The sequence below is a fragment of the Azospirillum sp. RU38E genome (assembly GCF_900188385.1).
Lineage (GTDB): Bacteria > Pseudomonadota > Alphaproteobacteria > Azospirillales > Azospirillaceae > Niveispirillum.
The window spans coordinates 112,723-160,955 of sequence record NZ_FZOI01000014.1 but is presented as its reverse complement, the minus strand read 5'-3'; the positions used below and the strand labels follow the sequence as shown (position 1 = coordinate 160,955).

At 63.9% G+C, this 48,233-nt stretch carries 45 protein-coding genes and 1 pseudogene (1 of these 46 running past the window's edge); 24 read left to right on the top strand and 22 right to left on the bottom strand.

What is annotated here, in order from left to right:
- The 3 genes and pseudogenes from CHB97_RS26140 to CHB97_RS19745 all read left to right on the top strand — a co-directional run.
- Positions 1-78, top strand: a pseudogene (locus CHB97_RS26140) (IS5/IS1182 family transposase); the annotation flags it as partial.
- Between the two features lie 109 nt (positions 79-187).
- The gene (locus tag CHB97_RS19750) at positions 188-517 is read left to right on the top strand and encodes a hypothetical protein (protein ID WP_089289722.1); all 330 of its coding nucleotides are present in this window, start codon (positions 188-190) and stop codon (positions 515-517) included.
- A complete protein-coding gene (locus tag CHB97_RS19745) occupies positions 504-1,148 on the top strand; it encodes a hypothetical protein (RefSeq protein WP_089289721.1) in 645 nt (214 codons plus the stop codon). Before CHB97_RS19750 ends, CHB97_RS19745 begins: the two co-directional genes overlap by 14 nt.
- Positions 1,149-1,365: 217 nt before the next feature.
- On the opposite strand, the gene CHB97_RS19740 is transcribed toward CHB97_RS19745, so the two are convergent.
- A complete protein-coding gene (locus CHB97_RS19740; protein ID WP_089289735.1) occupies positions 1,366-1,644 on the bottom strand; it encodes a DUF1778 domain-containing protein in 279 nt (92 codons plus the stop codon).
- Positions 1,645-1,722: 78 nt separating this feature from the next.
- Here CHB97_RS19740 and CHB97_RS19735 point away from each other — a divergent pair, with 78 nt between their 5' ends.
- The 9 genes from CHB97_RS19735 (at position 1,723) to CHB97_RS19695 (ending at position 11,104) form a co-directional block, all read left to right on the top strand.
- Entirely contained in the window at positions 1,723-4,395 is a 2,673-nt protein-coding gene (locus CHB97_RS19735; protein ID WP_089289720.1) for a phage tail tape measure C-terminal domain-containing protein, read from the top strand.
- Positions 4,392-4,988, top strand: a complete 597-nt coding sequence (locus tag CHB97_RS19730) for a hypothetical protein (RefSeq protein WP_089289719.1) — start codon at positions 4,392-4,394, stop codon at positions 4,986-4,988. The genes CHB97_RS19735 and CHB97_RS19730 overlap by 4 nt, the downstream gene beginning before the upstream one ends.
- Positions 4,985-5,668 (top strand): hypothetical protein, encoded by a 684-nt coding sequence (locus tag CHB97_RS19725; protein ID WP_089289718.1) that lies wholly within the window; start codon positions 4,985-4,987, stop codon positions 5,666-5,668. The genes CHB97_RS19730 and CHB97_RS19725 overlap by 4 nt, the downstream gene beginning before the upstream one ends.
- On the top strand, positions 5,665-6,234 hold the full coding sequence (locus CHB97_RS19720; RefSeq protein WP_089289717.1) for a hypothetical protein: 570 nt from the start codon (positions 5,665-5,667) through the stop codon (positions 6,232-6,234). Before CHB97_RS19725 ends, CHB97_RS19720 begins: the two co-directional genes overlap by 4 nt.
- Positions 6,231-6,650 (top strand): hypothetical protein, encoded by a 420-nt coding sequence (locus CHB97_RS19715; protein ID WP_089289716.1) that lies wholly within the window; start codon positions 6,231-6,233, stop codon positions 6,648-6,650. The genes CHB97_RS19720 and CHB97_RS19715 overlap by 4 nt, the downstream gene beginning before the upstream one ends.
- Positions 6,650-8,059, top strand: coding sequence for a phage tail protein (locus tag CHB97_RS19710; RefSeq protein ID WP_089289715.1), 1,410 nt, complete (start codon positions 6,650-6,652; stop codon positions 8,057-8,059). The genes CHB97_RS19715 and CHB97_RS19710 overlap by 1 nt, the downstream gene beginning before the upstream one ends.
- Positions 8,060-8,065: 6 nt before the next feature.
- Complete coding sequence (locus CHB97_RS19705) at positions 8,066-9,223, top strand: hypothetical protein (protein ID WP_089289714.1); 1,158 nt, start codon at positions 8,066-8,068, stop codon at positions 9,221-9,223.
- 3 nt (positions 9,224-9,226) lie between these two features.
- Positions 9,227-10,654, top strand: a complete 1,428-nt coding sequence (locus tag CHB97_RS19700; protein ID WP_089289713.1) for a glycosyl hydrolase family 28-related protein — start codon at positions 9,227-9,229, stop codon at positions 10,652-10,654.
- Between the two features lie 159 nt (positions 10,655-10,813).
- Complete coding sequence (locus tag CHB97_RS19695; RefSeq protein WP_089289712.1) at positions 10,814-11,104, top strand: hypothetical protein; 291 nt, start codon at positions 10,814-10,816, stop codon at positions 11,102-11,104.
- On the opposite strand, the gene CHB97_RS19690 is transcribed toward CHB97_RS19695, so the two are convergent.
- The 5 genes from CHB97_RS19690 to CHB97_RS19670 are packed head-to-tail and all read right to left on the bottom strand — an operon-like array spanning position 11,105 to position 19,751.
- Positions 11,105-12,049 carry a COG2958 family protein gene (locus CHB97_RS19690; protein ID WP_089289711.1) on the bottom strand — a complete coding sequence of 315 codons (945 nt, stop codon included), beginning with the start codon at positions 12,047-12,049 and terminating at the stop codon, positions 11,105-11,107. It abuts the gene before it with no gap.
- 59 nt (positions 12,050-12,108) lie between these two features.
- Complete coding sequence (locus tag CHB97_RS19685; protein WP_089289710.1) at positions 12,109-15,150, bottom strand: type I restriction endonuclease subunit R; 3,042 nt, start codon at positions 15,148-15,150, stop codon at positions 12,109-12,111.
- Between the two features lie 9 nt (positions 15,151-15,159).
- Positions 15,160-16,449 carry a restriction endonuclease subunit S gene (locus CHB97_RS19680; RefSeq protein WP_089289709.1) on the bottom strand — a complete coding sequence of 430 codons (1,290 nt, stop codon included), beginning with the start codon at positions 16,447-16,449 and terminating at the stop codon, positions 15,160-15,162.
- Positions 16,449-18,842 (bottom strand): class I SAM-dependent DNA methyltransferase, encoded by a 2,394-nt coding sequence (locus tag CHB97_RS19675; RefSeq protein WP_089289708.1) that lies wholly within the window; start codon positions 18,840-18,842, stop codon positions 16,449-16,451. Before CHB97_RS19675 ends, CHB97_RS19680 begins: the two co-directional genes overlap by 1 nt.
- Before the next feature lie 39 nt (positions 18,843-18,881).
- Positions 18,882-19,751, bottom strand: coding sequence for a WYL domain-containing protein (locus tag CHB97_RS19670; protein WP_089289707.1), 870 nt, complete (start codon positions 19,749-19,751; stop codon positions 18,882-18,884).
- Between the two features lie 178 nt (positions 19,752-19,929).
- Between CHB97_RS19670 and CHB97_RS19665 the strand changes: the two genes are divergently transcribed.
- Complete coding sequence (locus CHB97_RS19665) at positions 19,930-21,600, top strand: CPCC family cysteine-rich protein (RefSeq protein WP_089289706.1); 1,671 nt, start codon at positions 19,930-19,932, stop codon at positions 21,598-21,600.
- The gene (locus CHB97_RS19660; RefSeq protein ID WP_143271060.1) at positions 21,578-23,143 is read left to right on the top strand and encodes a hypothetical protein; all 1,566 of its coding nucleotides are present in this window, start codon (positions 21,578-21,580) and stop codon (positions 23,141-23,143) included. Before CHB97_RS19665 ends, CHB97_RS19660 begins: the two co-directional genes overlap by 23 nt.
- 172 nt (positions 23,144-23,315) lie before the next feature.
- Here the strand turns inward: CHB97_RS19660 and CHB97_RS19655 are convergent, their stop codons facing one another.
- From CHB97_RS19655 to CHB97_RS19645, 3 genes are all read right to left on the bottom strand, one after another.
- Positions 23,316-23,942, bottom strand: a complete 627-nt coding sequence (locus tag CHB97_RS19655; RefSeq protein ID WP_089289704.1) for a universal stress protein — start codon at positions 23,940-23,942, stop codon at positions 23,316-23,318.
- Between the two features lie 54 nt (positions 23,943-23,996).
- On the bottom strand, positions 23,997-24,431 hold the full coding sequence (locus CHB97_RS19650; RefSeq protein WP_089289703.1) for a CBS domain-containing protein: 435 nt from the start codon (positions 24,429-24,431) through the stop codon (positions 23,997-23,999).
- A 200-nt stretch (positions 24,432-24,631) separates the two neighbouring features.
- A complete protein-coding gene (locus tag CHB97_RS19645; RefSeq protein ID WP_089289702.1) occupies positions 24,632-24,985 on the bottom strand; it encodes a YciI family protein in 354 nt (117 codons plus the stop codon).
- Positions 24,986-25,157: 172 nt separating this feature from the next.
- Here CHB97_RS19645 and CHB97_RS19640 point away from each other — a divergent pair, with 172 nt between their 5' ends.
- Positions 25,158-25,337 (top strand): hypothetical protein, encoded by a 180-nt coding sequence (locus CHB97_RS19640; protein WP_089289701.1) that lies wholly within the window; start codon positions 25,158-25,160, stop codon positions 25,335-25,337.
- Positions 25,338-25,376: 39 nt separating this feature from the next.
- On the opposite strand, the gene CHB97_RS19635 is transcribed toward CHB97_RS19640, so the two are convergent.
- Complete coding sequence (locus CHB97_RS19635) at positions 25,377-25,640, bottom strand: hypothetical protein (RefSeq protein ID WP_089289700.1); 264 nt, start codon at positions 25,638-25,640, stop codon at positions 25,377-25,379.
- Between the two features lie 539 nt (positions 25,641-26,179).
- Between CHB97_RS19635 and CHB97_RS19630 the strand changes: the two genes are divergently transcribed.
- The 3 genes from CHB97_RS19630 (at position 26,180) to CHB97_RS19620 (ending at position 28,807) form a co-directional block, all read left to right on the top strand.
- Positions 26,180-27,199 (top strand): ABC transporter substrate-binding protein, encoded by a 1,020-nt coding sequence (locus CHB97_RS19630; RefSeq protein ID WP_089289699.1) that lies wholly within the window; start codon positions 26,180-26,182, stop codon positions 27,197-27,199.
- A gap of 91 nt (positions 27,200-27,290) precedes the next feature.
- Complete coding sequence (locus CHB97_RS19625) at positions 27,291-28,052, top strand: ABC transporter permease (protein WP_089289698.1); 762 nt, start codon at positions 27,291-27,293, stop codon at positions 28,050-28,052.
- Positions 28,040-28,807, top strand: a complete 768-nt coding sequence (locus CHB97_RS19620; RefSeq protein ID WP_089289697.1) for an ABC transporter ATP-binding protein — start codon at positions 28,040-28,042, stop codon at positions 28,805-28,807. The genes CHB97_RS19625 and CHB97_RS19620 overlap by 13 nt, the downstream gene beginning before the upstream one ends.
- 9 nt (positions 28,808-28,816) lie before the next feature.
- Here the strand turns inward: CHB97_RS19620 and CHB97_RS19615 are convergent, their stop codons facing one another.
- Entirely contained in the window at positions 28,817-29,833 is a 1,017-nt protein-coding gene (locus CHB97_RS19615) for a hypothetical protein (RefSeq protein ID WP_143271058.1), read from the bottom strand.
- 2,308 nt (positions 29,834-32,141) lie between these two features.
- Here CHB97_RS19615 and CHB97_RS26135 point away from each other — a divergent pair.
- A complete protein-coding gene (locus CHB97_RS26135; RefSeq protein WP_143271056.1) occupies positions 32,142-32,687 on the top strand; it encodes a hypothetical protein in 546 nt (181 codons plus the stop codon).
- A gap of 159 nt (positions 32,688-32,846) precedes the next feature.
- Positions 32,847-33,155: a hypothetical protein gene (locus CHB97_RS26130; protein ID WP_143271054.1), complete on the top strand. Its 309-nt coding sequence runs from the start codon at positions 32,847-32,849 to the stop codon at positions 33,153-33,155.
- 181 nt (positions 33,156-33,336) lie between these two features.
- Here the strand turns inward: CHB97_RS26130 and CHB97_RS19610 are convergent, their stop codons facing one another.
- The 11 genes from CHB97_RS19610 to lgt all read right to left on the bottom strand — a co-directional run bounded on the left by CHB97_RS19610 (position 33,337) and on the right by lgt (position 45,720).
- A complete protein-coding gene (locus CHB97_RS19610) occupies positions 33,337-34,128 on the bottom strand; it encodes a MinD/ParA family protein (protein WP_089289695.1) in 792 nt (263 codons plus the stop codon).
- Positions 34,125-35,135 (bottom strand): GTPase, encoded by a 1,011-nt coding sequence (locus CHB97_RS19605; RefSeq protein WP_089289694.1) that lies wholly within the window; start codon positions 35,133-35,135, stop codon positions 34,125-34,127. The genes CHB97_RS19610 and CHB97_RS19605 overlap by 4 nt, the downstream gene beginning before the upstream one ends.
- Positions 35,136-35,217: 82 nt before the next feature.
- Positions 35,218-37,332, bottom strand: a complete 2,115-nt coding sequence (flhA, locus tag CHB97_RS19600; RefSeq protein ID WP_089289693.1) for a flagellar biosynthesis protein FlhA — start codon at positions 37,330-37,332, stop codon at positions 35,218-35,220.
- Between the two features lie 252 nt (positions 37,333-37,584).
- On the bottom strand, positions 37,585-39,087 hold the full coding sequence (locus CHB97_RS19595; protein ID WP_089289692.1) for a sigma-54 dependent transcriptional regulator: 1,503 nt from the start codon (positions 39,085-39,087) through the stop codon (positions 37,585-37,587).
- A 55-nt stretch (positions 39,088-39,142) separates the two neighbouring features.
- On the bottom strand, positions 39,143-40,033 hold the full coding sequence (locus CHB97_RS19590) for a motility protein A (RefSeq protein WP_089289691.1): 891 nt from the start codon (positions 40,031-40,033) through the stop codon (positions 39,143-39,145).
- Complete coding sequence (fliN, locus tag CHB97_RS19585; RefSeq protein ID WP_089289690.1) at positions 40,030-40,362, bottom strand: flagellar motor switch protein FliN; 333 nt, start codon at positions 40,360-40,362, stop codon at positions 40,030-40,032. Before fliN ends, CHB97_RS19590 begins: the two co-directional genes overlap by 4 nt.
- A gap of 50 nt (positions 40,363-40,412) precedes the next feature.
- On the bottom strand, positions 40,413-41,123 hold the full coding sequence (locus CHB97_RS19580) for a FliH/SctL family protein (RefSeq protein WP_089289689.1): 711 nt from the start codon (positions 41,121-41,123) through the stop codon (positions 40,413-40,415).
- An 18-nt stretch (positions 41,124-41,141) separates the two neighbouring features.
- The gene (gene fliF / locus CHB97_RS19575; protein WP_089289688.1) at positions 41,142-42,797 is read right to left on the bottom strand and encodes a flagellar basal-body MS-ring/collar protein FliF; all 1,656 of its coding nucleotides are present in this window, start codon (positions 42,795-42,797) and stop codon (positions 41,142-41,144) included.
- 210 nt (positions 42,798-43,007) lie between these two features.
- The gene (gene pgeF / locus CHB97_RS19570) at positions 43,008-43,772 is read right to left on the bottom strand and encodes a peptidoglycan editing factor PgeF (RefSeq protein WP_089289687.1); all 765 of its coding nucleotides are present in this window, start codon (positions 43,770-43,772) and stop codon (positions 43,008-43,010) included.
- 17 nt (positions 43,773-43,789) lie between these two features.
- Entirely contained in the window at positions 43,790-44,893 is a 1,104-nt protein-coding gene (locus CHB97_RS19565; protein WP_244559621.1) for a class I SAM-dependent methyltransferase, read from the bottom strand.
- Complete coding sequence (lgt, locus tag CHB97_RS19560) at positions 44,890-45,720, bottom strand: prolipoprotein diacylglyceryl transferase (RefSeq protein WP_200820031.1); 831 nt, start codon at positions 45,718-45,720, stop codon at positions 44,890-44,892. Before lgt ends, CHB97_RS19565 begins: the two co-directional genes overlap by 4 nt.
- Before the next feature lie 211 nt (positions 45,721-45,931).
- On the opposite strand from lgt, the gene CHB97_RS19555 reads away from it, so the two are divergent.
- From CHB97_RS19555 to CHB97_RS19540, 4 genes are all read left to right on the top strand, one after another.
- Complete coding sequence (locus CHB97_RS19555; protein WP_089289686.1) at positions 45,932-46,231, top strand: accessory factor UbiK family protein; 300 nt, start codon at positions 45,932-45,934, stop codon at positions 46,229-46,231.
- A gap of 249 nt (positions 46,232-46,480) precedes the next feature.
- Complete coding sequence (locus CHB97_RS19550; RefSeq protein WP_089289685.1) at positions 46,481-46,984, top strand: YbjN domain-containing protein; 504 nt, start codon at positions 46,481-46,483, stop codon at positions 46,982-46,984.
- Positions 46,985-47,050: 66 nt separating this feature from the next.
- On the top strand, positions 47,051-47,857 hold the full coding sequence (gene proC, locus CHB97_RS19545; protein WP_089289684.1) for a pyrroline-5-carboxylate reductase: 807 nt from the start codon (positions 47,051-47,053) through the stop codon (positions 47,855-47,857).
- Between the two features lie 6 nt (positions 47,858-47,863).
- A protein-coding gene (locus CHB97_RS19540; RefSeq protein ID WP_089289683.1) for a YbaK/EbsC family protein crosses the window boundary here: on the top strand, positions 47,864-48,233 show its 5' portion. 125 nt of this gene lie beyond the right edge of the window; 370 of the gene's 495 nt are visible here — the first part of the coding sequence; it begins with the start codon at positions 47,864-47,866; its stop codon lies off the right edge, out of view.

Below are 48,233 nucleotides of genomic sequence, written 5' to 3'. Positions count from 1 at the left end.
GCCACCCGCTACGACAAAACAGATTGCAGCTACGCCGCAATGATAAACCTTACCGCAACCGTGCTGGTGATGCGATGAATGTCAACAGACCATAGTTATCCACAGGTTTCAGATTTTTCCCTTTTTTGTTGTCTCACCGCCGGGAATCCCACCTCATGATGACGGTTTTCCTGGTGGAGTTGGAAACATGAAGGTCTGTGCCGATTGCGTGGATGTCTGCATCAAGAGGCGTGGCAAGTCGAGCGCCACCCTGCCGCCAGATGATGGGACGGGGTGCATGGCGGCTGCCATTTCGGCCATGTCCAATCTACTGGTGTCGCAGGGGTTGATCTGTGTGGACCTTATGGACATGGAACAAGTGTTGCGTGGGGGCGGCACGGCACTGTTCGCCAGCGGTGAGGCGTCGGGCGAAGGACGGGCGAGCGCCGCCGCCGAACACGCCTTAGCCAAAATGAAGCGGCAGATCGCTGCATTGGCAATGGGCGCTGGTGTGGAGAGGCATCATGACTGCCATTGATTGGATGGAAACCTTCAAAAGATGCTTCGACCAACTGAAGGATAAGGATCGGCTGCCGAGGGCGATGAAGGCTGACGGTTGCCGCGAGAACTGGCTCCAGGCGGAACTCATGCTTCAAGCTGAGGATCAGGGGGTTGAGATATGGACCAACACGGAAAAGGTCGTAGGTGTCGATCCCCGAACCGGAAAGGCCCTGAGAGGCAAATATGATCTCTCCGCCTACTATGCCGAGGATCCGAACAAGGCGACCATGGTTGCCGAGGTCAAGATCATCGGTGCCTTTTTCAAGGATGCGGGGAAGTGCTTCACAGGCCACGCCCTTCCCAAGCCGAGCCACCCGTTTGCGCTCGGTGTGGATGGGCGCCGTCTGGTTACTGACGAGGAAATCGCCAAGGTAGGACCGAGGAACTGGAGCCTGTTCGGCGACGCGGCCCGATTGCGCCTGCATCCGGCAGTTGAGCGCTATCTCATCCTAGTATTGCTGCCTTTTGAAGATGAAAAGGCGACGGCAGCGAGGCGGGCGCTGCATGCGGCCATGCAGGCGGTTCGTTTCGCACCGGACCCGCACGATGAGGGCCAATATGATGACGAGAAAGGACGATTCATGGTTCGCATCTGGCGGATAAGGTAAGGGGCGGTCCTGTCGCTGTGCCCGCCTTGCGGAGGATAGTGGCGGCAACGGGAGGGCGCATCGGCGCTGATGGCGACAAAGCACTTGGCCCTGCCGCTTTCATGGTTCTGGCGGGGGAAGCGGCGCAGATAGTCGTTCAGCGCCGGAGTGCCGCAATCGAAGCCGACCCGGTCATGATGCCGGGCGATCGCCTCCTCATGCCAAATTGGTGGAGCCGTCACTTGTCGTTGCGCGCCAGCGCCCGCGCCGTCTCAAGCAGACGGGCGTTGGGTTGCGGCGGATTGTCCAACAGGTCAAGAACCCGCAAGCTGTCGCGCTCGCTCAACCGCAACCGCTCGGCACGGTCAATCGCTTCGCGGGCCGCCGGAAGGGCGCTGCGCAGAATGAAACCGGTCACGTCGGTATGCTCAAGGGCGGCGGCACGCGCCAGCATCGCCTTTTCCGCCGGGTCCACCCGCAATTCGATCCGCTCTGTCTCAGAGATTGTCCGTGCCATGATGCGGCCCTCCATGCTGCCCCTATATGCACTGAATGAAACCGTACCCGACAAGATCAATCCCGCCTCTGTCCAACCATGACCGACCGTACCATAGCCGTGCGCCTTGCCGCCATCGGCGGCGACCGGGTGCGGGCGGAGCTGCGCGAGGTTGGCACCACCGGCGAACGCGCCCTTCAGCGTATTGAACAGGCATCCCAGCCGGCATCGCGGGCGCTTCAGGCGGTTGATGCCGCTGCCGGTGAAGTCCGGGGTGAGGCGGAAGCCATGGCCGGGCGGCTGGGGCCGGCCGGTGCGGCGCTGGCCGCCCTGGGGCCGGTGGGGCTGGCGGCAGCGGCGGCCATGGGCGTGCTCTCCATCGGCATCACCGAGGGGCTGAAGGCCGCGGGCGAGGCCGAACAATCGCTGCGCCGTCTGGAGGCGGTGCTGAAAGCCACCGGCTATTCCGCCGGCCTGACGGGCGAACAGATCGCCGCCTTTGCCGATGGGCAGGAAGAAGCCACGCTTGCCAGCGCGGAGGCGGTGCAGGATGCAGCATCCGTGCTGGCCACCTTCCGTTCCGTGGCAGGCGAAAGCTTCACCCGCGCCTTGACCCTGGCCGGCGACATGGCGGCGGTGTTCGGCGGCGACCTGTCGTCGGCGGCCATGCAGCTTGGCAAGGCGCTGGAAGACCCTGTGGAAGGGTTGAGCGCGCTGAAGCGGGTTGGCGTCAGCTTCACCGGCAGTCAGGCGGAGGTGATCCGCAGCCTTGTGGAGACCGGTCAGGTGGCCGGTGCGCAACGGATCATCCTGGATGCGCTGGAACAACAGGTCGGCGGGGCAGCGGCTGCCGAGGCCGGTGGCGTCACCGGGGCGGCCAATCGCCTGTCCGATGCCTGGGGCAAGATGCTGGAGGAGATCGGCAAGACCCCAGCCGTCGCCGGGCCGGCGGAGGCCGTGCTGGACCTGCTGGCCAGGGCCGCCAATGGTTGGGCCAACATCCTCCAGGGCACGCCCATCGACCAACGTATCGTTGCCCTGAACCGCCAGCTGGTGGAAGCGCAGGATCGGGCGGCGGAGATCCAGGCCATCGTCGATGCCTCCAACGGTCGGTTCGGCCAACGCCGGCTGGCCGACGCCCGCGCCGATGTCGCCAGCCTGGAAACCGAACTCGACGCGCTGATCACCGAGGCCCGCCAGCAGGCCGACAAAGCCGATGCCGACCAGCGGCAGGCCGACGAAGGCCGCGCCCGCGCCGAGGCCGAAAGGCGGGCAGAGATCATTGCCGAGTGGCGTCGCAAGCTCGACGACGGGCTGGGTCAACTGGCCAATGATCCGGCGGAGCGCATCGCCCGCGTCAATGCCGAACTCGACCGCACCCGGCAGGCGCTGGAGGCCCTGCGCAGTCCTGACGGCAGCAATGCCGATGCTGTCAACAGCGCCCTGGCCAAGGCCGAGGAACTGGCGCGGCGGCGCATTACCCAGATTGAACAACCCGAGCGCGACCGGGCGGCCCGTGAGCAGGACGCGGAAACCAAGCGGCGACAGGCGGCGATGGATGCCATCGACGGCCAGATTGCCGCCCTGGCGCGGGAACGGGATGCGGTCGCCCTGTCGGCACGTGAGCGGGCCATCCAGACCGAATTGCTGCGCGCCGAAGAAACGGCCCGGCGTGGTGGTATCGCCCTGACTCAGGCGCAGCGGGAGGCGATCCGTGCGGAAGCCGGCGCCAACTACGATGCTGCCGCCGCGACGGCTGAGCGCAACCGGCTGATGGAGGAGGGAGCGCGGCTGACCGACAGCCTGCTCGACCCGACCGAACACTATCAGGCGGAACTGGCGCAGCTCCAGACCCTGCTGGATGCCGGCGTCCTCTCCTGGGAGACATACCAGCGGGCACTGGAACGGGCGGCAAAGGCCGATCCGGAGATGCAGAAACGCAACCGCCTGTTGGAACAGGGGGCGTGGCTGACCGAGCGGCTGCTGTCCCCGACGCAGGAATATGCCGCCGCTATCGCCATGTTGAACGATTTGCAGGCCGCCGGCGCCATCACCGCCGAAACCTGGGCGCTGGCCGAGGAGCAGGCGGCCGACCGGCTGCAGGCCGCCAGCCGTCGCTGGCAGGACGGTGCCATCCGGGGCCTGGAGGAATACGCCGATGCGGCCAGCAATGCCGCTGCCCAGGTTGAAGATGTGATCAGCAGCGCCTTTGGCCGGCTGGAAGACGCCCTGGTTGATCTGGTCACACGCCAGAAGCTGAGCATTGCCGACCTGCTGAATGCCATCGCGGCCGATTTCGCCCGAATGATGATCCGCATGTCCATCACCGCCCCGTTGGCCCAGGCGGCATCCAGCGCCCTGGCCGGGATCTTCCATGATGGCGGCATGGCGGGGGGTGCCGCACCGGCGCGGATGGTGTCGCCGGCGGCGTTCCTGGCAGCCCCACGCCTGCATAACGGCACCATGCCCTGGCTGGCAGCGGACGAAATCCCCGCCATCCTGCAACGCGGCGAAATCGTGCTGAACCGGGCGCAGTCCGCCGCCATGGTGGCGGGCGGCACCCGCAGCGACGTCGGGAGCGGCGGACCGGTCTATATGATCCAGGTCGATGCTCGGGGTGCCGACGATCCGGAAACAGTGACAGCGCGGGTTGAGGCGGCATTGGATCAGGCATTGGCCGTCCGCCTTCCGGGCGTGGTCAAGGCGGCCGCCAGCGTGGCCCGGTCGCAGGTTGCCGATGAATGGAGCCGCCGCGGAGGGCGTCTGGGGTGAGCGACCTTGTCTGGCCCCTGGATCTGCGGCCGGCCAGCCAGGAATTCTACATCCAGACGCTCAGCACCGTCTGGGCCAGCCCCTATACCGGGCAGAACCAGGTGCTGGAGCGTGATGGTGCCCGCTGGGTCAGTCGCCTGACCTTCCAGCGTGGCGATCCGGTGGCTCGGCAGGTCGATGCCCTGATCGCATCTCTGCGCGGTCCCGCCGGCACCGTGCTGGTGCCGGATTGGCGGACCCTGGCCGCGCGCGGGACGTGCGCGGGGGCACCGCAACTGGCGGGCGGCAGCGGACGCAGCCTGACCGTGACCGGCTTCGCCCCAGGGAGAACGGGCTTGCTGCTGCCCGGCGACCTGATCCAAACCTCGCCCGGTCGCGCCCATCTGGTCACCGGCACCGTCACGGCCGGCCCGGATGGCGGCGCCCTGGTACCGGTGGAACCGCGTCTGCGCGAACCGGTGGCGATCGGTCCGCTAGTCACCACGGCCTGCCGGGTGCGGATGCGCCTGTCCTCTGACGATGCCGGGCGCAACCCGACCCGCCCGCCGCGGCGTAGCGAATGGTCGCTGGAACTGTTCGAGGTGCTGGCATGATGCCGGACTGGCCAGCCGACATTCATCCCGTTGCTGTGGCCTTCTGGTTCCAGCCGGTGACGGTGCAGAGCGCCTCACCACTGACCCGCCAGACCCTGGTTCTGGAGCGGGAAGGTTCCCGTTGGGTGGCGGAGGTGACGGTGGATCTGTCGGGCGCTGATGCCGCCCGTTTCGGGGCGTGGCTGGCCGCCTGTCGCGGCCCCGTCGCCTCGTTCCGTGTGCCGCTCTGGCTGCATGACGGGGCCACCGGTTCGCTGCGGTCGATGGACGAGTATGCCGCCGCCATCGGTATCACCCGCTTCAGTGATGGCACCGACTTCGACGATGGTGCCGGCTTCATCGAGGGAACCGGCCAACCCCACATCACCGGCGGCGTCGCGGCACGGCTGGTCGTGGCCGGCTTTGCACCATGGGCAGAGGGGGTGTTGAGACCGGGCGATGCCATCTCCGTCCCAGCCGGCAGTGTGCATCTGCTGGTCCAGACCGGGCGCACCGACATTGCCGGCCGGATGATCGTCACCATCCGGCCCCCTCTGCGCAGCCCCATTGGCCGCGCGCCCCTGGCGACCGATGGGCTGACAGTGCGGATGCGGCTGGCGGACGACGAGGCCGGCCGGGGACGCACCCGCCCACCGGCCCGGACCCGTTGGACCCTGAACCTCGTGGAGGATCTGGCGTGACCCAACGCCTCAGCGCCACCCTGGCCGCAGAGACGGCGCAGCCGGTGGTACGCCCAGTGTTGATGGCCCTGTTCGACTTTGCCGGCGGTGCCGTGCGCGCCTGGTCAGGGGTTGGCGATCTGGTCTGGGAGGGACAGACCTGGGTTGGTGTTGGCAGCTTCGGCGCGGTCGGGCCGATCGAGGAAACCACGGAGGTGCGGGCGACGGGCGCGCGCTTCCAACTGTCCGGCGTGCCCTCCGGTCTGCTGAACGAGGTGGTTGGCGTCAGCGTCCAGGGCCGCCGGGCCCGGCTGTGGCTGGCTTTCATGGCGGAAGATTGGGGCGGCTTCATTGAGGTGCCGGTCTTGTTGTTCGATGGGCGGATGGACATGGTGGAGGTCACCGATGGTGGCCGCATCGCCACCATTGCCCTGGCCGCGGAAAACCGCCTGCGCGATCTGGAACGCCCCCGGTTGCGCCGCTACACCAGCCAGGACCAGCAGTCAGACTTTCCTGGCGATTTGGGCTTTGACTTCGTGCCCGAACTCCAGGAACTGGAAATCCGCTGGGGGGCACCCGCATCATGACCCGCTTGCCCGACTGGCCGGAACGGCTTGACCGGCTGGTGGAGGACGCGCGGCATCGCACCTTCGCCTGGGGGCGGTTCGACTGCTGCTTGTTTGCTGCCGATGCCGTGTCCGCTGTCACCGGCATCGATCCCGCTGCATCATTGCGCGGCGCCTACACCGACGCCTGCACGGCCGCCCGCCTGCTGGCGCGGATGGGAGGTCTGGACGCGACCGCTGCCAGCATTGCCCGCCATCACGGCTGGCCCGGGGTTCCCCCGGCATTCATTGGCAGGGGAGACGTCGCCCTGGTACGGCTGGAGGAGGACCGCCACGCACTCGCCGTCTGCCTCGGTGCCGCCCTGGTCCTGCCGACGCAACGCGGTCTGGCCGCCCGGGACCGCACCCATGCGCTGTCCGGTTGGAGGATCGGCTGATGCCCCCGGCCATCATTGCGGTCGGTGCCGCGGTGGCCGGTTCGGCGGCGGCTGCCGCTGTGGGGGGCGGGCTGATCGGGGCCCTGGTCGGGGCCACGGTCACGGTTGGCGTCTCCTATCTCGGCAACCGCGTCATCGGCACCCCGAAACCCAGCCAAACCATGCTGGATGCCGCTGGCCGCACCCAGATGCTGGTACAGCCGGTGACCAGCCATCGCATCGTCTATGGCGAGGTCCGCACGGGTGGCCCGCTGGTCTTTGCCCACACCCGCACTGATGGCGGCAGTAAGCTCGACATTCTGCATCTGGTCGTCGTCCATGCCGCGCACGAGGTGGAGAACCTGGGTACGGTCTGGTTCGGTGACACCGCCATCGCACTGGATGGCAGTGGGGCCGCCACTGCCGCACCCTGGGCCGGCAAGGTCCATGTCTGGAGCCATGCCGGCCATCCGGACCAGGGGGCCGATGGAGTGCTGGTGGCGGAAGCGGGCGGGCGCTGGACCCATAACCACCGGCTGCGCGGGCGGGCCTATACCCATCTGCGTCTGCGCTACGATCAGGAGGCGTTTGCCAGCGGCATTCCCAATCTCAGTCGGCTGGTGCGGGGCCGGAAACTCTGGGATCCGCGCGACGGTGCCACTCGCTGGTCGGCCAACGCCGCGCTATGCATCCTCGATTATCTGATGGCGCCCTGGGGGCTGGCCGCCGGCCCGGACGAGATTGACGTTGCCGGTTGGATCGCCCAGGCCAATATCTGCGACGAACAGGTCGCCACCCTGACCGGCAGTGAACCACGCTATAGCTGCAACGGCGTGCTCGATCTGGCCGGGCGACCGCTGGACAATCTGGAATCCCTGCTGACCACTTGTGCCGGCCGATTGAGCTTCACCGGTGGGAAGTGGCGGCTGGCGGTGGGAGCGTGGCAGCCGCCGACCGTCATCCTGGGGGAGAACGAGCTGCGGGCGCCGGTATCCTATCGCCCCTGGCGCTCACGGCGCGATCTGGTCAACATCGTGCGCGGGGCCTTCACCAGCCCGGCGCAAAACTGGCAGCCGACCGACTATCCGCCGGTGGCCGACGCCGCTTCCATCGCCTCCGATGATGGCGAGGCGGCACTGACCCTCGATCTGCCCTTCACCACCTCGCACACCATGGCCCAGCGCATCGCCCGCATCGCGCTGCGCCAGAACCGCCGACAGAAGAGCCTGGACTGGCCCGCCAATCTGGCAGGCCTGCGGCTGGCGGCAGGCTATCCGGTGGCGGTGTCGCTGGGGCGGCTTGGCCTGGCTGGCACGCCGTTTCGGGTCGAGACCTGGCGGCTGACCGAGGAGATGGGCGTCGATCTGGCGCTGGCCGAGGATGCCGCCGACGTTTACGCCCACGATCCCTCCTGGCTGAAACCCATGTAACCTCACATGCGCGATGCCCGCTTCATACTGCCCGGCGTTCGCGCCGCCCTGGACGGCAAGGCGCCGGCTGACCATAGCCACAGTCTTGACGATGTGACGGGACTGTCCACGGCGCTGAACGGCAAGGCACCGACCACCCACACCCACGCCCTGGCCGACCTGCCGGTGGCCGATCCAGGGGAGAGCAATCCCACAAAGCTGGTGCGTGCCGACGATCCCCGGCTGTCGGCAGGCAGTGGGGCTGGCGCATTGGCAGCCCAGCGCAATCTGGTGGTCAATGGCTGTGCCCGCGTTTCCCATCGCCCGGCAGCGGCGTTGGCGGCCACCTGGCAACCGGGGGAGGTTGACCTTTGGCAGGTCCGTGCCGATGGCAGCCCCAGTGCCGGCACGGTGAAGCGCGCCACCGGCGTGTTCAGCCTGTCGCCATCCAGTGCCGCCTGCCTGGTCCAGGGCGCTACCCTGGGCAGCGGTGGTGCCATCCATTGGCGCCTGCGTCTGGAGGCGGTGGATGCCTTGCGGTTACGTCACAGCCCGGCGGTGCTGTCGGCGCGCGCCTATCATGATTGCGGGCAGATCATCGGCTGGACCCTGACGCTGGCCCGTGCCGGCAGTCCGGACAGCTTCACCAGCGTCAGCACCATCGCCACGACCACCATCAGCGTCCCTCATGACAGCAATACCGACCTCGTCCTGGCCGTGCCCGACACGGGGGCCTGTGAGACCGGGTTGCAGATCACCATCACCGCTGCCTGTGGCGCCGTGTCCGGTCGCTGGTTCTATCTCGGTGCCATCCAGTTGGAAGCAGGAGACACCGCGACGGCACTCGACCTGCGCCCCATCGCCCTGGAGATGGCCCTGGTCCACCGCCAACTACGCCCCATCGCCACCGCCTTCGGTCGGGCCAATTCCGGCACCAACATCCAACTGACCGTCAACCATCCCGGTATGCGGGTGGCCCCCGCCTATCAGGTGACAGGGACGCTGACCATTACCGATATGGTGACTGCCAATTATACCCAAGCCTCCTCCGGCATCGGCAGCATCCATGAACGCACCGCCGATGGCGGTCGCTTTGATGTCAGTGGCTTTTCCGGTCTGACCAGTGGCACCCCGGTGGTGCTGACCAGCCTTGGCGGGCGGCTGATCGCCAGCGCGGAACTCTGAGCCATGGCATCCGCCATCGACGATGTGCTGATCCCCGGCCAGCCGGTGGATAAGCAGCGCCTGCGCGACTATCTGCGCGGCCGGGAGATCGCCGTCCCGCAGAGCTATGGCGGCATCCCCGATGGTGTTTCAGACTGTTCTGATGCCATCGACGCCGCACTCGCCGCCGCCCCCACCGTGCTGCTGGTACCGGGCACCTACCGCGTGTCCCGCCCGGTTGTGCTTGGCTACGGCCAGACCTTGATGGGGGTGGGGGAAAGCTCTGTCCTCCAGGCCCGTCCCGATCCATTCGACGGGGCGGCACCCATTTACAGCCAGATCGGCTGGAACGCGGTCGAGGTGGTGGATGGGTATGCGGCCATCCGCAATCTGCGCATTGTGGGCGGGGCCAGTGGCATCAAGCTGTTTGGCCGCGACGGACCCTGCGTCAAGACGGTGGTGGAGAATGTCTCGATCTGGGATGCGGTGATTGGCATTGTGCTGGACGGGTACGAAAGTCCTGACCGGCCCTGCTATTGGAACCACATCGCCCGCACCCTGGTCGCCCGCCCGCAACTGCATGGCGTGCTGCTGACCGTGGACTCCGCCGGCGACACGCCCAACGCCAACAAGTTCCACGACGTCCGGGTCTATTCCCTGGCAGCCCCCATGGCCGGTTGCGGGTTTTTCATCTCGGCCGGGCGCTTCAACAACAGCTTCGTCGACTGCGAGGCTAACCTGCATCCGGGGGCGGAGGCATGTTTCCGGCTCGGCTTTGCCACCGACCAGAACCTGATCGTCAACTTCTATGCCGAGAGCCTGGGCCCGGTCCCCGGAATCCGCATCGACGGCGGTTCCCAGAACACGGCCATCCTGAACCTGTTCTCCGCCACCGGTGGGGCGCCGATCTGGGACACCACCGAGGCCGGCCGCTACACCGCCTTCAACGCTGGCCATCCGGTGAAGAACCACCTGAAGCGCACGGAACTGACCGAGGCGCGCATCGGGCGGCTGGAACTGGAGACCGCCTTCACCGAGGGCATGGCCAGTCTCACCCTCGACCCGGCGCGGACCATCCACCTGATCAGCGCCTGGACCGGACCGGTCACCGCCGAACTGCCCGATCCGCATCCGCTGAACGGTGTGGTGCTGGTGGTCAAGAAGAGCGACAGCGGCCCTCACGCCGTGACGGTCACCCAGGCCGGTGGCGGTGGCCCCGACGCTGACCCGGTCCGGCTCGGCCGGCCCGGTGATCATGTGGTCGTCGTCTCCAACGGTGCCGCCTGGCACATCATCGCCGCCCGCTATGACCGGCCCGCCGCTGTTTGGCCCAACCCATCCGGCACCGCCTTCACCCGCAGCCTGAACGCCGATGGCTCCACCTTGGAAGACGTGCGCGCCGTGCTGCGCGCCCTGATCCTGGACCTGAAGAATGCCGGGATCCTGTCCTGACCAATCTCATCAGGCGACCATAAGAGGGACGACGGCTCCAGTAGGTTCTCAGCGTGGCAGGAAATAAATAAAGCTCGAATAGACCAATCAAATCTACTTGATGGATTTCTGAATAAGAGCGTTCATGTCTGCGTTAAATTATTAAACACGGAGGGTAAGATGAGCGTGAGGTTCAAAAAGAAAAATGTTGAAGATGTATTCGGAGAAAATATTTCCGTAAATGAGACGGGTACGTTGACGGAAATCGCTATTTACGCCGTCGACCAGATCGCCCCCACGCTGGCCCGCTCCGCCCAATTTGATCTTTCCGATTTCTATGCAGCCGAGGCCCGCGGCATTGCCGGTTTCACGCTGGCATTAAGCCGTCAGACCATAAATGGCATGGTCATGTGGACCGCAGAGTTTGCCCGTGGCGAGCAGAACTTGCGGGTGCTGCTGACGATCGGCTGATCAATCGGTGAGGACGGGCACTGCGTCCCAATCCCGCACACGCGGATCACCGGTTTGATGAAACTGGCGGACAAGTTTGACGAACTCCAGGAAGTCCTTGTTTTCCTTAGCCAAGCGATTGCAATTCGCCCAATCCACTGAGGCCCGTTCACGGGCGGGGATCAAAATCTGGCTTTCGGCCGGGTTCTGCGGTGTGATCTGGATGAGGCCGATTCCGTGCAATGAGAAGAGCATACGCAGCTCTTTCATCGTTTCGGTTCCCTCAATTTCGGCAACGGCAAGATAGCCGAGATTAGCCCAGGACGAATTTGACACAGCCTGAAAAAAGGCCTCCCGCACATTCGACCTGTTGAGCAACAGCTTCACCTCGAACGACCATAGCTTGACCTTCTGGTCGGCATATTCACTGACAGCCCCCTTGATCTCCGGGTGCCAGTCCGCTGTCAGGTCTTCCATCCCCACAATATCGGGGTAAAGCCACTTGTTGCCGCCGGGGCCCTGCCGGTTGGAGGCCCGTTTCTCGTCGATCCGTTTTGAATAAACGCCATGCTCTGACAGCAAAAACTGCGACAAAAGCGGATAAAGATCGACCTCCCGCAGGGGCGGGGTTGCCAAGGCTGCTGCTGGCATCGTGCTGATTTGTTCTGCCTCGGCGACCTCTTGGGTGTCTGGTTTCTCCGTCCAGTAGAATAGGCGGGGTCGCCCTTCCGTTGTTTTGACCTGCGGAAATTTTCTTTGAAAATCGGGCCGTTTAGAACCGATCTCGGCGACAAGCTGCTGGATCAGGTCGGTGTCGGTTTCAATTTTGACACTCTTGGCCTTCTTGGCCTGACATTCCGCGGGATGGGCTTCGAAGATGGCTTCCGCAATCTGCCTGGCGGAGAAGCGGCGCTCCGGGTTTGTCCGCAAAAGCTCCACAGTCAGCTTTGATAAGTTAAGCGCCATCTCGAAAAATCCCGTTTATCCGTCACGTCAACCCAACTGCCCGCCGGCTGGCACCGCCATCAGGCGGCGTTCCAGGCGGGAGGGCCTTGTTTGAGCACTTTTTCGATACTCTGGCTCCAGGCGGCCTTGAAGGCGGGGTCTGATGCATACAGCTTGTAAAGCTCCAGCTCTTCCTTCCGGCGCTTCAGCATCACGTCTTGCAGGATCCGCTCCAAAGCCAGTTCCCGATTATAGGGATCGGCATTTTCCGCATATTTTTCAGTATAGTCCGGATGTGCCCGGATAGAGTTGATCACATTGATAAACTTCACCCGTTGTTCTTCCGGTGTGGCACTCCACCCCTGGAACCAGCGCTCATTGAAACTGCGGATGATCTCGTCCAGCTCGTCGCGTTCCGGCTCCCCGTCCCGGTAGCCGCGCGGATTGGGGTTCTGCGGGTCAAGTTCCGTTGGTGCGGCGTCCAGGTCGATCGTGTGGTTGAGCTTGGTCCGCTCCAGCCCATAGGACGACAAATCGACTGATTCCAGCAGCTCGTCGAGCATATCCTGGTCAGGATCCAGGATATTGAGCTTCGGGACCAGGAACTTCAGGAACCAGAACAGCTTTTCCCAATCGATCACTTCAAATGGCATGATCGATGCCATTTGGCCGTAGATTTTTACGAACTGCCGCGCCTTGATCTTGAAGTCGATCTTGTCCTTTTCCGGCAATCCCAGTTCTTCGTTAAACCGGTCTGCGGCGGCGTCGATCAGCGGGCTGAGCGTCTGGGCATCTTCTCTCGCGAAATAGCGGATGACGAATTCCTCCACCTCTTGCCATTCATAAACCCCCACCTCGTCCAACGACCCTTTCAGTTCGTGCAGAACATTGACATCTGTGGCCGCGGACAGCGTGGTGACGGTATAGAACGGGTCGAAGGCGGCCTTGATGTCGGCCACATCATTGAAAAAATCGAGGATGAACAGATCCTCTGTCCGTTTGCCCAGCTTCGGGGCCGAGCGGTTAAGGCGCGACAGGGCCTGAACCGCCAGAACATGCTGCAGCTTCTTGTCGACATACATGGTGGTCAGCTTGGGCTGGTCGAACCCGGTCAGGTATTTATTGGCCACTACCAGCAGCCGGTATTCCTCCTTGTCGAACTGGTCCCGCGTTTCTGTTTCGGGAAAGCCGTTCAACTCGGCTTCGGTATAGGGATGGCCATCGACCTCCTTTTCCCCGGAAAAGGCGATCAGCGCCTTGAATGGATGGCCCAGCCCCGCCAACAACCGGCTGATCGCCTTGTAATACCGGATCGCGGATTCGATATTCTGCGTAACGATCATCCCCTTGGCCTTGCCGCGCAGCTTCTTGGGCGTCACGACCTGCTCGATAAAATGGTCGAGCATGATTTCGGCTTTGGTATTGATCGTCTGCTGGCTGCGTTCAACATAGGCCCGCAGCTTCTTCTGCGCCTTCTTGGTGTCGAACAGCGGGTTATCCGTGATGGATTTCTGGATCTCGTAATAGCTTTTATAGGTGGTGTAATTCGCCAGCACGTTCAGGATGAAGCCTTCCTCGATGGCCTGCTTCATGCTGTACAGGTGGAAAGGTTTGAAGCTGCCATCGGGCTGACGCTCGCCGAATTTCTCCAGCGTCGTGTTCTTCGGCGTGGCGGTGAAGGCGAAGTAGGAGGCATTGCCCCGCATCTTGCGGGACTGCATCGCCGCCAGGATACGGTCCTGCGGATCCTCGTCCTCCGGTTCCGCGTCACCGGCCCCCATGGCGCGGTTCATATTGTCGTGGGCGCTGCCGCTCTGGCCGCTATGCGCCTCGTCGATGATCACGGCGAACCGCTTGTCGCTCAGGTCGGCGATACCCTCAATGATGAAGGGGAATTTCTGGATCGTCGTGATGATGATCTTCTTGCCATTCTCCAGCGCCGCTTTCAGGTCGGCGGCGCGCAGGGCGGGTGCGACGATGTTCTTGACCTCGGAGAAATCCTTGATGTTTTCCCGCAACTGCTTGTCCAGCAACCGCCGGTCGGTGACGACGATGACACTGTCGAACAAGGGCTGATCCAGCCCCTTCGCCCCAGGAATGGCCGCCGCCGCCGGATAGGTCTCAATCAACTGATACGCGGTCCAGGTGATGGAGTTGGATTTGCCCGAACCCGCCGAATGCTGGATCAGATAGCTATGCCCAACCCCCGTGCTGGCGGCATGGGACAGCAGGCGGCGCACGACCTCCAACTGGTGATAGCGCGGGAAGATCATTGATTTCTTGGCCAGCGGGTCGGCCGGCTTGCCCTCCAGCAGCACAAAATGCTGGATGATGCCGGCCAAGCTTTCCTTGCTGAACACCTCTTCCCACAGATAGGCGGTTTTGTGGCCATTGGGGTTGGGCGGGTTGCCCTCGCCCTCATTATGGCCCTTGTTGAAGGGCAGGAAGAAGGTTGCGGCACCGTCCAGCTTGGTGGTCATGAACACCTCGTCGGTGTCCACCGCCATATGCACCAGGGCGCGGCCGAATTGCAGCAAGGGCTGGCTGGTGTCACGGCCATCCCGATATTGTTTTTGCCCGTGATAGCGGGCGGTCTGGCCGGTCCAGGGGTTTTTCAGCTCGATGGTGATCAACGGCAACCCGTTGACGAACAACACCATGTCAATTTCTTCGCCCGGATTGCTGCGCGAATAGCGCACCTGCCGGGTGACGCTGAAGATATTGGCGGCGAAATTCTCATGCACCCTGGCGGCGGAACTGGCCAGGGGGGCCGGGTACAGCAGGGTGAAAAAGGCGTCATCGACGGCCAGACCCTTTTTCAGCAGGTGCAGCACCCCGTGCCGTTTGATCAGCCGGTCAAACCGTTCCAGGATCTTGCGCTGCCAATCGCCGGGATTGCGGTCGCGCAGCTTGGCCAGCGCCGTGCCCTGGGTGGTTTCCAGGAATTCCCAGAACAGCCGCGTGTCCAGCGCATAATCCGCATTGAAATCACCGGGAAGACCCAGGCGGAAGGGACCATGGCCAGCGGGGGCGGGCTGGCCGGCCAGATCTTCAACCGTCAGGCCCGTCAGGTGACGCTGGATCGCCTGTTCCAGTGCGACTTCCTTGGTATTGCTGACCATGATGTCCCCTTATGCCACCTTGATCTTGCCGGTGACGGCGGCGTTGATCAGGGTTGTTCTGTATTCCTTGAGGGCGGTGATTTGGGATTCTTTGATGGTGATGGCATCGGCAATTTTTTTAACATCATTCTCAATATTCTCAGCTATTATGTCTTGTTCTTCGCGTGAAGGAATTACCATTGGCAGTCCCAGGAACATGTGCGGGTAAAGCCGCAGGCGAGAAGAATGCAACCCTGTCGAAATTCTATTGTACTGTTCAATGAAAGGCGTCGTACGCAGCATAAATTCTACGAAACGCCGGTTAAGGGAAATCCCTTGCCTTGGCCGGTAGACTCCGTATGAAGGGCTTACGATACCAGTCAAATCCGATACACCCAGCGCTCCCATCCAAGCCCACATGGTGTTAATTACGACGTCACCGGGTTGGCAGAGCTTTGAACCCGAATAGTCTTCAGCCATGAACATGCTGACATTCTTTTCAGAACGCGATGTCACGCCCGTCATGTGAGAAACAGACAAAAGCTCCTCTGTGCCTTCATCGGATCTCTCATTCACTTCCCGAAAAAGATGCTTACCCCGCCGCACCTCCCAATGCGCAGGAATTTGGCCGATCCAGTCGATGCCGCTGTCCTTCATCGGGGCGTTGGGGTTAAGGCCGCGGGTGACGGCCTGCTGGATCAGGATTTGCCGCCGCTCACGCAGAAGGGCAATCTGCTCTTCCTTGATCCGCACCGCCTCATCCACCTTGGCGCATTTCTCATCCAGAAACGCCGCGATGGCGCGTTGTTCGCCGATTGGCGGCAGAAAGAGATCAACTCTCGAAAAATTGTCAAAGTTCAGGTCTTGACCATCACGGATGAAGCAGCCTGTCGACTGCAGCGCTTCTACATAGCGTGGACTCTTGAACAAATAACCGAAGAAATCCGGATTGATAGTCTCGAGTTGTCGTAAAATCACATATGAAGAGCGAATGCATCCCGTGACGAGGGCCCGTTCCAAACCACCCTGAAAGCTGCGCATGCTAATGACAAAGTCATCAATTTCAACATGCTTGCGCTTTTCAAGGTTGGTCTGGATTTTTACAACCCGGCGGCCAACAAGTTCTTCAAATTCCCCCTGTGGAATGACGCCGTGGGATTGGGTTGCAGAAAGCTGAACGTCGTCCTTGCGCGCAAATTCCTTGCGCTGAGTGAAAACATACTTGCTTCGCCTTAGCTCCCAATGTGTAGGAATTTTGCCAATCCACTCAACGCCGCTGTCCTTATAGCTTTCGTAAACAGGATAAGACGCGCGCATCATCACATCCCCCCCGACAGATCGGCAGGCTTCAGCCCCAGAATATCGGCGATCAAGCCATCCGCCTTTTCCTCCAGCGCCAGAATTTCCCGCGTCACCTCCTCCAGGCTGCGCAGCGGCTTGTGACGGTAGAAATATTTGTTGAAGCTGATCTCATAGCCGATCCTGACCGAATCCATACTGATCCAGGCGTCGGGTACATGCGGTTTCACCTCCGCCTGGTAATAGCGGTGGATGTTGTCTTTCAGCGGCACCGCCTCGCTGTCGCGCAAATCGCTGCTGCTCTCATAGGTCAGCCAGGTGCCGTCCTTCTGGGCATAAAGGCCGAAATCGCCCAGATCGTCCTTATGGCAACCCAGCCGCGCCGTGATTTCCGTCAGGTCCGCTTTGCTCAGGCGTTGGATGTTGGCGATCACCTTTTCGGCATCGTCGGCGTACCAACTGACGGCATTCAGGATGGCATTCTTCTCCGTCGGGGTCAGTTTGATCTTGTGGGCCTTCAGCATCTGGCCGACCTGATCGCGGAACAGATTGAAATCTGTCACCTCGTCGGTCCCCATCGCCTTCATTAAACTGTGCCCAACCCCGATCAGCTCCCGCTGGCGCAGCCACAGCGCGGTATCGATCAGCTTGGCGCGCTGCTTGGCATTCAACTGGATGTCCTGCTCCTCGCACCAGGCCTGGATGGCCTTGGCCTGGGTTTTCAGGAAGCCCGGCTGATAGACCTTCTCGCCATGCTCGGCCCACAGATATTCCATCGGTTCGCGCAGGGATTTGTCGAAGCGCAGCGGTTGCAGCCGTTCGGCACTGAACTGCGCCCGGCGGCGGTCGGGCCGTTCGATGGTGACCTTGTGATAGCCGAAATCGGCATTGTCGAAAATCTGCACCGCGATGCCCGTCGGGTCACCCTTTTCATCCAGCGCCCGCTCCACAGGCTGGAACGCCAGATAGGCAGCGGTGATGTCCGTAATATCCTGGGGGGAGAATTCGCAATTCTTGTCGCCCAGATTCTTACGCAGCTTGCTGAACATCAGGTTGGCATCGATCAACTGCACCTTGCCCCGCCGTGCGGCGGGCTTGGCATTGGTCAGCAGCCAGATATAGGTGGTGATGCCGGTATTGTAGAACAGGTTGTTGGGAAGCTGGATGATGGTGTCCAGCAGATCATTTTCAATGATGAAACGGCGGATATTGGATTCCCCGCTGCCGGCATCGCCGGTAAACAGGCTGGACCCATTATGGACAGAGGCGATGCGCGACCCGATGGGGCTGCTGCTGGTGGGCTTCATTTTGCCGACCATTTCCATCAGGAACAGCAATTGCCCGTCGCTGGACCGCGGTGTGGCGTCAACCTTCTCCTTATTGCCCCAATAATCGGTCAGCTCCACCTGGAAACGCGGGTCGATAACGTCGGTGCCGTCCTTGATATATTTCTGCTCGCTCTTCCAGCTTTTGCCATAGGGCGGGTTGGACAGCATGAAATCAAAGCGGTGACCGGCAAATTCGTCGGTGGACAGGGTGGAGCCGACCTTGATGTTTTCAGGGTTATTGCCCTTGATCATCATGTCCGATTTGCAGATGGCATAGGTTTCGTCGTTGATTTCCTTGCCATACAGATACACGTCGCCCCGGGCGGCGATGGGGCCTTCGGGATCCTTGATGTAATTCTGCGCTTCGGTCAGCATCCCGCCGCTGCCGCAGGCGGGGTCATAGATGGTCATGACCGGGGGCAACTGACCGCTGATCGGATCGAAGATCAGGTGGGTCATCAGGTGGATCACCTCACGCGGGGTGAAATGCTCCCCGGCCTCCTCATTATTTTCTTCGTTGAACTTGCGGATCAGTTCCTCAAAAACATAGCCCATGCCCAGATTGGACAGGCCCGGCATCATATTGCCATCCGGGTCTTCGGCGTCGTGCGGTGTCAGATTGATGTAAGGGGAGACGAATTTCTCCAGCACATCCAGCAGCACCTGCTTGTTCGCCATGTGCCGCATCTGATCCAGCAGCTTGAAGCGGCCGATGATCTCTTTCACATTATCGCTGAAACCATCCAGATATTCCTCAACATTGGCCAGCAGGATCTGCTGGTTGTTGGTCGCCGTGGCGTGAAGCTGCTTCAGCGTCCATTTGCTGGTGTTGTAGAAGACATAGCCGGCGGCTTCGGTCAGCGGCGCCTCGTCCAACTCGTCGCCCGCCTTCATCTCATCGCGCTGGAAGCGAACCTCGGCCAGGACGGCGGCCTTCGTCGGCTCCAGCAACGTGTCCAGGCGGCGCAGCACGACCATCGGCAGGATGACGTCACGGTATTTACCGCGCACATAAACATCGCGCAGGCAATCATCAGCGATGGACCAGATGAAAGAGATTAGCTTGTTGTGGGCGGCGTGGTTCAATTGTCTGCTCGATCTGGAAGATTGGTTTTGTAATGGAGGTCAGTTGCAGGATGTGCTTCGGTTGTTGATGACCGCTTCCCGATTCAGCAGGATAATCTGCTGATCCTGCGGGTTGCGGGCCGCCGGATCCGTATCCAGGCCCAGCCGTTTCAGCGCATAGTAAAGCAGGGCCCTGCGCACCGGGACCATGGCCTTGCCATCGCTCATGCCATAATCCAGTTCGATGATTTTCTGCTGCATTGCTGACAGGTCAGGGTGTGCCCCAATTTCCAGCACGACCTGATCATGCCATTCGACATCATCCGCATCCCGCGCCAGGGCGGGGCGCGATGCGCCAACATCAATGATACGCCCCAGCACGAAGTCCTTGAATGTCTTGTCGGTTTCGCAGAAGGCCCGCGCGTGCCAGCGGAACCCGTCAAACGCAATGGCGTGCGGGGCGATCCAGCGCCAGCGCGGCTCCGGCTGCGATAAGGACTGGTATCTGATCTCAATCGCCTCCGCCCGCCGGATTGCCGCCACCACTGAACGTAAGGTCTTGGCATTGACGCCCCGCACCGGGGTCGGCGTCGCCTCATAGGCCGGGAACTGGCCGATCCAGGCATCGGACCGGTCCAGGATACCATCGGCGACCGACCGCAGCTGGGAAAGGTAACGGCTGGCATCAGGCTTCAGAAACAGGGGCGTGAACGCCGCACAGCGGACATAGGTGCGCGCGCTCTTGTCATAGGCCATGTTGTGCGGGGCCATGGCGATATAGCGGTTCAGATCGGCGGATGCCTGATTCACCGAAACGGCAAACGTATCCATCAGGTCGGCCCGGTTTACGTGCCCCTCCCAGAACAGGCGGAACTCGATGAATTCGAGGCGCCGCTCAATCCCCCAACGCAGATCCGACCCATCGGCCATGGCTACCTGACCTGAAATGACAGACACCCCATATCTGTGCGCACACAGTTTCTGGTCTGTCTTTTCGGTAGCCGATTTCGGGTGATGATGCAACCATGCTGGTACGGAGCGTTGTTCTTATAGGGAGAATAACCTCAATAGAATACAATGGAATGCAAGGGGTGCCGGATGGGCGCAGATGTCTGTACCTGAAGCACTCACGGAGCGCATCGACAAGGCCGGCGGGCATATCAATGCCATTGATCGCTACCTTTGGCGCGAAACGGAGCGTGGCCTTTGGTCCGGGCACCAGGCGGTGGCACGGCTGGCGGAGGCATGGTTCCTGCTGCGAGGGCTGGTCGCGGAATTGCCGTTGGTGGAGAAGTATCTGCCCCGTGAGGTGATGCAGGAGCGACTGGATGATTTCCAGCGCTTGATTAGGGGCACCATCCTGGCGGATCGGCTGGAAGAGGTCGGGGCGGCAGAGGCCGCCATTCTCGCGGAGCCCTTTCCGAATCCTCCCGGCGAGGATCGGGCAGCCTTGACGGCCGGCCTGGCCCGGCAATACCGCTATCTCGACGTGCTGCGTTCCTTGTCCAAGACGGTCGAGGATGAGATCGCCGACCGGTACATTACCCTGCGGCCCGGTGACTGGGTACGGCTGCCCGATGGCCATATTGGTCACCTGATCGAACGCCCTGGGTTGAGCGGATGGTTTTTCGTCCCCGACATTGCCATGAACAACCCTGGTGATGCCCGCAAAGGGTGGCGCTTGCCCAATCCGCGCATCCAACGGGTGGAACCTGGGCCGGATATGCCCATTGCTGCACCGGCTTATTATTGGCTGCTGGCAGCCCATCGTGGGCGACAGGGGGCTGCGCGCCTGGCGGAAACAGATTGGGCCATGATCTCCAGTCTATGCGCCACGCTGAACGCCGCCCTGGATGCGGCGGTAAAGGCATGGCTGACAACGGTTGATCTGGGGAATCGATCGGTCAGTTGGGAACATCCTTATGTGAAACAACATATATCCCGCTTTGCGGAGGTGGCACCGGCAGCCCTGGCGGCCCCGTTGCAGGAGGCGGTGGATCGCATCGATGCCTTATCCCTGGCGTTCATCAACAATTGGCGTCGCTCGCCACCGGGCTGGCGCGAAGAGGTGACAGACATCTTTCGGCTGGTGGGGGACGGCATTACCGGACTGGCAGAGGCGTTGGCGGATCAGGTTGAGCTGGCACCGGGACAATGGGTCGATGTTCTTCCCCTTGGGCCGGGCCGGCTGGTCCATCGACAGGGCACCCGGCTTGTCATTGATCGTGGGCCCTATGGTGTGGCGGTTGTGTCGCTGTTCCAGCGGATGCTCCATCCGCGGGCCGCCCCAACGGCTCTCGCCATGCCGACCGAGCCATACCATGCCCGGTGGCTGTGGTTCGCCTGCCACCCGGATGCCTGGCAGCGACGCGCTATTTGTCCTTGCTGCGGCTATCCGGGGGTGCCGGAGGGGAGTGCCGCGGGTACGGCCTGCCTGCTGTGCGGATGGATCGCTGATGGCGATGATCTCGATCCGTTGTGGCGAAACCCAGCCAATGGCGGCATTGACCTTGCCCTGGCCCGGCAACGGTTCGAGGCGCTGGGTTATGGAACAGTGCCGACAAGCCTGTCGTCAGAACAGGCTGCCATTTGGCAAGATCCCCTTATCCTGGCCATCAAGCGGCGGCTGACGCTGGCATTGGCCCGGCTTGTCGGGGGTGGTGCTGTTGATGGTGTCGCACTGGCAGGGATTGAAACGCTCTGGCATGGCTACCGCACCGCTTTGCGCCGATGCGGATGGGAAGGAGTATGGCCGGATGAGCCCTCAGTTGAAACGTGACCAATCCCGCACGGCAGCGCGGCGCAGTCTTGAACAAGCCGCCGGTATGCTCAGGGGCGAGCGGATCAATGTCAGTCTGCTGTTCAGCGATATGCGCAGCGCCGTCAATTGGGCGGTGGATTGCTGGCTTCGACAGCAGTCGGAGGCACCTGGCGTGAGTTGGTCCGACCAGGAGGTCCAGTTTCTGCGTGTGGCTCCGGCTGATCTGCGGGGTGATTATCTCCGCCTTGTCGGCGAATTGCCCCGGCTGGCGCAGGATCTGTTCGATCTGCTCGGCACCGATGGTGCGGGTGAAATCAATGGCACGGCACCTTCACTGCGCCCCTGGAAAGCGGCGGCGGCGGCGTGGACCCAGAATGCCGCCGAACTCATTGCTCGTCTGGTCGAAGAACAGGTGCCGACCCGGGCATCGACAGCTCGCCGCGTTGAAGCGGGTGCGTTGCAAGGACGTCTGGACGGTTTGGTGCCTTGTCTGCTTCTGGTCCAGCCGGGTGGACATTACAGCCGTCTGCGTCATGCTGATGGGCAGGCGGGCCTGTTTTCCCTTGGGCAACCCAATGCAGACCGCTCCGGCAGCATGATTTCCAAGGGTTTGGTGATGCCGCTGTCCCTGTGCCGCGATCAGGCACTGCGCGAGAAGCTGCTGGCCTTCTCGGCCATGCTGCGGCCGCCAGCGCCGGACACGCCGGCTTGGCGGGTGGCCGATCGCCGCCGCGCGCTTCAGAACTGGCTGGATCGGGAGGGGTTGGGCACTCTGCGTCTTGCCGACCAGGAACCGGTGCAACGCTGGACCAGGTTCACCTTGAACGCCGCAGTCTATTCCGACCTGCTTGCCCGTAGTGACTATGTGACGGCCATTGCCGACGATCAGGGGCAGACCAGCCGGGTTCTCGATCATGCCCCCTTTGCCTGGGCTTCCCATGGTGCCCTGCTGGACTGGTACATGGGTCATGATCTGTCGATGCCGGTCTCGCCCTTTCATCTGTACCTTGCCACGGATGTCAGCGGACTGTCGGATCCCTTCCGCCCAGGCCGCAGTCGGGATTGGCAGTTCCGTCCGGTGTCCTATTGGGCACCCTTCACCCAACCGGTCGAAACAGCACAGACCGCACCTGTGTCTGTTCGATTGACCCAGGAAGAAGCGGACTATGGCTGGATCGACCTTGATCTCGGCCTGGGTGAAGGTACGACGCAGATCACCCTGTCAGAGGTCTATGATCCGCTGCCGGCATTGCTGGACTGGCTCAAGGCTGTCGAAGATGGCAACCTCCCGCTTGGAGTTGCTGTCGATGAGGAAGGCTCCGAGGCTTGGCTGATTGCTCATGAATTTGATGAGCATCGCCTGCTTGTTGCCGTTCTGGACCGGTATGAGCGGACGGAGCGGGTGTCCGCCGTTGTTAATCGCACGGATTTCATCGAGGCTTTCCAGGCCGAGCTTTTGCGATTCTTGAGTTCAGAGCTGGACACCGAACGCTGGAATACACGCGAGGAGGATGAATCCAAGTATCTTGAACGACTTCTTACGCATCCTTTTTTTCGGTAAACACTCGGATGCTTGATGTTCGAGAAAATAGATACAAATGTATCCAATTGTTCTCAATCAAACGACTGCGAACGCTGGAGTAGAGAGAGTTTGTCTCCAGGTGCTTTCCCTCCCCTAATTGTCACCGTTTATAAGTAGAGGCCTCTGGTTTGGTATTGGGGTTGAGGGGCGTTCAGGCCAACCGGTCGATCTGCCGCGCCGTGAGGTTGCCGGGGACCACCACCAGCGGGATGTCCAGGCTGCCCGCCAGCTCGGAAGCCAGCCAGGAGATCAACTGCCCACGCCGCTGCGACGGGGGCGCTGCCCCCACGACAAGGGCGTGAATGTCGCCATCCTCCCGAATAGCCGCCAGGATTTCACTGCCAATCGGCCCCCGCCGGATCTGGATTTCCGGTAACAGGCCGGTCAGGCCATTCACTTCCCCAGCCAGATCATGCAGCAGCAATTCCGCCTCCGCCCGCTGCTCCTCCTCCATGGCAGTGGCGATTCTGATCCATTCCCGGCAATCGATGGGCTCGCTGATATGCAACAGGGCCAGCAGACCGCCGGTATTGCGGGCCCGCAGGGCGGCAAAGCGCAAGGCGGCGCGGGATTGCGGGCTGCCATCGACACAGACCAGGAATTTGAACGGTTCTGTTCCCGGTACCGCCTTTGGTGGCGCGGTCAGCCCTGTGATCGCACTCCCCCGGTCAAGGGCTGCCAGGGTTTCCGCTGCCACCGCCTGGGGATTGGTCTGAATGGCGTTGGCCACAACAGCACCTTGCCGGCCGCGAAACGCGCCGGTCAGGCTCATGAACATGGTTTCCTCCTGTCTTTCCGCGGGCAGGGGGGTGTTCAGGGCATTCAATGGGTACTAAACGCGGCCGGCGACGTAATCGCGCAGGCTTTCCACCTCATGTGTATATTCGGCCAGACGGGATTTCACCACGTCGCCGATGGAAATCACCCCGGTCAGCCGTCCCTCATCCACCACGGGCATGTGACGGAAACGGCCTTCCGTCATCCTTGTCATCACCGATGCCACTGTGTCACGCGGGTCGCAGCTGATCACCTTGGTGGTCATCACCGCAGAGGCCGGTTTTTCCAGGGCCGCCGGCCCATGAACGGCCAGAGCCCGCACCACATCGCGTTCAGAAAGAATGCCGGCGATCCCCCCCGCCTCATCCACAATCATTACCGCGCCGATGCGGTTGACATGCAGGATATGGACGATGGCGCCGATCGTGTCGGACGGTTTGCTGGTAATGATGGTAGAGCCCTTGGTTTTCAGGATCACGGAAACATGCATCGCTGATCTCCTCCCCGGCTGGGCTGATGGCCCGTGCATCGACGCATCGGGCCGATATAGGGAACGCGATGTTGCGCTGCACGCGCAAGCCTAATCGGTGGCATTGCCATGAATGCGTCCACTACCCCTTTTGCTGCCGGGTGGCGGGAAGAAAGGGCCGGGCGTGGAGGCGCCCGGCTGCAGCGCGACAGGGGCCATGCTCAGGCCCCACACTCATCCGTTTCGCGCAGCTCAATCTCGCCATAGCGCAGATGCGGGCAGTCGGCGATCAGGGCTTCGGCCTCCGCATAACTGGCGGCTTCAATCATGAAGAAACCGCCGATGACATCCTTGGCTTCCGCAAAGGGGCCGTCGGTCACCAGCAGCTTGCCATCCCGGGCCGTCAGCCGGCGTCCGCCTTCATCCTTCAGCTTCTGCCCGCCGCGCAGCCGGCCGGAAGCCTCCATCTTCTGTCCCCAGGCCATATATTGCGCGATGATGGCCTGCATTTCGTCAGGCGACATGGCGGCAAAGGTGGCGGGGTCTTCATGCAGCATCATGATGAAGGTGGGCATGGTCGCGGCTCCTCTGGTCAGGGGAGGGGGCTGGAATGCCCCCTCTCCCCCACTGACGAAGAAGCCTCGGCCAAAACGACAAACCTGTCGAAAATTTTCTTCACCCTCGCAACAGGGGGCCTTGATCGGCTAAACCCGACTATCTGTCGATGTTTCCCTGTTCGAGGCGGTGATGAAGCTGGAAGACCGTTTGGCCGTGAAGCTGCTGGCCCAGGCATCGGCCCAATTGGGCAAAGCGGTGAATGAAACCCTGTGCACGGAGCCCGACCGGCGGGTCATCCGCGCCCTGATTGCCGATGCCAAGGAACTGATCGCCGATTTCGAGGACCAGTATTTTCAGGGGCGGGACTGATCGTTCCCGCCCCCGATCCCGGCTGGCCGGTCCACAGCGTCAGGCCAGTTCGCGCGCCGGGGCGGCCAGCCCCCAGGAACGGAATATCTCCCCCCGGCTGTCCTGGCGGCGTTTGCCGGGCCGCTGGCTGGCCGTCTGTTCCAGCAGGCGGGCCGCGCGTTCCACGGCCGCCACGCTGGCATAACGGCGTGATTCCATGCTGCTGAATTGGTTGTCGGCAGCGAAGAAGCGATAGGCCCCTTCATCATAAACGGCGATACCGGCGCTGCGCTGACGGGTTTCGATGCTATAGGCAATGGACATGGCTTACCCCTTGCCCAGATGAACAACATCATCCGGGTGTGAAATATCAAAATGGACCGAAGGCTGCTGAGAGAGTCTGTTGACGCGTCAACAACAGCGCTGGTGGTTTTTGCGGGGGGAAGCCGGTTTTCGGTTGGATATGCTGGTCTTCATGGACCCAAGCCCTTCCTTCAACAAGGTTTGCGGACAAACCACGAAGGGACTTCGTGGCGCTTTAGCGTTTGTTGACGCGGCGCAAGCTGCTGTTCGTCAAATTCCCGCGTATCCATCCGCCCACCGAAAGAACCCCTGACGGGCCCCCAGCGGGTGGCTGGATAAAATGGGGCATTGCTGCCTTGGAACCCATCATTTGGTGTTGCTGGGGTCACTGTCAACCCTGTTTTTTGATTTCCTGTAAATTGGTACCGGTGCTGGTTCAACTAATCACGCATAGTTGGTGTGAATTTAAGAAAACAACAAATAAGATTGACGAAATTCTGCGAATGGCCAACCTTCTGTCCAGGGCAACCGCTCCGCCATTCACATAAGGGATCAACCCCATGTCCTTTGTCCGCCGCCTGTCCGCCACCGCGACTGTCGCCTTCCTCTCGCTCGCTTCCGTCGGGGCCGCACAGGCGGCCGATCCGGTGGTGGTGCGGGCGGGCTATATCCCGGTGCTGGGGGCCGCCCAGGCCTTCGTCATCGACAGCCAGGGCTGGGACAAGCAGAACGGCTTTGACTTGCAGCTGAAGCAGTTTGACAGCGGGCCGAACATGATCCAGGCGCTGGCCTCGGGCACGCTGGATGTCTATGTCGCCGGCATCGCCCCGGTGATCGTGGCGCGCGGCAAGGGGATCGGCGTCAAGGTGGTGGCCGCGACGGCGGTGGAAGAACTGGTGGTGGCCGCTGGTCCCGACCTGGCCAAAACGCCGGGCAGCCCGGCGGATGCCATCGCCGCCCTGTCCAAGAAGCTGGGTCGCCCGCTGAAGCTGGCGACCCAGCCGGCCGGTTCGGTGCCCAACACCATGCTGCAATATTGGCTGTGGGAAGTGGCCAAGGTGGACAAGGCCCATGTGGAGCTGGTGCCGCAGGGCATTGATGCCACCCAACAGGCCTTGCTGGCCGGTGCGGTTGATGGCGCCATCATTCGCGAACCGGCCCTGACCATCATCACCGGGCGCAATCCCGATGTGAAGGTGTTGGCCTATGGCGGCGATATTCTGAAGAACCAGCCCGGCAATGTGGTTGCGGTGACGGATGAGTTTGCCGCCAAGCACCCGGAAATTGCCCAGAAGCTGGTGGAACTGACCGCCAAGGCCACCGAGGTGCTGAAATCTGACCGCAAGATCGCCATCGAGGCGGTGGAAAGCGCCATCGGCAAGGGCCTGATCGACCGTGCCATTCTGGACAAGGCCCTGTCATCCAAGGCGGTGCAGTTCTCCACCGACCCGAACGCCATCGTGGCGCAGACCGCCACGGTGCAGGATTATCAGGTGAAGCTGGGCACGGTGAAGGAAGCCCAGCCGGTGGCAGATATCTTCAATCTCAGCTACTACCAGAAGGTGGTTGCGGGTAAGTAACTGTCTTTGGGAACTTGGTTTCCATTCCGATTGTTTTCGTTCGGCCGGGTAGCCGTGGATAACGGGTGCCCGGCCATTATGGTTTGATGAGATGAAACAAGCGAACAAGGCAGAGCGCCTGCTGCTGGCGATCACCGGTGTGGTGCTGTTCCTGGGTCTTTGGGAGGCACTGCCCCGGTTTGGCTTCGTGAAGCCCATGCTGTTGCCGCCGCCCAGCGAGATTCCGGCCACCTTCTGGCGGGAGGTGCAGTCAGGCGCCTGGCTCTCCGCCGTGCAGGAAAGCCTGAAACATTATGTCACCGGGCTGGTGCTGGGCTCCTTTCTGGGGGTGGCGCTGGGCGTGCTGACCGGCATGTCGCGCGTGCTGGAGGATATGACCAACTGGGTGGTGCGGCTGCTGCGCCCGATCCCTGGTCTGGCCTGGGTGCCGTTTGCCATCATCTGGTTCGGGGTCAGCCCGGCAGCGGCCAATTTCATCATCATCATCGGGGTATTCTGGATCAATTACTTCGCCGCCCTGGGCGCGGTGCAGGCGGTTGACCGCGATCTGATCGAACTGGCCAACGCCTTTGGCCACCGCTCCCCCATCGCCCGCCTGTTCAAGGTGGTGCTACCGGCCTCCATCCAGCCCATCATGTCGGGCTTGCGCACCGGCCTGGGACAGGCCTGGATGGCGGTGGTGGCGGCAGAACTGTTTGGCGTGTCGGGCCTGGGCCAGCGGATGATGCAGGCATCCTCCCTGCTGGCGACCGATGTGGTGGTGGTCTACATGATCACCATGGCGGTGCTCTATGGCATCGTCGATACCAGTTTCGTTCTTGTGCGTGACCGTTTGCTGGCATGGAAAGCATGATCACCATTTCCGATCTGACCCTGTCCTTCGACAGCGACCGCGGCCGCACCATCGTGCTGAAGGATTTCCATCTGGATATTGCCGATGGGGAGTTCATCGCCATAGTCGGCGCCTCGGGCGTTGGTAAATCCACCCTGCTGCGGGTGGTGGCGGGGCTGGTGCGGCCGACATCCGGCACGGTGAAGCGGGACAGTCCCGAACGGCCGGGCCGCCGGCCCTATGCCATGGTGTTTCAGGATGCCCGCCTGCTGCCCTGGCGGCGGGTGGTGAAGAATGTCGAATTCGGCCTGGAAGGGCTGGGCCTGACAGCGGAGGAGAAACGCCGCCGCGCCACGGAGGCTTTGGCCCTGGTCGGGCTGGCCGACAAGGCTGACCGCTGGCCGCACCAGCTTTCCGGCGGCCAGCGCCAGCGCGTGGCCATTGCCCGCGCCCTGGCCGTTGATCCCGATCTGCTGATGATGGATGAACCGTTCGGCGCGCTGGACGCCATCACCCGGCAGTCGCTGCAGGATGAACTGATCGATCTCTGGCAGCGGACAGGCAAGACCATCCTGTTCGTCACCCATGATATTGAGGAGGCGGTTTATCTGGCCGACCGGGTGGTGCTGCTGGCAGGCAGCCCGGCCGGCGTGCGTTCTGCCGACCGGATCATGTCCGCCCGCCCACGCCAGCGCGATGATGAAGCCGCTCGCCATACGGCGGCCGAAATCCGCACCCGCCTTTATGATTATGTGGAGCAGGGCGAGGGGATCTGACGGGGTTGGTCATACCCGGCGGGACGGACCTTGCCGGCCCGTCTGCACCTTTGCCCAGCGATGGGCACCGGTCTGGAAGCCGATGGTGCCGGCAAAGCCCACGGTTTCCAGGCTGTCGCGGAACAGTTCGCCAATGCCCTGGCGCAGCTCGGCCGGCAGCAGATCCAGCGTGCGGATCATCAGGTCGAGACGACCGGGCCGGACCAGCCCGTCCAGTTGCATCGGCCCCAGGCGGGAAAAGCTGAGATCCAGCAGGAAACGCTGGGCCTTGCCCTTCTCCTCCCCACCATCCCCTGTCTTTTCCTCACCATCCAGGGCATTGCGTACGGCAAGCTGCATCCGGCCGAGCTGTTCGGGCGGGCCGAAGGGGATGGCCATGCTGCGCCACCCCTCTGCCGTCGGTTCCGCCGCCTGACGGGCCACGGCCTGGAAATCCTCCCGCAACTGGGCCAGCAGTCGGCCGCCGCCCCGCCGTTCCAGGCTGTCTACCGCGTCGCCCCCCAACCAGCCGGCGGCATCGCCACCGCGCAATGCCGCCAGAAAGAAGGTCAGATTGGTGGTCAGCCGCTTGTTCGGCTGTGGCAGGATCGTCTGTGCCAGATGGCGGGCCAGCACCGGATCGGTTGCCGCCAGCATGGCCATCACCTCCTTCATCGCCGGCCAATCCTGGCCCTGGCGCGGGTCCAGAGGTGGCAGCATGGTTGGCGCCGCTTCTGCTGTCGACGGCACATCCAGCACCACCGTCAGCGCAGTGCCGGGCGGCAGGTTCGTCTGCCCTTTCAGCACCAGCATTCCCTGTGGGGTGGACAATACCGGTTGCCCCTGGCTGGTGCTGCCCATCAGGGTGGCAGGCAGAGCGTTTGGCGGCAGCTGCTCCAGAACCGGCTCAGCCACCGCCAGAATGCGCACGGACAGGTTCTGTCCGTGTCGCAAGGGGGCCGGTGGCGAGGGTGGGGTGGGTGCCGGACTGATAGGCGGGGCCGTCGGCAGGCCCGGCGGCTGTGCTCCCCGCAGGCGGGCTTGCATTACCGGTTCGGCGTCCCCGTCGGGGAGAGCCTGCGCGGGTTGTTGTGGGGTGGTCAGCACCGGTCCTTGGGGTAGATTGGGCAGCGTTGGGCGCGGTGCCGGGCCGACGGGCAGCGCGGTCGGTGAGGCAGGCGGCTGCGCCCCGCGCAGGCGCGCTTCCGTTACCGGTGCAGCGTTCCCGTCCGGGAGAGCCTGAGCGTGTTGCTGCGGGGCGGTTGGCGCCGGTCCTGCGGGTGGATTTGGCAGCGTCGGGCGTGGTGCCGGGCCAGTGGGCGGCGCGGTCGGTGGGGCAGGCGGCTGCGCCCCGCGCAGGCGCGCTTCCGTTACCGGTGCAGCGTTCCCGTCCGGGAGAGCCTGAGCGTGTTGCTGCGGGGCGGTTGGCGCCGGTCCTGCGGGTGGATTTGGCAGCGTCGGGCGTGGTGCCGGGCCAGTGGGCGGCGCGGTCGGTGGGGCAGGCGGCTGCGCCCCGCGCAGGCGCGCTTCCGTTACCGGTGCAGCGTTCCCGTCCGGGAGAGCCTGAGCGTGTTGCTGCGGGGCGGTTGGCGCCGGTCCTGCGGGTGGATTTGGCAGCGTCGGGCGTGGTGCCGGGCCGACGGGCGGTGTGGTCGGTGGGGCCGGCGGCTGCGCTCCGCGCAAGCGCGCCTCCATTACCGGTGTGGCGTTCCCGTCTGGGAGAGCCTGAGCGGGTTGCTGTGGAGCGGTTGGCGCCGGTCCAGCGGGTGGATTCGGTAGCGTCGGGCGTGGTGTCGGGCCGATGGGCGGCGCGGTCGGTGGCGTTGGTGGCTGCGCTCCGCGCAGGCGCGCTTCCATCACCGGTGCGGCGTTCCCGTCCGGCAGAGCCTGAGCGGGTTGCTGCAGGGCGTTTGGCGCCGATCCTGCGGGTGGATTTGGCAGCGTCGGGCGTGGTGCCGGGCCAATGGGCGGCGCGGTCGGTGGGGCAGGCGGCTGCGCCCCGCGCAGGCGCGCTTCCGTTACCGGTGTAGCGTTCCCGTCCGGAAGAGCCTGAGCGGGTTGCTGCAGGGCGTTTGGCGCCGATCCTGCGGGTGGATTTGGCAGCGTCGGGCGTGGTGTCGGGCTGATGAGTGGCGCGGTCGGTGGGGCAGGCGGCTGCGCTCCGCGCAGGCGCGCTTCCATTACCGGTGCTGTGTTCCCGTCTGGGAGAGCCTGGGCGGGTTGCTGCGGAGTGGTTGGTACCGGTCCTGCGGGTGGATTTGGCAGTGTTGGGCGCGGTGCCGGGCCAATGGGCGGCGCGGTCGGTGGCGTTGGTGGCTGCGCCCCGCGCAGGCGCGCTTCTGTTACCGGTGCTGTGTTCCCGTTCGGGAGAGCCTGAGCGGGTTGCTGCGGAGCGGTTGGCGCCGGTCCAGCGGGTGGATTCGGTAGCGTCGGGCGTGGTGTGGGGCCAACGGGTGGCGCGGTCGGTGGGGCAGGTGGCTGCGCCCCGCGCAGGCGCGCTTCCGTTACCGGTGTAGCGTTCCCGTTCGGGAGAGCCTGAGCGGGTTGCTGCGGAGCGGTTGGCGCCGGTCCTGTTGGGGGATTTGGCAGTGTCGGGCGTGGTGTCGGGCCGATGGGTGGCGCGGTCGGTGGCGTTGGTGGCTGCTCTCCGCGCAGGCGCGCTTCCGTTACCGGTGTGGCGTTCCCGTTCGGGAGAGCCTGAGCGGGTTGCTGCGGAGCGGTTGGCGCCGGTCCTGTTGGGGGATTTGGCAGTGTCGGGCGTGGTGTCGGGCTGATGGGTGGCGCGGTCGGTGGGGCAGGCGGCTGCGCTCCGCGTAGCCGGGCTTCCATCACCGGTGCGGCGTTCCCGTCCGGCAGAGCCTGGGCGGGTTGCTGCGGCGTTGTCGGCACCGGCCCTGATGGCGGGTTTGGCGGCGTCGGACTTGGTACTGGGCCAATGGGAGGGGCGGTTGGGGGTGCTGGCGGTTGTGCTCCGCGCAGGCGGGCCTCAATTATTGGAGCGGCGTTCCCGCCCGGAAGAGCCAGAGCGGGTTGCCGTGCGGGAGCGGAAGCCTGTTCTGCCGGCAGCGTTGGGCGCGGTGTCGCGCCGACGGGTGGCGCCGGCGGGGCCGAGATTGGTCGTCCGCCCCCGGTCTCTGGCAGCGTGTCGGCAACGGTCTCTCCCGCTGGCGGTGCGGGGGGAACGGGCTGGAGGGGTTGGGGGGCAACCTCTGCAGCCGCACGCGGCGATGGGCTGACCAGTCCGGGAAGGGTGGGGGCGGCCGGGCGCTGTGGCTCTCTCTGCGGCAGGGGCAGCGGGGCCACGGTGTTAGCGGGCGCTGCCGGTGCCTGAGCATTCTCACCGACATAGGTTCGGTTGGCTGCTGCGGGACTGGCCGGCCGGGCAACCGGTTGGGATGGCGGGGCCGCATCGAAATCGGCAAAGGTCAGCAAGCCGCTGGCCGGTGGCTGCGGCAAAGCCAGACGGCCGGGCCGGGGCGGCGGTAAGGGGGCCTCCGTCGCCGGCCTGTCTCTGACGACAGGGGCAGTGTTGCTGCTTGCTTCACCAGCCGACGGCACAAGCGGTTCGGGTGCTGGTTGTCCCGATACTGGCGGGCGCGCCAGCCCCGGCGCCGGCATGGGGGAGGCCGGTGGTGGGGGAGGCGGATTTGGCCCCTCCACCGGCAGTGCCGCCGCAGGCATGGGGAGTGGTGGGGCTGCTGGCGTGCCCGTTGCCGGCGGCGTGACGACTGGCCCCGTCGGGGCGGCAGCACCCGGTGCAGGGGCGGCGGGGATCAGTGGTGGCAATAGGGAGGTGGCTGGCGGGGTCGGCAGGAGTTTACCCGTGGGGACCGGAATCGGTGCCAGTTCCGGCACGAGCGGCGCCGGTGGGGTGGCGGTGCCTTGTGCCGGCGGTGGCTGAGGCCCTGTTGCCGCTGCCGGTGACGGCGTGGCGGGCAGGGGTGTTGGCGGCAAAGGTGGGGGCGCCGCGGGGGCCGGTTGCGTCGGGCTGCTGCTTCCCTTTGACAGGCCCAGCAGCGTGGCCAGCGTCTCGGCATCCCGATCGGGCGGTGGGGCTTGGGTGCTGGTCGCGCGCGGTGGGGGGGGCAGCACCACCACCGCTGACAGCACCGCGCCCTGGATGATCAAGGGCAGGGGGGGCTGCGGCGTGACGGCGGGTGTTGGAACTGGCGGGGGTGCTGTTATCACCACCTGCGGGGCGGCAGCGGTGGCTGGCGGTGGCGGGGCCAGGGCGGTGGCGCGCGGCGCGGTGCCCGGCACGCTCACCGGGATTTGCAGGGTTACCGGCCGGTCGGTGGGCAGGCGCACCGGGGTTTCCAGCCGCACATCCCCGGCGGCGGTGCGCAGGGTGGCTTCGCCATCCCGCTGATCCACCACCATGCCGGACAGCACGACGGCGCGGTCAAACCGCGCCAGCCGCTCCGGCACGCGGGCCAGGGTAACCTCCGCCAGGGGCGCCAGATTGGGGCCGCTGCCACTGGTGGCATTCCCGGCAGCATTGCCAAGGGATGGCAGGGATGGCCCCGTCATGGTGCCGCCCCCCTTTTGGGTCAGCCGACAGTCAGGCGCTGGGCCAGCGCCATGATATCCTGGGCGGCATCAGAGGTAGGGGAACGCACCAGCAGCGGCGTCTGTGTCTTGATGCTTTCCCGTACCTTCATGTCGCGGCGGATCACCCCGGCCAGTTGCGGGCTTTTGCCTAAGAACTTGCGGCAGGCGGCCAGCAGCGTCTCGTAGGTCTTGTTCCCCTCATTGCGGGTCTGCGCCATGTTCACCACAACGCGCAGATCGGCCAGCGGGTTGGCCTGATAGGAGAGCTTCAGGAAGGCATAGGCATCGGTGATGCTGGTCGGCTCATCCGTGGTCACCACCAGGGAGACGCCGGCCGGGCCGGAGAAGGTGCGGACATTCCGGTCCACCCCGGCCCCCAGATCGATCACCACATTGTCATAGCTGCGCGCCATGTCGGTCAGATCATTGCGCAACTGGGACAATTTTGCCGGGGGAAGATTTGCCAGGCTGCCGGAACCGGAGCGGCCGGCAATAATGTCGAACCCGCCTTCCGGATAGCGCGTGGTGGACCCGGCCAGCGTCACCACCCCGTCAATCACCTGCCCCAGATCGCGCTTGGGCATCAGACCCAACTGGATATCGACGTTGGCCAGCCCCAGATCGCCGTCGAACAGCAGGGTCTTGCGGCCCAGCTTGGTCAGCGCGTGCGACAGGGTGATGGAGAAAAAGGTCTTGCCGACCCCGCCCTTGCCGCTGGCGACGGCGAAAATATTCCGCTGCCGCAAGGGCGTGACATTGGCGGGAACGGCCATGCTGGTGAAGTCGCTCATGCGTGCGTCCCCGTCTGTTTGGTGCGCCGTTCGTCGGCCTGCTGTTCCGGCATCATCATCTTGGCCAAAATGGTGGGCGTCAGGGGGATCAGCCCATCGGCCACTTTCGTTGTCGCGCTGACATCTGCAAAAGCCAGGCCAGCCCCATGGGCGGCGGCCAGCAGGCTGCCGTAACGGCGTGCCATGTCCAACCTTGTGGATAAAAGTCGCTTGGCACCGATCTGGCGGAAGGCCAGCGCCATATCCACCGCCTCCACCGGGTCCAGCCCGGCCGGCATCACCAGCACCGGTTCCATGTCGGCGGCAACCAGGAAGTCGCGCAAATCCTTCATATCGCTGGCGTTATAGGGGTTGCGCCCGGCGCTGTCGACCAGCACCTGATCCATCCCGCGCGACACGTCCAGCGCATCGGCCAGTGCTGTGGGGTCTTCCACCGTCATCAGGCGCAGTTTCAGCACCCGGGTGAAGGCCTGTAACTGCTCAATGCCCCCGGCACGGATCGTATCGGTCGAAATCACCCCGACGGGACGTTTTTGCAGGGCACAGCGGGCACAGAGCTTGGCCACTGTCAGGGTTTTGCCGCCACCCGGCGGCCCCACCAGCATGATCGGCCGGGTGGCCCGGCCATCGGGCAGCGGCTGGAAATGGAACACACTGTCCAGGGCTGCCGCCAGGGCCGACAGGGGATCGCGGGCATCCATGTCGGACAATGTATCCATCATCCGCTGGTTCAGCTCCGCCGGCACCCCATGGCGCAGCAGGGCCTCAGAAACGATATCAATCGGGTCGGGTGCGGCCGGTTCGGCGAAACGCAGCGGGCTTTGCGATGCCTGAATGGCGGGGTGGGGGGCCAGAATGCCCTCATCCTCCTCAATCGCCGCGGTGACGCGGACGCCCACACCTTCCTCTTCCCGCGTGGCCACGATGATGGCGTCATCGCCCAGCACCTCGCGGACCAGGCGCATGGCGTCCTGCATTGTCGGCGCGTGGAACGATTTCAGCCGCATTCTACCTCTGCTTTCCAGGCTGCCCGGTCACGGCCCCAAGGCCCCGTCCGGTCACCCAATCCGATCATTATACGCGGCCCCATCATATTTGGCCCAGAGTCTTGATCTTCGCCTTTGGATGAATCTCATTTTGCGACATCACAACCGTGGCCGGCCGGAACCGCTCAATGATGGAGCGGACGAAGGGCCGGATCGCCGGTGATGTCAACAATACCGGTGCTTCGCCCTGCATGGCGAATTTTTCGAAGGTCTGGCGCACGGCGGTGATGAATTGCTGTAGGCGCGACGGCGCCATGGCCAATTGCCGGTCATCGCCTTCCTGAACGATACTTTCCGCAAAGGCCTGTTCCCATTCCGGCGACAGGGTCACCAGCGGGATATAGCCCAGATCATTGGTGTTGGAGTCGGAGATTTGCCGCGCCAGTCGCGCCCGCACATGCTCGGTAATCTGGGTCATGTTGCGGGTATAGGCTGTGGCCTCTGCCACCCCTTCCAGAATGGTCGGCAGGTCACGCACGGAAACGCGCTCGCCCAGCAGATTCTGCATCACCCGCTGCAGCCCGCCAATATTGATATGGCCTGGCACGACATCGGCCACCAGCTTCTGGTGTTCCTTGCCCATTTCGTCCAGCAGCTTCTGCATCTCCGCATAAGAGAGCAGGTCGGCCATATTATCCTTGATCACCTCGGTCAGATGGGTGGTCAGCACGGTGGGCGGGTCGACCACCGTATAGCCCTTGAACAGGGCCTCTTCTCGATAGGCCATGTCGATCCACATGGCCGGCAGGCCGAAGGTCGGCTCCGTCGTTGCCTCACCGGGCAGGGAGATGCGGTCGCCGCGCGGGTCCATGCAGAGCAGCATATTCGGCCTGATATCGCCCCGGCCCGCCTCAATCTCCTTGATGCGGATCAGATAGGTGTTGGGCGGCAGTTGCAGATTATCCTGGATGCGCACGGCCGGCATGATGATGCCGATTTCGCCGGCCAATTGCCGGCGCAGCCCCTTGATCTGGTCGGTCAGCCGATGCCCGGCCTCCGTATTGATCAGCGACAGCAGGCCATAGCCCAGTTCCAGCCGCACCAGATCGATGGCCAGCGCGGTGGCAATCGGCTCCTCCGCTGCTGGGGCGGGGGCGGCGGCCTGCGCTTCCTGCTTGGCTTCCAGCGCCTGCTTCATCAGGCGGGAACGCGGCAGGAAATAGGCACCCGCCGCCAGACCGATGGCCAGCAGCCCGAAGGAGATTTTCGGCATCCCCGGCAACATGCCAACGGCCAGCACCACCGCCGCCGTCAGGCCCAGGGCGGTGGGATAGAAGGTCAGCTGGCCGACCACCGCCTTGTCGGTGGAGCCGGTGGAACCGGACTTCGACACCATCAGACCGGCGGCCAGCGAGACCAGCAGGGCCGGGATCTGCGAGACCAGACCATCACCCACGGTCAGCAGCGTGTAGCTGGCGCCGGCTTCAGTAAAGCTCATGCCCTTCTGGGCAATGCCGATGATCATGCCGACAATGATATTGAGGAACGTGATGACCAGGCCGGCCACCGCGTCACCGCGCACAAATTTGGAAGCACCGTCCATGGCGCCGAAGAACTGGCTTTCATCCTCCAGTTCCTTGCGTCGCCGCCGTGCCTCCCCCTCATCGATCAGGCCGGCTGACAGGTCGGCATCGATGGCCATCTGCTTGCCGGGCATGGCATCCAGGGTAAAGCGGGCCGCCACTTCGGCGATACGGCCGGAACCCTTGGTGATGACGCTGAAATTCACCAGCATCAGAATGCCGAACACCGTGACACCGATGATGAAATTGCCACCCATGATGAAATTGCCGAACGTCTGGATGACGTGACCGGCCGCTGCCGCCCCATTATGCCCTTCGCCCAATATCAACCGGGTCGAGGCCAGGTTGAGCGAAAGGCGCAGCATGGTGGAGACCAGCAGAATGGTGGGGAAACTGCTGAATTCCAGCGGCTTCTGGATCGACAGCACCACCATCAGGATCAGGATAGAAAAACCGAACGAAATGGTCAGGCCCACATCCAGCAGGAAGGTGGGCAGCGGAATGATCAGCACGACCACGATCGTCAGAATGCCCAGCGCGAATCCCACCTCGCCGCGCTTCACCGCTTCCACGGTCAGGCGCAGGGCATCCTTGGTGGAGCCCAAGGGGGATTGTTGTTGCGGCTGGTCGGTCATGCCGGTTCGATCATTCTGCTTGGCAACGGTTTATTCGATTCTCTTAGTGTCTGTCCGGAAAGTTTCACGCTATCTCAACGTCTTACACGTTTCATCTTTAAACATTCCCGTCACCCCGGCGAAGGCCGGGGTCCAGAATCACAAGCGCTTTGCTCTACGAACTGGACCTCGGCCTTCGCCGGGGTGACGGGATTAAAACATTAACATGTCGAGAAAGAGGGAAAACTTTTCAGACGGCCTCTCAACAAGGGTTCAGCCAAGGGCTTCCGATTCCATGCCACTGGCTGGCGGCGGCACGGCGATGCCGCCTTCGCTATATTCCTTCAGTTTGTTGCGCAGGGTGCGGATGGAGATGCCCAGGATATTGGCCGCATGGGTACGGTTACCCAGCGTGTGTTTCAAGGTATCGATGATCAGGTCACGTTCCACATCCGCCACCGTGCGGCCCACCAGCGTGCGGGTGGCACTTTCCCCGGTGGGGATCACCGGGGCTGGTTGGGCTGGGGGCGGCTGATAAGCGGGTTGCGGCTGATAGGGGCTGGGCTGATAGGCCGGCGGCGGGGTGTAGCCGCCGGCATTGCCATAGCTGGCGGCCGCACGCGCCGCGGCCGGGGCCACCGGCGGGGCGGCTGCCGCCGGGGCGGTATAGCTGGGCTCGGCCCCTGTCAGCAGAATGGCGTCTGGCCCAATCTCCGTCCCGCGGGAGAGCAGCACCGCGCGGTGCATGGTGTTTTCCAGCTCACGCACATTGCCGCGCCAATGATGGCCCTGCAGCATGGCCATGGCCTGGGCCCCGACATTGCGCTGGGGCAGCCCGTTGGCTTCGGAATATTTGGCGGCGAAATGCTGGGCCAGCAGGGCGACATCGGCCGGCCGTTCGCGCAGTGGCGGCAGGTTCAGGCTGACCACGTTCAGGCGGAAATAAAGATCCTCGCGGAACCGGCCGGCCTTGGCCTCCGACAGCATGTCGCGGTTGGAGGTGGCCAGGATGCGGATATCGACCTTCACCGGCTGGTTGCCGCCCACCCGGTCGATCACCCGTTCCTGAATGGCGCGCAGCAGCTTGGCCTGCAGGCGCAAATCCATTTCACTGATTTCGTCCAGCAGCAGGGTGCCGCCATTGGCTTCCTCGAACTTGCCGATACGGCGAGCGACGGCGCCGGTGAAGGCGCCCTTTTCATGCCCGAACAGTTCGGATTCCAGCAGGTTTTCCGGGATGGCCGCGCAATTGACGGAGACGAAGGGCGCATTGGCCCGCCGGCTCTTGCGGTGCAGATAGCGGGCCATCAGCTCCTTACCCGTGCCGCTTTCACCGGTGATCAGCACGGAGGCGTCGGACGGGGCGATCTGGTCGGCCATGGCCAGCGCGGCGGCCATGGCGGGGTCGCGGCTGACAATAGCGTGGCTTTCCTCCGCCACCGCCTCCAGCACGGCGGCGATCAGGTTGGCATCCGGGGGCAGGGGGATATATTCCTTGGCGCCGGCGCGGATGGCACGGACGGCGGCCTGGGCATCGGTGCCCACGCCGCAGGCCACCACCGGCACGGCGAACCTTTCATTCTTCAGCTGATCGACCAGCATCCCGACGTCAAGCTTGACGTCGATCATCACCAGATCGGCCCCCTGACCGCCCCGCAGCGCGTTCATGGCGCCATCGATGCTGTCAGTATGCGCCACCTTCGCGCCCTTCTGCAGCGCGATCTTCCCGGCGGCACTGATATAGCCTTCCAGCGTTCCAACGATCAGTAGACGCATCGTCCTTACCCTCTTGCCGGTCGGTTCGGCCCAATCGAACAGTCACACATAAAACTCAGTCGAAGCTGCTGATCCGAAGATCGGGCGGCAGCATCGTATTGATCAGCATTTCCAGGCGGCGCGGATTTTCCTGCCGCGCCACCGATCCCGCCGCGAGCAGATAAAGCCCATCCACCAGGGCTTCGCGTTCGGCATTGCGGTCAATCTTGGCCGCCAGGGGGGATAGCACCATGCTGCCCAGGATGGCACCATAGAAGGTGGTGATCAGTGCCACCGCCATGGCCGGCCCCACCGATGATGGATCGGACAGGTTACCCAGCATCTGCACCAGCCCCACCAGCGTGCCGATCAGCCCCATGGCCGGCGCCACCTCTGCCGCGCGGCGCAGCACGGCTGCCGCCGTGCGGGCGCGGGCCATGTTGGCCTCAATCTCCGTGCGCAGGATGCGTTCGGCATCATCGGCCGGCAGCCCATCGACAATCAGTTCCACCGCCCGGTGCAGCACCGGCCAACCCTTTGTCGCCGCTGCCAGCGGATGCAGCGACAGGGGACCGTTACGCCGCGCATGATCGGCCAGCGACAAGGCCGTGCGGGCAGCCGAGGCCACATCGGGCGTGCTGGCCACCATGGTGCGGCCGATGGCGCGGGCCGCCGCCCGCATGTCGGGCACGGAGAAGGAGATGGTGGTGACCGCCGCCGTTCCCCCCAGCACGATCAGCACGGAGGCCAGATCGAAAAAGGCACCGGCACCGCCGCCCAGGGCCAGCGCGCCGATAATCAGCAGCAGGGCCGCCCCCAGACCCAGGATGGTGGCCAGATCCAGCCGTCGGCGCAGGCGCGGCAAGGCCGGCGGCCGGGCCGGGCGCGCACCAGCATCCGCCGCCGGCGGGCTGCTGGCGGGGGCCGGGGCCCCGGCGCGTGGTTGGGCGGCGCTGCGGTCGCTCATGACCGGTCCGTCTTGATGATTTCGGTCATGGTGACGCCCAGCCGGTCTTCCACCACCACCACTTCGCCACGGGCAACCAGCCGATTATTCACATAGATATCAATGGCTTCACCGACCTTGCGGTCCAGTTCCACCACGGCCCCCTTGTTCAGCCGCATCAGGGTGCTGACCTGCATGTTGGTCTTGCCCAGCACGGCGGAAATCTGCACCGGAATGTCGTAGACGGATTCCAGATCCTTGACGACGGGCAATGCCTCCAGTTCGCCGCCGCCGCCATTGCCGCGATTGCCGTCGAACTCGTTCAGGCTCATATCGTCTTTTGCCGCCATCTTGATCCCAATTTGTTCCGGCGTTACCGGTAACGCTTTTTTCTATCCGCTCAGGCCGCCTGGGCCGGGCCGCCCGGCATCTGCCGCAGCCCGTCCCCGGCAATCCGCTCGATTTCTGCCCAAAGGCCATTCACATCCCGCTCCGCCCCGCCGGCGGTCCAGTCGGCCTTCACATCCATCTCATGCAGTTTCGGGTCTGCCAGCACGGTGACCTGCCCGGCAAAACCGTGCCGTAGGGCCATATCACCGATCTTGCCGCGCAGCTCCTCAAACCAGCGTTCATGGACGCGGAACACCAGTTTCGGTTCTTCCGCCAGCTCTTCCAGAAAACTGGCGATGACTGTTTCGATCTCTGCCAGCCCATCGCGCGCCACCAGACCGGGCCACAGCTTGCGGATGATGGCCAGGACCAGCCTGCTGGTATTCTGACGCCGTAGCGCCGTTTCCTGGTTCTGCACCCCCAGCAGCTGGCCAAGGGCAGATTCAACCCCCCGCAAGGCTGCCGACAATTCCTGCTGGGCGGCGGTTTCCGCCTCCTGCATTCCCTGGACGCGGCCTTCCTGCAGGGCGGCCGCCCGCGCCTGCTCCCGCGCCATCCGCACTTGTGCCTGCAGCTCCTCCACCGAAAAGGTGGGGGGCGGGGGAGGTGGCGGCGGGGCGGGGGGCAGCTCCGGCTCTGGTTCCGGCTCGGGTGCTGCCAACATGGGGGCCGCCCCTTCGTCGAAATCCTGATCGAAGACGAATTTTTTGATCGTTGCCATGGGCTGGTTCTATCCGCCTCAGCTTTCTTGGTAGAGCCAGTTGCGGATGATCGATACCGCCTCTTCCGGGTGCTTTTCCACGATCTCCCCCACCTTGCGCAGGGAAGAGGCGCGCACCCGGCCATCGACGCGGTTGATGTCGATCATCTGCTCCAGTTCCTCGTTGGCCTGGGCGGCCTCCATCGCCAGTTCGCGGGCCAAGGCCCCGCCACCGGGGCCGGCCAGTTGCGGTACGCCGCTGCCATCCGACAGCAGGTCAGGCTCTTCCTCCAGCTGCGGTGTGCGGTCCAGCACGCGGGTGATCATCGGCTTGATCACCAGCAGGATCACCAGGATGGCAACGATGGCCATGATCAGCATCTCGGCGATGCGCAGCACATCTTCCTTCGGGATGCCCAGAATGGTCTCGTTCAGGCCCGCCAGCTCGTCATCCGGCCGGGCGAACTGCATGTTCACCACCTCGACCATGTCGCCGCGGGCTGGATCGACACCGACGGCCGACTGGACCAGCCGCTGTAATTGCGCCAGTTCCGCCTCGCTGCGCGGCTGATAGGTCTTGGTGCCATCTTCTGCCGTGGTATAATTGCCATCCACCAGCACGGCGACCGAGAGGCGGCGCACCAGCCCCGTCTCCCGCTCATGCACCTTGGTGGTCTTGCTGATTTCGTAATTGGTGGTTTCCTCCGTCCGGTTCTTCTTTTCCGAGGAACCGCCGGCGGCATTGCTCGCGGCATCACCATTGGGCAGGTTGGCGGCCACCGTCACCGGATCGACACCATCCTTGTTCTGGCTTTCAGAATTTTCCGAGACGGACTGGGTGCCACGCACCACCTGACCATCAGGGTCATAAACCTCGCTGTTGGTGGTGATGCGGTCGAAATCCATCTCCACCGACACCCGGGCCTGCACCTTGCCATGCCCGACGGACCGGCCCAGCAATTCCTCGATGGTGGCGGTCAGTTCCTGTTCGCGCGCCAGCCGGCGTTCTTCCGCCGAGGCGGCCATGGCCTCCGGCGTGTTCGCCTTGGCGCTGCGCGACAGCAGCTTGCCCTTGTCATCGATGATGGAAACGTTCGACGGGTCCATCTGCGGCACGGCGGCCGCCACCAGGGTCTGGATGGCCAGCACCTGATCCTTAGAAAGCTGGGTGCCGGGGCGCAGTTTCAGCACCACGCCGGCGGTCGGCGTCTGGGCCTGCCGGGCGAACAGTTCCCGCTTGGGCAACACCAGATGCACGCGCGCATTCATCACCGGCTGCAGGGTCTGGATGGAGCGGACCAGCTCCCCTTCCTTGGCGCGCAGCTGCTGCACATTCTGCATGAAGGCGGTGGTGCCCAGCCCTTCGGGCTGGTTGAAAATCTCATTCCCGACATTGCCGCCGCTGGGCAGGCCCTGCTGTGCCAGTGTCATGCGCAGCCGGCCGACCTGATCGGCCTGCACCTCAATCCGGGTGCCGTCCGCGCTGGCCTTATAGGGGATTTTCTGCGTTTCCAGCTGCTGGATGATCGCGCCGCCATCTGACGGCGACAGGTCGCTGTACAGCAGCGACATGGTCGGAGTGGACCAGGAGCCGGCGAAATAGATGATGGCGCCGATCGTCAACAGAACGGCGGCGCCGATCCCGGCCAGACGCGCAGGGCCGAGACCCCGCAATGTTTGCAGAAACGACTCCACGGGAACCGCGCTCCTGTCAGGCAAGGATCGTAGGCCAGACTCTACAAGGGATTAGCTGTAATTTCGAGCAGGATCGCACGGCACCTGTGAATGTCGGGTTAATCAAGTGGGCAAATTTTGCCTGATTTTTTGCAGCTGTGGCATTTTTGGTACGAGATACATCGAATTTGTACCGACTCTGCAATCGTCTTTGCAAACTGCAACGGTGGCTCAACCCAGCGCGATCAGGGAAATGCCCCGCCCATAATCCGGCTCCCCGCGCAGGGTGGTGCGGCGATAGGAGAAGAAGCGGTCCTCCTGGGTCACCGTATCCTGGCCGGCATGGGCAATGCGGCTGATGCCGGCGGCCCGCAGCCGGTCATCGACATAGCCCGCCAGATCGAACATCCAGTGGCTTTCGCGCCGGCTGGGCTTGAACAGCTTTGCATTGTCGGCGGTCATGGCCAGGAACCGGTCACGGAATTCCGGCCCCACCTCGTAACTGTCCCAGGCGATATGCGGTCCGACGGCGGCGCGGATGCGGGTTGGATCGGCGCCCAGCCCGGTCATGGTGGCGACGGTTGCCGACAGCACGCCACCCGCCGCCCCCTTCCAGCCGGCATGGGCGGCACCGATGACACCGGCCTCTGCGTCGCAGAACAGCACCGGCACGCAATCGGCCGTCAGAATGCCCAGCGCGATACCGGGCCGGTCGGTCACCATGGCATCGGCGCGCGGTGCGTCAGCCGGTGACCAAGGGGCGGTGACGGTGGCGACGTCGGGGCTGTGCACCTGATGCACGGTCACCAGCGCGTCGGGCGGCAGGCCCAGCGCCTGCACCGCCCGGGCCCGGTTCTCCCGCACATGGTCGGGATTATCGTTGGAGCCCAGGCCGCAATTCAGCCCGGCATAGATACCGGTGGAGACACCGCCGTCGCGGGTCATGAAACCATGGCGGATGCCGGGCAGGGCGACCAGCAGGGGCAGGGTGATCATCTCGTTCTCCTTCCCGATCAGGGATGGGGGGCAAAGCCGGCCGGGGGGCCGAAACCGGGGCTGGTCAGGGCGATGGTCTTGAACAGCCGCCCCATCTGCCCCGGCCCCGTCAGGCGGGTCAGGGCGGCGGCAATATCGGCGGCCTGTTGGGGGCTGGCCTGGCGGGAAAGGGCGGCAGCGCGTGCCTCAATCCCCAAGGCCCGCAACAAATCCCCCTGATCGATGGTGCGGCCGGGGCCGGGATGGGCCTCTGCCCCCCGCTGCTGGGCCGCCTGGGCCAGGGCGGTGAAATCGACGTGCGCCGTCAGGTCTGCCAGACCGGGATCATCCAGCACCGGCACCATGCGATGGGCCCGCAGGGCCTGCAGCGTATCGCCGATGGCGGGGCCGGCATAGCCATAGTCAACCAGCAGGGCGGCACCGGGTGCTTCGGCCAGCCGCTGGCCGATCTCCCGTGCGATACCGATCCCGGCAGGGCAGAGTTCCGCCACCGCTCCGGCTGGAATGCGCGGATCGGCGAAGACCGGGTGCAGGGCGGCGGCTGCCGGTGCCGGTTCCAGCATGAAGCAGAGGCCGCCGCCCTCATCCAGTCCGACCTTGCGTTCGGCCCAGCCGCGTGGGCCGCGCACAAACTGGCGGATGGGCAGGGCGTCGAAAAATTCGTTGGCGACCAGCAGCATCGGCCCGGCCGGCACATCGGCCAGACTGTCATGCCATTGCGGGGAATAATCCCCCAGAATGGCGGCCTGTCGGGCGCGCAGGGTGGGGCTGGTTTCCACCAGGGCCAGCCGCAGGGCGGCATGGAAGCCCGGCACCCGGCGGGTGGCCCGCAGCGCATCGGCCATCAGGGTACCGCGCCCCGGCCCCAGCTCCACCAGGGTCACAGGATCGGGGCTGCCCAGCCGCAGCCAGCAATCGGCCAGCCAGACGCCCACCATCTCCCCGAACATCTGGCTGATTTCCGGGGCGGTGGTGAAGTCCCCCGCGCTGCCCAGCGGGTCGCGGGTGATGTAATAGCCATGCTCTGGATGGCCCAACGCCTCAGCCATAAAGCTGGCGACGCTGATCGGCCCGCCCAGCGCGATGCGCCGGGTCAGCAGGGGCAGCAGCGCGCTGGTCACGGTGCCTTTTCCTGCACCACCGGGGCCGGCACGGGCGTACCGAACGGGGCCCGCAGCACCATCCACAGGCCAGCCAGCAGCATCGGCACGGAAAGGATTTGCCCCATGGTGGTGCCAAAGGCCAGGAATCCGACCTGGGCGTCGGGTTGGCGGAAGAACTCACCCACGATACGGGCAATTGCGTAACCGATCAGGAAACAGCCGGACAGGGTACCGGTGCGGGCACGCAGCGCCTGATTGCGCACCAGAAGGAACATCACGATGAACAGGACAATACCTTCCAGCCCGGCCTGATAAAGCTGGCTGGGATGGCGCGGAATGTCGCCGCCAGTGGGGAAGATCATGGCCCAGGGCACATCCGCCGGACGACCCCACAGCTCCCCATTGACGAAATTGGCCAGCCGGCCCAGCAGCAGCCCCACCGGGGCGGCGCAGGCCACCAGATCGCCCAGCGCGAAGGGGGAGAAACCCCGCCGCCAGGAGAAGATCAGCATGGCGACGATCACCCCGCTGAGACCGCCATGGAAGGACATGCCGCCGTGCCACACACGGAGAATTTCCAGCGGATCGGCGATATAGGCTTCCAGATTGTAAAAGATGACACTGCCCAGCCGGCCGCCGATCAGGATGCCGCCGGCCGCCCAGATCAGAAAATCCGACAAATCATCCGGAGTCGGCCGCAGGCCGGTATTGCGGGCCAGCCGCATCGTGTACCAGAGCGCGAAGGCAATGCCGACGGCATAGGCCAGCCCGTACCATTTTATCGAAACGGGCCCCAGGGACAAAGCCACGGGATCGAAGGCGGGAAAGGGGATGGCAAGCATCATCGGCACCGTCGTCGCGGTTGGCATCTGGTCGGCAGGTCCGCCGATCACCAGATGAAGGGGTAGGCGCGCCGTTGCGGCGTGTCCACTGTCGCGGCCTATATAGGTGTGTCTTGACAGGCGGGGCAAGCGGGGCGCGCTTGCGGCTAACGCCATGGACAGAGCCCGATGTCGTCACCATAATGCCGCCCGCTTTTGAAAGGGGTATCAACCCATGCAGATCGAGAACAAGCTGTTGGATGACCTGGCCCGTGTGGCCAGCGGCGCCGTCGGCGCCCTGTCGGGCATCCGCGCGGAGGTGGAGGCGCAGTTCCGCCAGCAGTTCGAACGCATCCTGTCACAGATGGATGTCGTTTCCCGCGAAGAGTTCGAGGCCGCCAAGACCATGGCGGCGGAGGCCCGCGCCCGCCAGGAGGAACTGGAGGAGAAGCTGGCTGCCGCCGCTCCGTTGGAAGAACGCGTGGCCAAGCTGGAAGCCCTGGTGGCGGAATTGCAGGCAGCCCGCCAGGGCTGAATGACGCTTTATCGGTTTTACGGATTGCCGGCGCCCCGCCGCCTTGCGGTGGGGTTTTGCCATGGTCGGGAAGGCCGTCAGTAGAACATGTGACAAAGGGGGTGGGCCGGCCCTGGATTCAGGTTGCACACGCAAGTAGGCGCTGGCACCGTATCCATGGTGGCTCATCAACCATACGCCACAATATCTGGGTCAAACCAGGGTGGCGGGCCGGTCCCGGGGATCGGTGGGGGACTGAGGAGAGAGAGTATGACGGCCGTTTCCGTGGAACATGCGGCATCCACCCATAATCCGCTGGATATTCTGGAAGAGATCGTTGCTGCCAATGAGTGGGCCTTCGACCGCGTGAATGAAGAAGAGATGGTGGTGGAGATCACCGGTCGCTGGTGTGACTATCGCCTGTTCTTCATGTGGCAGTCGGAGGTGAGCGCGATGCAGTTCTCCTGCCAGTTTGACATGAAGGTGCCGGGTCCGCGCCGCGTCTCGGTGTCGGAATTGCTGGGGGAGGTCAATCCCAAGCTCTGGCTGGGCCATTTCGATGTCTGCCCAGATCAGGCGACACCGATGTTCCGCCAGACCACCTTGTTGCGCGGTGCCCGTGGTGCCAGTTCGGAACAGTTGGAAGACTTGGTGGACATTGCCCTGGCAGAGTGCGAGCGTTTCTATCCGGCCTTCCAGTTTGTCATCTGGGGTGGCAAAACGGCGCAGGAAGCGGTGGCCGCTGCCATTCTGGATACGGTTGGGGAGGCTTGAGAACCGGCCGATCCTGAACCCCGTTCGGGGAAAGGCCGGGCCAACGCTTTTCCGGGGAGGAATGTGATGAGCGCGAAATTGCTTCTGGTCGGTTGCGGCAAGATGGGCGGCGCCATGCTGGCCGGGTGGAAACAGGCCGACCCCGCCACCCGCATGGTGGTGGTGGAGCCGTTTGGCCCGCCCAAGGGCCTGCCGGACGATGTGCAGGTGGTGACCGATGCCGCCGATATTCCGGCGGATTTCCAGCCTGATGCCATTGTGCTGGCGGTCAAGCCGCAGATGATGGATCAGGTGCTGCCGGCCTATGCCCGCTATGCCGACCGCGCGCTTTTCCTTTCCATCGCTGCTGGCAAGACGCTTGGTTACTTTCAGAAATTCCTGGGTGACGGGGCGCGCATCGTGCGCGCCATGCCCAACACGCCGGCCGCCGTCGGCCGGGGCATCAGCGCCCTGGTGGCCAATGCCAATGTCGACAGCCAGGGCCGCGCCCTGGCCCAGCAATTGCTCTCCGCTGTGGGAGAGGTGACCTGGGTGGCGGAGGAAAGCCAGCTGGATGCCGTCACCGCCGTTTCCGGCAGCGGCCCGGCCTATGTGTTCCTGCTGGTGGAAACGCTGGCGCGGGCGGGCGAGTCGGCCGGGCTGCCGCCCGATCTGGCGATGCAGCTGGCGCGCGCCACCATCGTGGGTTCGGGCGAGCTGCTGCGCCAGAGCCATGAATCAGCCGAGCAGCTGCGCCGCAATGTCACCAGCCCCAAGGGCACCACCCAGGCAGCACTGGATGTGCTGATGGAGGAGGGGCCGCAGGGGATGGCGGCGCTGATGCGCCGGGCCATTGCCGCCGCGACCCAGCGTTCGCGTGAACTGGCGGGTTGATCACCCATGGCCATCTCGCTCAGCCCCAGTGCGCAGAAAATCCAGAATCTGCTGAATGATCACGGGCACCCGATCCATGTGCTGGAATTCGCCGCCTCCACCCGCACCTCGGCGGAGGCGGCGGCCGCGATTGGCTGCGAGGTGGCGCAGATTGCCAAATCCATCATGTTCCGCACCCGTGACACCGCCCGGCCGATTCTGGTGGTGGCCTCGGGCAGCAACCGGGTGAATGAGGCGACGGTGGCGCGGCATCTGGCATCGGCCCTGGCCGGGGAACGTCTGGCCAAGGCCGATGCTGATTTTGTGCGGCAGAAGACCGGCTATGTCATCGGCGGGGTGCCGCCGGTTGGCCACAATGTGCCGCCCATCACCCTGT

What these genes read in the sequence shown, in the direction of transcription:
- CHB97_RS19750 (WP_089289722.1), top strand. Translation starts at nt 188, where the DNA reads ATGAAGGTCTGTGCCGATTGCGTGGATGTCTGCATCAAGAGGCGTGGC.
- CHB97_RS19745 (WP_089289721.1), top strand. Translation starts at nt 504, where the DNA reads ATGACTGCCATTGATTGGATGGAAACCTTCAAAAGATGCTTCGACCAA.
- CHB97_RS19740 (WP_089289735.1), bottom strand. Translation starts at nt 1,644, where the DNA reads ATGGCACGGACAATCTCTGAGACAGAGCGGATCGAATTGCGGGTGGAC.
- CHB97_RS19735 (WP_089289720.1), top strand. Translation starts at nt 1,723, where the DNA reads ATGACCGACCGTACCATAGCCGTGCGCCTTGCCGCCATCGGCGGCGAC.
- CHB97_RS19725 (WP_089289718.1), top strand. Translation starts at nt 4,985, where the DNA reads ATGATGCCGGACTGGCCAGCCGACATTCATCCCGTTGCTGTGGCCTTC.
- CHB97_RS19715 (WP_089289716.1), top strand. Translation starts at nt 6,231, where the DNA reads ATGACCCGCTTGCCCGACTGGCCGGAACGGCTTGACCGGCTGGTGGAG.
- CHB97_RS19710 (WP_089289715.1), top strand. Translation starts at nt 6,650, where the DNA reads ATGCCCCCGGCCATCATTGCGGTCGGTGCCGCGGTGGCCGGTTCGGCG.
- CHB97_RS19705 (WP_089289714.1), top strand. Translation starts at nt 8,066, where the DNA reads ATGCGCGATGCCCGCTTCATACTGCCCGGCGTTCGCGCCGCCCTGGAC.
- CHB97_RS19700 (WP_089289713.1), top strand. Translation starts at nt 9,227, where the DNA reads ATGGCATCCGCCATCGACGATGTGCTGATCCCCGGCCAGCCGGTGGAT.
- CHB97_RS19695 (WP_089289712.1), top strand. Translation starts at nt 10,814, where the DNA reads ATGAGCGTGAGGTTCAAAAAGAAAAATGTTGAAGATGTATTCGGAGAA.
- CHB97_RS19690 (WP_089289711.1), bottom strand. Translation starts at nt 12,049, where the DNA reads ATGGCGCTTAACTTATCAAAGCTGACTGTGGAGCTTTTGCGGACAAAC.
- CHB97_RS19685 (WP_089289710.1), bottom strand. Translation starts at nt 15,150, where the DNA reads ATGGTCAGCAATACCAAGGAAGTCGCACTGGAACAGGCGATCCAGCGT.
- CHB97_RS19680 (WP_089289709.1), bottom strand. Translation starts at nt 16,449, where the DNA reads ATGATGCGCGCGTCTTATCCTGTTTACGAAAGCTATAAGGACAGCGGC.
- CHB97_RS19670 (WP_089289707.1), bottom strand. Translation starts at nt 19,751, where the DNA reads ATGGCCGATGGGTCGGATCTGCGTTGGGGGATTGAGCGGCGCCTCGAA.
- CHB97_RS19665 (WP_089289706.1), top strand. Translation starts at nt 19,930, where the DNA reads ATGTCTGTACCTGAAGCACTCACGGAGCGCATCGACAAGGCCGGCGGG.
- CHB97_RS19660 (WP_143271060.1), top strand. Translation starts at nt 21,578, where the DNA reads ATGAGCCCTCAGTTGAAACGTGACCAATCCCGCACGGCAGCGCGGCGC.
- CHB97_RS19655 (WP_089289704.1), bottom strand. Translation starts at nt 23,942, where the DNA reads ATGTTCATGAGCCTGACCGGCGCGTTTCGCGGCCGGCAAGGTGCTGTT.
- CHB97_RS19650 (WP_089289703.1), bottom strand. Translation starts at nt 24,431, where the DNA reads ATGCATGTTTCCGTGATCCTGAAAACCAAGGGCTCTACCATCATTACC.
- CHB97_RS19645 (WP_089289702.1), bottom strand. Translation starts at nt 24,985, where the DNA reads ATGCCCACCTTCATCATGATGCTGCATGAAGACCCCGCCACCTTTGCC.
- CHB97_RS19640 (WP_089289701.1), top strand. Translation starts at nt 25,158, where the DNA reads ATGAAGCTGGAAGACCGTTTGGCCGTGAAGCTGCTGGCCCAGGCATCG.
- CHB97_RS19635 (WP_089289700.1), bottom strand. Translation starts at nt 25,640, where the DNA reads ATGTCCATTGCCTATAGCATCGAAACCCGTCAGCGCAGCGCCGGTATC.
- CHB97_RS19630 (WP_089289699.1), top strand. Translation starts at nt 26,180, where the DNA reads ATGTCCTTTGTCCGCCGCCTGTCCGCCACCGCGACTGTCGCCTTCCTC.
- CHB97_RS19625 (WP_089289698.1), top strand. Translation starts at nt 27,291, where the DNA reads ATGAAACAAGCGAACAAGGCAGAGCGCCTGCTGCTGGCGATCACCGGT.
- CHB97_RS19620 (WP_089289697.1), top strand. Translation starts at nt 28,040, where the DNA reads ATGGAAAGCATGATCACCATTTCCGATCTGACCCTGTCCTTCGACAGC.
- CHB97_RS19615 (WP_143271058.1), bottom strand. Translation starts at nt 29,833, where the DNA reads ATGCAAGCCCGCCTGCGGGGAGCACAGCCGCCGGGCCTGCCGACGGCC.
- CHB97_RS19610 (WP_089289695.1), bottom strand. Translation starts at nt 34,128, where the DNA reads ATGAGCGACTTCACCAGCATGGCCGTTCCCGCCAATGTCACGCCCTTG.
- CHB97_RS19605 (WP_089289694.1), bottom strand. Translation starts at nt 35,135, where the DNA reads ATGCGGCTGAAATCGTTCCACGCGCCGACAATGCAGGACGCCATGCGC.
- flhA (WP_089289693.1), bottom strand. Translation starts at nt 37,332, where the DNA reads ATGACCGACCAGCCGCAACAACAATCCCCCTTGGGCTCCACCAAGGAT.
- CHB97_RS19595 (WP_089289692.1), bottom strand. Translation starts at nt 39,087, where the DNA reads ATGCGTCTACTGATCGTTGGAACGCTGGAAGGCTATATCAGTGCCGCC.
- CHB97_RS19590 (WP_089289691.1), bottom strand. Translation starts at nt 40,033, where the DNA reads ATGAGCGACCGCAGCGCCGCCCAACCACGCGCCGGGGCCCCGGCCCCC.
- fliN (WP_089289690.1), bottom strand. Translation starts at nt 40,362, where the DNA reads ATGGCGGCAAAAGACGATATGAGCCTGAACGAGTTCGACGGCAATCGC.
- CHB97_RS19580 (WP_089289689.1), bottom strand. Translation starts at nt 41,123, where the DNA reads ATGGCAACGATCAAAAAATTCGTCTTCGATCAGGATTTCGACGAAGGG.
- pgeF (WP_089289687.1), bottom strand. Translation starts at nt 43,772, where the DNA reads ATGATCACCCTGCCCCTGCTGGTCGCCCTGCCCGGCATCCGCCATGGT.
- lgt (WP_200820031.1), bottom strand. Translation starts at nt 45,720, where the DNA reads ATGATGCTTGCCATCCCCTTTCCCGCCTTCGATCCCGTGGCTTTGTCC.
- CHB97_RS19555 (WP_089289686.1), top strand. Translation starts at nt 45,932, where the DNA reads ATGCAGATCGAGAACAAGCTGTTGGATGACCTGGCCCGTGTGGCCAGC.
- CHB97_RS19550 (WP_089289685.1), top strand. Translation starts at nt 46,481, where the DNA reads ATGACGGCCGTTTCCGTGGAACATGCGGCATCCACCCATAATCCGCTG.
- proC (WP_089289684.1), top strand. Translation starts at nt 47,051, where the DNA reads ATGAGCGCGAAATTGCTTCTGGTCGGTTGCGGCAAGATGGGCGGCGCC.